Source organism: Hyphococcus sp. (assembly GCF_041986965.1).
GTDB lineage: Bacteria > Pseudomonadota > Alphaproteobacteria > Caulobacterales > Parvularculaceae > Hyphococcus.
Genome location: NZ_JBHIXB010000005.1, coordinates 1 through 57,671 on the forward strand (window position 1 = coordinate 1; position 57,671 = coordinate 57,671).

General features: G+C 60.0%; 44 protein-coding genes and 1 riboswitch. Of the genes, 14 read left to right on the forward strand and 30 right to left on the reverse strand.

Features of this window, described 5'->3' with window-relative positions; translation table 11 throughout:
- Positions 1 to 123: 123 nt before the first annotated feature.
- Positions 124 to 1,785 carry a DUF885 family protein gene (locus tag ACFC5L_RS17830; protein WP_375204381.1) on the reverse strand — a complete coding sequence of 554 codons (1,662 nt, stop codon included), beginning with the start codon at positions 1,783 to 1,785 and terminating at the stop codon, positions 124 to 126.
- A gap of 25 nt (positions 1,786 to 1,810) precedes the next feature.
- Complete coding sequence (locus ACFC5L_RS17835) at positions 1,811 to 3,382, reverse strand: AbgT family transporter (protein ID WP_375204380.1); 1,572 nt, start codon at positions 3,380 to 3,382, stop codon at positions 1,811 to 1,813.
- 195 nt (positions 3,383 to 3,577) lie between these two features.
- Between ACFC5L_RS17835 and ACFC5L_RS17840 the strand changes: the two genes are divergently transcribed.
- Positions 3,578 to 4,207: an outer membrane protein gene (locus ACFC5L_RS17840; RefSeq protein ID WP_375204379.1), complete on the forward strand. Its 630-nt coding sequence runs from the start codon at positions 3,578 to 3,580 to the stop codon at positions 4,205 to 4,207.
- Positions 4,208 to 4,370: 163 nt separating this feature from the next.
- Positions 4,371 to 5,789: an amidohydrolase gene (locus ACFC5L_RS17845; protein ID WP_375204378.1), complete on the forward strand. Its 1,419-nt coding sequence runs from the start codon at positions 4,371 to 4,373 to the stop codon at positions 5,787 to 5,789.
- A 404-nt stretch (positions 5,790 to 6,193) separates the two neighbouring features.
- Here the strand turns inward: ACFC5L_RS17845 and prfB are convergent.
- From prfB to ACFC5L_RS17860, 3 genes are all read right to left on the reverse strand, one after another.
- Positions 6,194 to 7,304, reverse strand: a protein-coding gene (gene prfB, locus ACFC5L_RS17850) for a peptide chain release factor 2 (protein WP_375204377.1) whose coding sequence is annotated in 2 segments (ribosomal slippage) — positions 6,194 to 7,234 and positions 7,236 to 7,304 — 1,110 coding nt in all. Because the reading frame shifts where the segments join, the coding sequence is not laid out codon by codon here.
- A 79-nt stretch (positions 7,305 to 7,383) separates the two neighbouring features.
- On the reverse strand, positions 7,384 to 9,888 hold the full coding sequence (locus tag ACFC5L_RS17855; protein WP_375204384.1) for a penicillin-binding protein 1A: 2,505 nt from the start codon (positions 9,886 to 9,888) through the stop codon (positions 7,384 to 7,386).
- Between the two features lie 607 nt (positions 9,889 to 10,495).
- Entirely contained in the window at positions 10,496 to 11,818 is a 1,323-nt protein-coding gene (locus ACFC5L_RS17860; RefSeq protein WP_375204376.1) for an N-acetylmuramoyl-L-alanine amidase, read from the reverse strand.
- Positions 11,819 to 12,562: 744 nt separating this feature from the next.
- Between ACFC5L_RS17860 and ACFC5L_RS17865 the strand changes: the two genes are divergently transcribed.
- The 3 genes from ACFC5L_RS17865 (at position 12,563) to ACFC5L_RS17875 (ending at position 17,913) form a co-directional block, all read left to right on the forward strand.
- The gene (locus ACFC5L_RS17865) at positions 12,563 to 15,400 is read left to right on the forward strand and encodes an Rne/Rng family ribonuclease (protein WP_375204375.1); all 2,838 of its coding nucleotides are present in this window, start codon (positions 12,563 to 12,565) and stop codon (positions 15,398 to 15,400) included.
- A gap of 128 nt (positions 15,401 to 15,528) precedes the next feature.
- Entirely contained in the window at positions 15,529 to 17,034 is a 1,506-nt protein-coding gene (locus tag ACFC5L_RS17870; RefSeq protein ID WP_375204374.1) for a M48 family metalloprotease, read from the forward strand.
- A gap of 57 nt (positions 17,035 to 17,091) precedes the next feature.
- Positions 17,092 to 17,913 (forward strand): DsbA family protein, encoded by an 822-nt coding sequence (locus ACFC5L_RS17875; RefSeq protein ID WP_375204373.1) that lies wholly within the window; start codon positions 17,092 to 17,094, stop codon positions 17,911 to 17,913.
- Here the strand turns inward: ACFC5L_RS17875 and ACFC5L_RS17880 are convergent.
- The 4 genes from ACFC5L_RS17880 to ccmA are packed head-to-tail and all read right to left on the reverse strand — an operon-like array spanning position 17,910 to position 20,087.
- Positions 17,910 to 18,047, reverse strand: coding sequence for a heme exporter protein CcmD (locus ACFC5L_RS17880; RefSeq protein WP_375204372.1), 138 nt, complete (start codon positions 18,045 to 18,047; stop codon positions 17,910 to 17,912). The genes ACFC5L_RS17875 and ACFC5L_RS17880 overlap by 4 nt on opposite strands.
- Entirely contained in the window at positions 18,047 to 18,790 is a 744-nt protein-coding gene (gene ccmC / locus ACFC5L_RS17885) for a heme ABC transporter permease CcmC (RefSeq protein ID WP_375204371.1), read from the reverse strand. Before ccmC ends, ACFC5L_RS17880 begins: the two co-directional genes overlap by 1 nt.
- A gap of 14 nt (positions 18,791 to 18,804) precedes the next feature.
- Positions 18,805 to 19,473, reverse strand: coding sequence for a heme exporter protein CcmB (locus ACFC5L_RS17890; RefSeq protein WP_375204370.1), 669 nt, complete (start codon positions 19,471 to 19,473; stop codon positions 18,805 to 18,807).
- Positions 19,470 to 20,087, reverse strand: coding sequence for a heme ABC exporter ATP-binding protein CcmA (gene ccmA, locus ACFC5L_RS17895; RefSeq protein ID WP_375204369.1), 618 nt, complete (start codon positions 20,085 to 20,087; stop codon positions 19,470 to 19,472). The genes ACFC5L_RS17890 and ccmA overlap by 4 nt, the downstream gene beginning before the upstream one ends.
- 102 nt (positions 20,088 to 20,189) lie before the next feature.
- On the opposite strand from ccmA, the gene ccmE reads away from it, so the two are divergent.
- Positions 20,190 to 20,651 carry a cytochrome c maturation protein CcmE gene (gene ccmE / locus ACFC5L_RS17900; protein ID WP_375204368.1) on the forward strand — a complete coding sequence of 154 codons (462 nt, stop codon included), beginning with the start codon at positions 20,190 to 20,192 and terminating at the stop codon, positions 20,649 to 20,651.
- On the opposite strand, the gene upp is transcribed toward ccmE, so the two are convergent.
- The gene (gene upp, locus ACFC5L_RS17905; RefSeq protein ID WP_375204367.1) at positions 20,648 to 21,283 is read right to left on the reverse strand and encodes a uracil phosphoribosyltransferase; all 636 of its coding nucleotides are present in this window, start codon (positions 21,281 to 21,283) and stop codon (positions 20,648 to 20,650) included. The genes ccmE and upp overlap by 4 nt on opposite strands.
- Positions 21,284 to 21,373: 90 nt before the next feature.
- On the opposite strand from upp, the gene ACFC5L_RS17910 reads away from it, so the two are divergent.
- The gene (locus tag ACFC5L_RS17910) at positions 21,374 to 21,820 is read left to right on the forward strand and encodes a nucleoside deaminase (protein WP_375204383.1); all 447 of its coding nucleotides are present in this window, start codon (positions 21,374 to 21,376) and stop codon (positions 21,818 to 21,820) included.
- A 101-nt stretch (positions 21,821 to 21,921) separates the two neighbouring features.
- Here ACFC5L_RS17910 and leuB read toward each other — a convergent pair whose 3' ends face one another.
- From leuB to ilvD, 8 genes are all read right to left on the reverse strand, one after another.
- Entirely contained in the window at positions 21,922 to 22,962 is a 1,041-nt protein-coding gene (gene leuB, locus ACFC5L_RS17915; protein WP_375204366.1) for a 3-isopropylmalate dehydrogenase, read from the reverse strand.
- 11 nt (positions 22,963 to 22,973) lie between these two features.
- Positions 22,974 to 23,549, reverse strand: a complete 576-nt coding sequence (gene leuD / locus ACFC5L_RS17920) for a 3-isopropylmalate dehydratase small subunit (protein ID WP_375204365.1) — start codon at positions 23,547 to 23,549, stop codon at positions 22,974 to 22,976.
- Positions 23,549 to 24,985, reverse strand: a complete 1,437-nt coding sequence (leuC, locus tag ACFC5L_RS17925; RefSeq protein WP_375204364.1) for a 3-isopropylmalate dehydratase large subunit — start codon at positions 24,983 to 24,985, stop codon at positions 23,549 to 23,551. Before leuC ends, leuD begins: the two co-directional genes overlap by 1 nt.
- Entirely contained in the window at positions 24,982 to 26,580 is a 1,599-nt protein-coding gene (locus tag ACFC5L_RS17930) for a 2-isopropylmalate synthase (protein ID WP_375204363.1), read from the reverse strand. Before ACFC5L_RS17930 ends, leuC begins: the two co-directional genes overlap by 4 nt.
- A 122-nt stretch (positions 26,581 to 26,702) precedes the next feature.
- The gene (gene ilvN / locus ACFC5L_RS17935; RefSeq protein ID WP_375204362.1) at positions 26,703 to 27,269 is read right to left on the reverse strand and encodes an acetolactate synthase small subunit; all 567 of its coding nucleotides are present in this window, start codon (positions 27,267 to 27,269) and stop codon (positions 26,703 to 26,705) included.
- Positions 27,266 to 29,059, reverse strand: coding sequence for an acetolactate synthase 3 large subunit (locus ACFC5L_RS17940; RefSeq protein WP_375204361.1), 1,794 nt, complete (start codon positions 29,057 to 29,059; stop codon positions 27,266 to 27,268). The genes ilvN and ACFC5L_RS17940 overlap by 4 nt, the downstream gene beginning before the upstream one ends.
- 25 nt (positions 29,060 to 29,084) lie before the next feature.
- The gene (ilvC, locus tag ACFC5L_RS17945) at positions 29,085 to 30,095 is read right to left on the reverse strand and encodes a ketol-acid reductoisomerase (protein WP_375204360.1); all 1,011 of its coding nucleotides are present in this window, start codon (positions 30,093 to 30,095) and stop codon (positions 29,085 to 29,087) included.
- 20 nt (positions 30,096 to 30,115) lie between these two features.
- The gene (gene ilvD, locus ACFC5L_RS17950; RefSeq protein WP_375204359.1) at positions 30,116 to 31,795 is read right to left on the reverse strand and encodes a dihydroxy-acid dehydratase; all 1,680 of its coding nucleotides are present in this window, start codon (positions 31,793 to 31,795) and stop codon (positions 30,116 to 30,118) included.
- A gap of 549 nt (positions 31,796 to 32,344) precedes the next feature.
- Here ilvD and ACFC5L_RS17955 point away from each other — a divergent pair.
- Genes ACFC5L_RS17955 through ACFC5L_RS17965 form a run of 3 tightly spaced genes read left to right on the forward strand, consistent with a single transcriptional unit; the run spans position 32,345 to position 35,838 of the window.
- Entirely contained in the window at positions 32,345 to 34,516 is a 2,172-nt protein-coding gene (locus ACFC5L_RS17955; RefSeq protein ID WP_375204358.1) for a TonB-dependent receptor, read from the forward strand.
- Between the two features lie 15 nt (positions 34,517 to 34,531).
- A complete protein-coding gene (locus tag ACFC5L_RS17960) occupies positions 34,532 to 35,662 on the forward strand; it encodes a PepSY-associated TM helix domain-containing protein (RefSeq protein ID WP_375204357.1) in 1,131 nt (376 codons plus the stop codon).
- Positions 35,659 to 35,838 (forward strand): hypothetical protein, encoded by a 180-nt coding sequence (locus tag ACFC5L_RS17965; protein ID WP_375204356.1) that lies wholly within the window; start codon positions 35,659 to 35,661, stop codon positions 35,836 to 35,838. Before ACFC5L_RS17960 ends, ACFC5L_RS17965 begins: the two co-directional genes overlap by 4 nt.
- A 2-nt stretch (positions 35,839 to 35,840) precedes the next feature.
- On the opposite strand, the gene ACFC5L_RS17970 is transcribed toward ACFC5L_RS17965, so the two are convergent.
- From ACFC5L_RS17970 to ACFC5L_RS18025, 12 genes are all read right to left on the reverse strand, one after another.
- Positions 35,841 to 37,106, reverse strand: a complete 1,266-nt coding sequence (locus tag ACFC5L_RS17970; RefSeq protein WP_375204355.1) for a glutamate-5-semialdehyde dehydrogenase — start codon at positions 37,104 to 37,106, stop codon at positions 35,841 to 35,843.
- Positions 37,103 to 38,278, reverse strand: a complete 1,176-nt coding sequence (proB, locus tag ACFC5L_RS17975; RefSeq protein WP_375204354.1) for a glutamate 5-kinase — start codon at positions 38,276 to 38,278, stop codon at positions 37,103 to 37,105. The genes ACFC5L_RS17970 and proB overlap by 4 nt, the downstream gene beginning before the upstream one ends.
- 9 nt (positions 38,279 to 38,287) lie before the next feature.
- Positions 38,288 to 39,325 (reverse strand): homoserine dehydrogenase, encoded by a 1,038-nt coding sequence (locus tag ACFC5L_RS17980; RefSeq protein WP_375204353.1) that lies wholly within the window; start codon positions 39,323 to 39,325, stop codon positions 38,288 to 38,290.
- Entirely contained in the window at positions 39,316 to 40,542 is a 1,227-nt protein-coding gene (gene metB / locus ACFC5L_RS17985; protein ID WP_375204352.1) for a cystathionine gamma-synthase, read from the reverse strand. The genes ACFC5L_RS17980 and metB overlap by 10 nt, the downstream gene beginning before the upstream one ends.
- Positions 40,542 to 41,528 (reverse strand): homoserine O-succinyltransferase MetX, encoded by a 987-nt coding sequence (metX, locus tag ACFC5L_RS17990; RefSeq protein WP_375204351.1) that lies wholly within the window; start codon positions 41,526 to 41,528, stop codon positions 40,542 to 40,544. The genes metB and metX overlap by 1 nt, the downstream gene beginning before the upstream one ends.
- 92 nt (positions 41,529 to 41,620) lie before the next feature.
- A riboswitch (SAM riboswitch) is annotated at positions 41,621 to 41,739 on the reverse strand.
- Positions 41,740 to 41,846: 107 nt separating this feature from the next.
- The gene (locus ACFC5L_RS17995; RefSeq protein ID WP_375204350.1) at positions 41,847 to 43,112 is read right to left on the reverse strand and encodes a SulP family inorganic anion transporter; all 1,266 of its coding nucleotides are present in this window, start codon (positions 43,110 to 43,112) and stop codon (positions 41,847 to 41,849) included.
- A 14-nt stretch (positions 43,113 to 43,126) separates the two neighbouring features.
- Positions 43,127 to 43,969 carry an AraC family transcriptional regulator gene (locus tag ACFC5L_RS18000; RefSeq protein ID WP_375204349.1) on the reverse strand — a complete coding sequence of 281 codons (843 nt, stop codon included), beginning with the start codon at positions 43,967 to 43,969 and terminating at the stop codon, positions 43,127 to 43,129.
- Between the two features lie 15 nt (positions 43,970 to 43,984).
- Complete coding sequence (locus ACFC5L_RS18005; protein WP_375204348.1) at positions 43,985 to 45,169, reverse strand: LL-diaminopimelate aminotransferase; 1,185 nt, start codon at positions 45,167 to 45,169, stop codon at positions 43,985 to 43,987.
- Positions 45,170 to 45,252: 83 nt separating this feature from the next.
- Complete coding sequence (gene gltB / locus ACFC5L_RS18010; RefSeq protein WP_375204347.1) at positions 45,253 to 49,767, reverse strand: glutamate synthase large subunit; 4,515 nt, start codon at positions 49,765 to 49,767, stop codon at positions 45,253 to 45,255.
- A 49-nt stretch (positions 49,768 to 49,816) separates the two neighbouring features.
- Complete coding sequence (locus tag ACFC5L_RS18015; RefSeq protein ID WP_375204382.1) at positions 49,817 to 51,259, reverse strand: NAD(P)-dependent oxidoreductase; 1,443 nt, start codon at positions 51,257 to 51,259, stop codon at positions 49,817 to 49,819.
- A gap of 19 nt (positions 51,260 to 51,278) precedes the next feature.
- Positions 51,279 to 52,592, reverse strand: coding sequence for an ammonium transporter (gene amt, locus ACFC5L_RS18020; protein WP_375204346.1), 1,314 nt, complete (start codon positions 52,590 to 52,592; stop codon positions 51,279 to 51,281).
- A gap of 20 nt (positions 52,593 to 52,612) precedes the next feature.
- Positions 52,613 to 52,951 (reverse strand): P-II family nitrogen regulator, encoded by a 339-nt coding sequence (locus ACFC5L_RS18025; protein ID WP_375204345.1) that lies wholly within the window; start codon positions 52,949 to 52,951, stop codon positions 52,613 to 52,615.
- 339 nt (positions 52,952 to 53,290) lie between these two features.
- Between ACFC5L_RS18025 and ACFC5L_RS18030 the strand changes: the two genes are divergently transcribed.
- From ACFC5L_RS18030 to ACFC5L_RS18045, 4 genes are all read left to right on the forward strand, one after another.
- Positions 53,291 to 54,052: a TorF family putative porin gene (locus ACFC5L_RS18030; protein ID WP_375204344.1), complete on the forward strand. Its 762-nt coding sequence runs from the start codon at positions 53,291 to 53,293 to the stop codon at positions 54,050 to 54,052.
- Positions 54,053 to 54,210: 158 nt separating this feature from the next.
- A complete protein-coding gene (locus ACFC5L_RS18035; protein ID WP_375204343.1) occupies positions 54,211 to 55,677 on the forward strand; it encodes a circularly permuted type 2 ATP-grasp protein in 1,467 nt (488 codons plus the stop codon).
- Positions 55,677 to 56,618, forward strand: a complete 942-nt coding sequence (locus ACFC5L_RS18040; protein WP_375204342.1) for an alpha-E domain-containing protein — start codon at positions 55,677 to 55,679, stop codon at positions 56,616 to 56,618. Before ACFC5L_RS18035 ends, ACFC5L_RS18040 begins: the two co-directional genes overlap by 1 nt.
- Before the next feature lie 85 nt (positions 56,619 to 56,703).
- Complete coding sequence (locus ACFC5L_RS18045; RefSeq protein ID WP_375204341.1) at positions 56,704 to 57,624, forward strand: transglutaminase family protein; 921 nt, start codon at positions 56,704 to 56,706, stop codon at positions 57,622 to 57,624.
- Positions 57,625 to 57,671: the final 47 nt, after the last annotated feature.

Below are 57,671 nucleotides of genomic sequence, written 5' to 3' on the forward strand. Positions count from 1 at the left end.
CGCGCACCATCCGACGGCGCATATCATTTGAAACAGCTTGGCCCATGGTTCACCTCCAAAAATGGTGAATCACGGTTCGCCATCAATGCAAACAGATTTGATTCGCGTTATTTGCTCGACGCTCTAGTCAGGCATAGGTTCGGTATTCCAGAAATCCACAACCTCGTCGTCCAGTCCCGTCATCTCCCACCGGATCAGGGAAATCGGCAAACGGCCGGCCGCCAGGAAATCATCGTGAAAATCGCGCATGACGAAATCATCGTCTTGCTGCGCGGAAACATCCGCGAGCAGCTTGCGCATCTGCAACATGCCGATTGTGTAGCCAACGCCATATCCGGGCGGCCGGCGCAGATAGATCTCCGCATCCACACGGGCGACATTTTCATCGAGCCAGGGCGTTTTTTCGCGCATGAAGTCGACGGCGTCCTGCACCGACCATTCATTGCGCTGCATTCTGACATCCGCCGGCACGCGCGCCGCCCGGAATATGCCGAACAGATAAATGAGTTCATCAACACGCGGACGGTCGCCGAGAACGCCAGCCTGCATCATCGCCTCTTCCAGATAGACGCCCCACCCTTCCGTCCGGACGCCGTCGGTGAGACGCCCGCGAATGGGATGATCATTGTTGTCTTCCACAAGCCCGTCGAAACGGTGCCCCGGAATGACAGCGTGGAGATGATCGGGATGGGGGTCGCGAAACTGCACCGCCTCCCAGAAATTCAGCCCTTGCGGTCTTTCAATGAAAGGAGCGTTGTAACCAAGCTTTCCCACATAGTCCGGGATCGTCATGATCTCTTCGCGCCTCAAAAAGTCCCGGATGTTCTTGTCGGTCGCTTCGATGCGCGCTTCATAGTCTTCTTTGCTATCCGCCGGCTCAAGTTCAGCCAGATTCCGGTTTCGGTGGCGTGCAAGCGTGTAAAATGAAAACACACGCTCCCATTCGCGGTCAGCCATCAAGATTAGTTCATCGCCGGTATAGGGCAACAGCTTTGCGTGTTTCAGATACCAGTCATACTGGCTGGCGCCGACGCCTGCGGGCGCGGTGAAACTGTCAAGATTTGCGTTCAGCCAATCCTTGAACCCGACAATGGAATCCTTCGCCGCGGCCACGCTCGGCGCCAATTCCGGCTGGCGTTCAAGCGCACGCGCATGAAGGTCTTCATACCAGCCAATGACGCCCGCCGGCGGAACCGCCCGATATGGATGGCCATGTCCAACGCCATCCGGTTTTGTCAGATTGTGAATGGCAAGGGTTGCATAATCGACCGCGACATCGTCAAGATTGTCCCGCGCTGCTGCAATGATCGCCGGAACCGCCGCCAGCTGCCGTTCCAGCCGCGCTTTTTCTTCACCCTCAACCGGCAGATCCGTGAAGGTGAACCGCAAGAGCTGATCGACATAAAAACCCGGGTCGCGGGCCCAGGGCCGTGACACGCGAAGCCGGAACAATTCCCCATCCATCTGCGCGCGCACGGCAAGGAACTCGGACTGACGCGAACGCTTCCATGCGGCGACATTGAGACCGTCAAGTTTCGCTCTTAAGTCTTCAATCTTGCTGAGGCGCGCCGCACTCGCGTCAGAACCGTAATCAATGAGACCGTGATTTGGCGCATTCGGGTCATTGAAATTGGCGTTCCATGCCGCGGGCGTCTTCTCATCCAGAAAACTTTCATAGAGTTCTTGCAGCTCCTTGTAAGATCCGCGGCCTGACGGCGGTCCCGCCGCCAAAGCGGATGCGCAGGACGCCATCACGGCGGCGAAGACCAAAACCAGCCTTTTCATGATCAGTTCTCCAATTTACGTGTGGCTATTGGGCGGGCAATTCGTAATGCAGCTCCGCCCCGGGCCCGAGCGGCAGGCCAAGCGTCACCCAGATCATGACCAGCACAAGCCCGCTCACAAGCAGGAATAGCGAGTAGGGAATCATGGTCGCGGTCAGGCTGCCGAGACCGTAGTCCTTTTGCCAGCGCTGGCAGAAAGTCAGGATCAGCGGGAAATAGACCATCAACGGCGTGATGATGTTTGTCGCGCTGTCGCCAACGCGGTAGGCCGCGGTCGTCGTTTCCGGGCTGACGCCGAGCAGCATCAACATGGGGATCAGCACCGGCGCCAAAAGCGCCCATTTGGCGCTCGCCGATCCGACGAAGAGATTGACGAGACCGGTCAGCAACACAATCAGCGCCAGCGTAAGCGGCATAGGCAAGCCCGACGCCTGGATGAAGTCAGCGCCGTTCACCGCAAAGATGAGGCCGAGATTGGACCATGCGAACATGGCGACGAAATGCGCCGCCGCGAAAGCGAGCACGAGATAGTAAGCAAGATCGCTCATCGCCTCCGACATCATACGGACAATATCGCGATGGGTTTTGACGGTGCCGGCCGCCTTGCCATAGGCCCAGCCCGCCGCCATGAACAGGATGAAAAATCCGGCGACGAGCGACTTGTAAAACGGCGACAGCCGCGCTTCCGGCCGCGCCGCCTCATCGATCAACGGCGTGCCCGGTCCAACGGTGAAAAACACCCACAAGGCGCAAACAAGCAACGACGCAACAAGCGCATGACGAAGGCCTTTCTTCTGGTCAGGCGTCAACGGCTTGTCGCCGTCCTTGATCATCTCGCCCGCCGGTCCTTGCGGAACATAGCCGCCAAGGCGCGGCTCAATGATGCGGTCCGTCACAAACCAGATCACCGGCAGAAAGACAAAGGTCATCGCGAAAATGAAATACCAGTTGCCGGCGATGTTTGCGTCCCAGGTGGGCACGATCGCTTCCGCGGCGGATTCGGTAATGCCGAACAACAGCGCATCAAGCTGGCCCGGCAACAGGTTTGCGGAAAACCCGCCGGATACGCCGGCGAAGGAGGCCGCGATCCCGGCGATGGGATGCCTTCCCGCCGCCGCATAGAGAACGCCTGCAAGCGGGATGAGCACCACATAGGCGGCGTCGGCGGCGAGATTGCCGACCATGGCGACGAGCGCGACCATGGGCGTCAGCAAAAATTTTGGCGCGTTCCGGACAGCCGCCCGCATGGACGAGCCGAAAAGGCCGCTGCGTTCGGCAATGCCGGCGCCAAGCATGACCACAAGCACGTAACCCAGCGGATGGAAATGCGTGAACGTCGCCGGCATTTCGACCCATAACCGTTGAATATTCGCGGCGGACAGCAAGCTTACGGCGTTGATCATCACTGGCGCGCCGGTCGCCGCATCTTTCTGTGTCGGATGCGGAACGGATAATCCCGCCACGGCGGCGAGAATACTGACGGCCACTAATGCGATAATAAGATAGAAAAAGATGAAGACGGGATCCGGCAAGCGGTTTCCCGTCCGCTCCACCCACCCCAGAAACCCCTTTTGCGCGCGCGCTTGCGTCTCGGCCATGCCGCCCTCCTCTAATTTTGTGGAAGTTTGAGCGGATTTCCGCATGAAGGCAATTCATGCGCCTTCCTTAAGGAACGGCCTTAACGACCGGCGCCGCTCTGCAACATGAACCTTTCGAAGGGTTGGAACTGCGTCCCTTCGCGCCTGTTGGCGGATCAACATGCATCCTCAGTAACAGTTGGAAGGACATAAAACATGAAGATCAAAACAAAAGCCGCTCTGTTCTGCGCCGCAACCACGCTCGCCGCCGGCGCCGCCCATGCACAAGGGGGAGCGGAGACAACCGGTCCCTATATTTCCGGCGGCTATAATTATCTCGATTTCGATGAAGAGCTCGGCGGCGACGCTGCCGTGCATGGCGTGACGGCCCGGGGCGGGTGGCAGTTCTCGCGCTTTTTTGCGGTTGAAAGCGATATCACTTTCGGCGTCGACGATGGCGGGTTCGATTTCAACGGCGATGAAGACGACCTCGACTTCGACGACAATAATGACGGCTTTTTCGATGACGTCATCGCCGGCCCCGGCGATCTCGGCCTTGATTATATGATTGGCGGCTATGGCCGCTTCATCCTGCCGGTGAGCGACCGGTTGGATATTTCAGCGCGCGCCGGCTACGCCTTCGCCGAGATCGATTCCACTGTGCAGACACTCGGCGGTAACGAGCTTGTCTTCGGCGGCTCTGACGACGGGCCGGCCTTTGGCGCGTCAGCCGCGTATGATTTCACGGAAAACCTCTCCCTGCGCGCCGACTACACCCATTACGAATTCGGCGACGCCAACGCTGAAAGTTTCGGCGTCAATCTCGAAGTGAAATTCGGCGGCTAAACCTTCTCTCTCTCCATAGCCGCTGGCGGCGGCGCACCGGCTCACTGCGCCGCCGCATCCTTTTTCCTCATCCTCCACAAATCCATGCGCTTTGGCTCTAGGCGCAGCTTGCGCAACCATGCCATGCTGTCTCCTTCGTTTCAGCCTTGGAGGGCCCAGCCGCATGCATCGTTCTTTTCTCTTCGCCGCCTTATCGCTTCTTCCCGCGAGCGCCTTCGCCAATGACGCTGAGGTGGTCGCCGGCATTGACGCGCGCTATGACGAAACAGCGTCTGTCGCCCGTCAGCTCTGGGAGTGGGCGGAAGTCGGCTATCAGGAAGAACGCTCCAGCAATCTGCTTCAGGACAAGTTGTCAGCCGCCGGGTTTTCGATCCGCAAAGGCGTCGCGGACATACCAACGGCCTTCATCGCAGAATATGGCGAGGGCGGACCCGTCATCGCGATCCTCGCGGAGTTCGACGCCCTGCCCGGCATCAATCAGGGCGATGCGCCGACCCGGGCGCCGATTGACGGCAAGGGCGCCGGTCACGCCTGCGGCCACAACCTGTTTGGCGCAGGCTCGCTGACCGCCGCGCTCGCCGTGAAAGACTGGCTTGAAGAAACCGGGACGCCGGGCCGCATCCGCCTTTACGGCACCCCCGCCGAAGAAGGCGGCAGCGGCAAGGTTTATATGGTTCGCGCCGGTCTTTTCAACGATGTGGACATCGCGCTTCATTGGCATGCCGATGACGAAAACTCAGCCGCCGCACGCACAAGTCTCGCGAACCGCTCGGCGAAATTCCGTTTCAAAGGCGTTTCGGCGCATGCCGCCGGCGCGCCGGAGCGCGCCCGCTCCGCCCTCGACGGCGTTGAAGGCTTTAACATGATGGTCAACATGATGCGTGAGCACGTTCCCCAGGACGCCCGCATTCATTACGTCATCACCGAAGGGGGCAATGCGCCGAATGTCGTGCCGGACTTCGCCGAAGTCTTTTATTATGTGCGCCACCCGGACGCGAAAGGCGTCGAAGAGATCTGGGCGCGTGTCGAGGACGCCGCGCGCGGCGCCGCCATGGGCACCGGCACCGAGGTCGAGTGGGAAGTCATTCACGGCAACAATCCGCTGCTCGTCAATGAAACGCTGGCGAAGATGATGGATGAAAAGCTGCACGAAGTCGGCGGCGTTGAATACAGCGCGGAAGAAAAGAAGTTCGCCGAGAAAATTCGCAAGACCTTCGATAATCCCCGCTCGACACTCGAAAGCGCCAATGAAATCCAGCCCTATGACCGTTCTCTCGGTTACGGCTCCACCGATGTGGGCGATGTCTCCTATGCGGCGCCGACTGTGGGTGTCCGCACCGCCACCTGGGCGCCGGGCACGTCCGCTCATTCCTGGCAGGCGGTCGCGGCTAGCGGCATGTCTATTGGCTTTAAAGGCGCGCAAGTGGCGGCCAAAGCGCTCACCCTCGCGGCCATTGAGCTTTATGAAAATCCAGAATTGCGGGAAACCGCCCGTGCGGAATTCGACGCGGCGCGCGGCGAAAATTACAAATACCAGTCGCTGCTCGGCGATCGCGAACCGCCGCTCGACTATCGCAAATAGCCACAACCGCGATCCAAAGAAAAAGCGCGCCCGCTGATCACCGCGAGGCGCGCTTTCTTCATTCATCCCTAGCCAGCATCACAGACTTGGCTTTGCTGAGTGTGTTCTGTTGCGTGGTCCGGGATTCATGAATCCATTTCAGGGTATGGCTTTAAAGGGTCTCCCTTTTATGTGCTGCCCGAAAAGTGCTTCCCGAAGAGATTGTCGGTGTAAGGATCAAATCGTTCCGACAGTCACAATGGAATATCACGAACGTCTGCCGGTCAACGGAAATGCGCGTTAACCAAATTCACATTTTAAGACTTTGTTAAGATTTGCCGCGCCTGCGAAGTGCGGATTTCCCAAATATCAAGCACTTGGACGCGGGCTCCTGTTGCACCGCACCCCAAGACGCCGAAACCCGGTTAGCTCGACTCGCCGCCGACGCGCTGCGCCAGCGCGGCGCTCATAAACGCGTCAATATCGCCGCCAAGGACCGCGTCGGGATCGGTGTGTTCCACGGCCGTGCGCGTGTCCTTCACCAACTGATAGGGCTGCAACACGTAAGAGCGGATCTGGTGTCCCCAGCCAATATCGGTTTTTGACGCCGCCTGCTGGAGCGCCGCTTCTTCGCGCTTCTGGAGTTCAAGTTCGTAGAGACGCGCGCGCAACATGTTCCATGCTGTTGCGCGGTTCTTGTGCTGCGAGCGTTCATTCTGACACTGGACGACAATGCCTGTCGGATTGTGCGTGATGCGCACCGCTGAATCCGTCGTGTTCACATGCTGACCGCCGGCGCCGGACGCGCGGAAGGTGTCGACGCGGCAGTCGCTTTCATTCACCTCCACATCGATCTTGTCGTCGACGACAGGATAGACCCACACGGACGCAAAGGAGGTATGCCGGCGCGCATTGGAGTCATAAGGCGAAATCCGCACCAGGCGATGCACGCCGGACTCGGTCTTCAGCCAGCCATAGGCGTTGTGGCCTTTCACCTGGATGGTGGCGGATTTGATGCCCGCTTCCTCGCCCGGTTGCTCCTCGATCACGTCGACCTTGTAACCGGTCTGCTGCGCCCAGCGCGTATACATGCGCAGGAGCATCGACGCCCAGTCATTCGACTCCGTGCCGCCGGCGCCGGGATGGATTTCAACGAAACAGTCATTGGCGTCCGCCTCGCCGGAAAGCAGCGCCTCGATTTCGGCTTTCTGGGCGCGGGCGTGAAGATCGGCGATCATGGTCTGAGCCTCATCGAGGCTCGCCGCATCACCCTCCTCCTCGGCCATTTCCGCAAGGCCTACGAGATCATCAAGTTCAGACTGGATGGCGCCCACCGCATTCATCTGGTTTTCCAGCGCGGTGCGTTTTTGCATCAAGCCCTGCGCTTCTTCAGGGTTGTCCCAGAGCGTGGGGTCTTCGGCCTTGGCGTTCAGCTCGGCTAATTCTTTTTCTGACTTATCCCAGTCAAAGACGCCTCCTCAGCAGTTCGAGCGACTGCTTGATTTCGTCCGTCAGGGTTGTGATCTCGGCGCGCATCGTTGTCTCCCGCGCAAGGCCATTGAAGAAAGCCGCGCCTTCGCCGCGCAGCCCGCGTTATATGATGAGGCTCGCGCCGTTAGTAAAGACCGTTGAGGTTCTCTTCGGGTTCCTCCTGGGTCGGCGCAGAGCTTAAGGGATCGAGCGCATAATCATCCTCAAGCGACCGGCTGGCGTTTGGATCGTCTTCCGCCTTGAAGGCTTCGAGAATGACGTTTCTGTCGCCGGCGCCGGCGGGTTTGCCGGTGCGGGCGTTCACGCGAACGAGACGGACCCCCGACGGCACCCGGAAGGGAATGCCCGCCTCGTCTTTCAACGCCTCAACCATAAAGTCCGCAAAGATCGGGGCGGCGACGGTGCCGCCCGCTTCGCCCTGCCCCAGAGTCTGAGGCATGTCGAAGCCGACATAAACGCCGGCGGCAAGGTCCGGCGCGAAGCCGACGAACCAGGCGTCTTTATAGTCGTTGGTGGTGCCCGTCTTGCCGGCGATGGGCTTGTCGGTCTTCCCGCCCACCGTGCGCGCGGCCGTGCCGCGGCGAACGACGCCTTCAAGGATCGAGGTGATCTGATAGGCTGTGCGCGGGTCCATGACCTGACGGCGCGCATCCGGCAATTGCGGCTCTGACTGACCTGACCAGACGGCGGCGTTACACGCCTGGCATTCCCGCGTGTCACGCTTGTAGATTGTCTTGCCGTTACGGTCCTGAATACGATCGATCAGCACCGGTTCAACGCCTTTGCCGCCATTGACGAAGACGGAATAACCGGCGGTGATCTTCATCAGCGTCGTTTCACCGGCGCCGAGAGAAATCGCGAGCTCGCGCGGCAGACTGTCCGACAGCTGGAAGCGTTCGATATATTCCATGATACGGCCGATGCCGAGATCCTGCGCGAGACGCGCTGTCATGGCGTTGCGCGACTGCTCGATGCCGAGACGCAAGGTCGACGGCCCGTAATAGCGGCCGGCGATATAGTTGCCCGGCTTGTACCAGCTGTCGACGCTGGGCGCGACGAAGGGCGCATCGAGCACAATCGAGGACGGCGTATAGCCGCTGTCGAGCGCGACGGAATAAACGAACGGCTTGAAGGTCGATCCCGGCTGGCGCTCCGCCTGCACGGCGCGGTTGAACTCCGACATCTGGAAGGAAAAGCCGCCGACCATGGCGAGCACGCGGCCCGTATGCGGGTCGATTGCGATCAGCCCGCCATTCACCGCCGGCGTCTGGCGCAAAGCGTAGGAATTTTCCGGCGTCGGCTTTGTCGGCGCGTCCTCGGCCGCATCCTCGTCCTTCGGCAGCGTCTCTGCGTCGTATTTCTCCGCATAAACAACATCGCCGCGTTTCAGGACTTTTCCCGCCGCATTGACCTCATCTCCGAGATCATTGGCGGAAATGTAATCCCTCGCCCAAGCCATCAGCTCAACCGGGATAGACGCTGTCTCACCATCAGGAAAACCGATCTCGGCGCCGGACGCATTTACGGAAAGCACAAGCGCCGGCCGCCACGGCGCCATATCGTCAGACACCTTGCGCGCATTTTTCAGATCGTCGACCAGCGCCTCGAACGGCTCCGCCCATTCGCCGGGAACCTCCTCCATGGTCGCAATCGCCCCGCGCCAGCCATGACGCTGGTCATAAGTGACAAGCCACCGGCGCAGCGCTTCGCCCGCCTTTTTCTGTAAATTCGGATCGACCGACGTGCGGACGGAAAGGCCGCCGTCATAAAGCGCCTCGACGCCGTAAAGATCGACGATCCGCTTACGGACTTCCTCAGCGAAATACTCCATGGTCCAGTCGCGCGCGCCGAGCGGCGGCGCGATCTGGGCGCCCAAAGGCTGGGCTTCGGCTTCAGCGGCTTCCTCCGGCGTGATCCGTCCGTCAGCCTCCAGACGGGCGATCACGTAATTGCGCCGCTCGACTGCGCGCGCTTCGTTATCAATCGGATGATAGTTGCTCGGTCCCTTGGTGATCGCCGCCAGATAAGACGCTTCTGCAATGGTCAACTCGTCGAGTGACTTGTCGAAATAATTAAGCGCCGCCGCCGCCACGCCGTAGGAGCGATTGCCGAGATAAATCTCGTTGAGATAAAGCTCAAGAATGTGGTCCTTGGTGAAGGTGCGCTCCATCTTCCGGGCGATGAGCATTTCGCGCAGCTTGCGTTCGACTTTCTGTTCGCTGGTCAGAAGGAAGTTTTTCGCAACCTGCTGCGTGATGGTCGAGCCGCCCTCAAGCCGCCGCCCGCGCAGGACGTTGCTGATATTCGACAATTGCGCGCGCACTAGACCGCGAAAATCGATCCCGGAATGCTCATAGAAAGACTGGTCTTCCGCCGAGACAAACGCATATTTAACATGATCGGGCATGGCCTCGATGGGAACGAACAGGCGCCGTTCACGGGCGAATTCTGCAACGAGCGATCCGTCGCCCGCATAGACGCGCGTCGTCACCGGCGGCGCATATTCCGCAAGCTGCTGGTAATCGGGCAGGTCCTTGTTGAGGTTGTGGAGATACCAGGCGGAAAAACCGGCGACGCCGATCAGGCCAAGGGCGCCCGCGGCGAAAGCGAAGCCGACAAATTTGAACATCGAAACCACCCATCCACCGCCGCCGCCAGACGGCGCGGCGCTTGGTGTCGCCGCCGGCGTATCTTCCGGCGCCGTTCGGCGCTTCGGCGCAGCGAGCGGCTCCGGCTTATCTTCCACTTCGTCGTCCTCGCCGAGAAAGACTTCCTCTTCGGCTGGCTCTTGATCCACCGGCCCGGCCTTCACCCGTTCCGGCGCGGGAGCCTCATCCTCGTCGTCATCGTCCGCCGCATCCTGGCGGGTGAACATGTCATGCTCGATGGGCTCGTCATCATCATCAGGCGCCGCCGAAAGCGCGGGTGACGGCTCATCGCCGTCATCGCCTGGCGCGTCGCCGAATTGCAGGCGCTCGTCACCCGCCGGCGGCCTGTTGTCATGCTCGTCGTCTCTGTGATCGGTCATCGGTCTTTACGCTTGTCCCGGCATTTTCCGCCCCACACCCGGCCCGGCATTGGCCATCGGGCTCCCAAATACCTTACCTGCCTGGCTCGTCATCTTCCCGGCGGCGCCTCTCCTGTCCCTGCGCCTCCTACCCTTCCTTTATCGCATAATTTGGACGGCAGCGAGGCGCAATAGCGCCGCAAATCCCTTATTTTCGTAAGGTTTAGCCCTATTGCCCGGCCGCCGGGGCGAGCTGCGCCTGACGCTGGCGGCTCTCAGACTCGAAATAGGCGTCGATTGAGTCGGCCACCGCCCCCATGGTCCGGCCGCGCCAGACCGGAGAATTAAGGTTCGCCTCGTCCTTGGCGTTGGAGATGAAGGCCATTTCCAGAAGCACCGCCGGCACGTCCGGCGCCAGCAGAACCCGCAGATCGCCTTGCCGGTGCGAGCGGTTCAGCATGGGCGTTTTACCGGACAAATTCTTGATCAAGATCTCGGCGAATTTGGACGATTTCGTCATGGTCGTGTCTTGCGCCTTATCGAACAGGATATCGCCGACGACGGAGTCATACTCTTTCAAATTGACGTCATAGACTTGGTAATCGCCCTGCGACTTGGCGATTTTGGCTGACCGCGCCGTGCTTTCTTCCGACAGGGTGTAAACGGAGGCGCCGCGCACCGCCGGTTGGGAAATCGCGTCTGCGTGAAGGGAGATAAACAGGTCGGCGCCCGCAGCGCGGGCCAGCGACTCGCGGCGGGCAAGTTCGTCACGCTGGCTCGAGATAATCCGCTTATCCGTATCGGATTCACGCGTCAGAACGACGTCGTATCCGCCTCGCTTTTCCAAAAGCGCTTTCAACTCCAGTGCGGCCGTCATTGTCACGGTTCTCTCATAAGTGCCGCTCTGGCCCTGGGAGCCCGGATCGCGGCCCCCGTGCCCCGGATCAATCACGACAACCTGACTTTCAGCCTTTGCCGCGATCGCACTTTCCTTGACGGAGGGCGCAGGCGGAATATCGGCGTGAGCAACCTGGGCGGGCGCTTTTTCAGTCGGCGCAGCGCCTGTCACCTGTTCGATAATGGCGGCGATGTCGTCTTTGCGGGCCGGCAGGCTGGCCAGCAGCCCCGCCTTGTCGGCCGTGACGAGATCGATAACGAGGCGGTGCTTGGCCACGCCAGGCGACGGCTCAATAACGAAAACTTCTTTGATCTTCGCCGTCTTTTTAAGCTCCAGCATGGCGCGCACGCCGCGGCCCTCGCTGGCGAACCGCGCCGCCGCCACATGGCCCATGCCGCTCTTGGCTGAGACGGCGCCGTCAAGGCTTTCAAAATGGACAAAAATCCGGCCCGCCCCGAGGTCATCGCCGGAAACGGCGTATTGGGGGGCGCCTTTGAGGTCGAAGACGATTCGCGTCTTATCCTTGCCGGGCCCAAAGCGCACATCGAGAAGCTCGGCGGCGCGGCCAGTCCCGGCAAGCGCAAGGGCGAGTCCGGCGAAAACCGCCGCAACACGCATAAGTCTTTGCGATGCTTTACAGAATCTGGCCATCATGCCCATCCATACGCCTCGGCCCATACATACACGGAACGGCGCGGCCCTCGCCCGCCGGTCCTTTTCCGCCCTCAATGCCCCGAAACTCCCCGAGGCAACCTTTAAAGGCGGTATTCTGATTTCGCCAGCGTTAACGCTGTCTTAATCATTACGGATCGTTTGTCCGAATATTCCCATGGAATACTGAGTCGGCGTTAACCATGGGTTTTCTTTTTCCCCGCACTCATGGCATGGTCAAAAACAGCTTGCGCAGCGCCGAAGCATCGGCCAAACCGCAAACTATTGATGTTATGGTGCAAAAGGCCCATCTAGGAACCGGGCCGAGGGAGATCAAAGCCCCCGCGCATCACAAAGAATTTTTCGGGAAAGAGGCGAAAAAAGCCAGTCTTTCCAGAAACTTAACGTCGGCAGCTCCCCCAAAGCCGACCCGCGCTTCACTGGAACACCCGGCTGCGCGAGGAGCAAATCAGGGCGCAATTGCGCCATCCCGGCGCTCAGCGCCGAAAACGTCCAGCCGGTTCGCCGGCGCCAATAATCCGCCGGATGTCCGGCGATCTCATTCGCCGGTACGCCGGCACAGGAAAAAACAGCTTTCGCTGATGACAGTGACCGCCCCGATACTCTCCGCCGCAAACCGACAGGTTTCCTGTCCGGCGCGTGAGATGCTGTGCGCGGGCCAGATCCAGCAGCGATCCAACACAAGCAATGTCCCGGCCCTGCCGCCACATTGCGGAGCCCTATACAATGACAAAAAAGATGCTGATCGACGCGGCACACCCCGAAGAGGTGCGCGTCGCGGTGCTCGACAATGGAAAAGTCGAGGACTTTGATTTTGAATCAGAGGCGCGCAAGCCTCTAAGAGGAAATATCTACCTGGCGCGGGTGACGCGCGTTGAGCCGTCGCTTCAGGCGGCCTTCGTAGAATATGGCGGCAACCGCCACGGCTTTCTCGCCTTCAGCGAAATTCACCCGGATTACTACCAGATCCCCGTCTCCGACCGGCAAGCGCTGCAAGCCGCAGAAGCCGAAGTCGCCGAACTGGCCTCGCAACTCGAACTCTCCTCTCGCGGCGATGAAGATCACGACGATGATGAGGACGACGAGGATACGGAAGAAAACGCCAGCCATAACAAACGCCGCCGCAGCCGCAAGGCCGACGACAATCGCGATGACGAAGAGGACGCGGCCGAAGAAAAGCTGAAGGCCGACGGCGATGATGACGACTCTGATGATGACGCCGATCCCACCGATGAAATCATCGGCGATCCTTCCGAGGAAGAAGAAGAGGAAGAGGACGGCGAAGAAGACGAGGGAAATGGCGCGCCGGCCCCGGTGAGAACCGAGGATGAGGACGAAGACGCCAAAGCCTCTGATGAAGACACTGTCGACGCCGCGGCTGAAGACGCAGACTCTGAGGAAGAGCCCGCCGTCGACGACAACGCAGAAGACGACAATGCGGAAGATGATGACGCGGACGCTGTGGAAGCGAGCGCCGAAGATTCCGACGCGGACGACGAACAGGACGACGACTCCGAAGACGAAGACGAAGACGACGCTGAGGATGAAGAGGCTGAGACGCCAGAAACAAAGCGCTCAAAAGCAAAAGAGCGCGACGCCCTTTTCGAACGCTATAAGGACGCCAAGCGCCGCCGTTCCCAGCTCCTGCGCAATTACAAAATTCAGGAAGTCATCAAGCGCCGCCAGATCCTGCTCGTGCAGGTCGTAAAAGAAGAGCGCGGCAATAAAGGCGCGGCGCTGACCACTTATATGTCGCTCGCCGGACGCTATTGCGTCCTGATGCCGAACACCGCCCGCGGCGGCGGCATCTCCCGCAAGATCCCTCATTCCACGGACCGCAAGCGCCTGCGCCGCGTTGTAGACAGTCTCGACGTGCCCCAGGGCATGGGGCTGATCATCCGCACCGCCGGGGCCAAGCGCACCAAGACCGAAATCAAGCGCGACTACGACTACCTCCTGCGTCTGTGGGAGAATATCCGCAGCCTGACGTTAAAGTCTGTCGCGCCCTGCCTGATCTATGAAGAGGCGAGCCTCATCAAACGCGCCATCCGCGATCTTTACGACAAGGATATCGGCGAAGTGCAGGTCGAGGGCGAAGCGGGATATCGTGAAGCCAAAGACTTCATGAAAATGCTGATGCCGAGCCATGCAAAACATGTGCAGCCTTATAAAGGCGCAGCGCCGATCTTTCTCAAACATGGCGTCGAACAACAACTTGACGGCATGTATCACCCGACAGTGCGCCTCAAATCGGGCGGCTATATCGTCATCCATCAAACGGAAGCGCTCGTCGCCATCGACGTCAACTCCGGCCGCGCCACGCGCGAACGCAATATTGAGCAGACCGCGCTCAAGACGAATATCGAAGCCGCTTATGAGGCTGCGCGCCAGTTCCGCATGCGCGACCTTGCCGGTCTTATCGTGCTCGATTTCATCGACATGGAAGAACAGCGCAACAACCGCAAGGTTGAAAAGGCGCTGAAAGACGCCATCAAGCATGACCGCGCACGCATCCAGCTCGGCCGTATTTCGAATTTCGGCCTTCTGGAAATGTCGCGGCAACGCAGACGCTCCGGCATTGTCGACGGCACAACACAAGCCTGCCCCACTTGCGCCGGGGCCGGCGTCATCCGTTCGGCGGAAATGGCGGCGATCAGAATTTTACGGGCTGTCGAGGGCGAAGCCGCGACAGGCCGCGCCGGGGTCCTCTCCGTTCACGCCTCGCTCGATGTCACCGTCTATATCCTGAACCATCACCGCGACTGGCTGAAGCGTATTGAGGATGCAAACGGCGTCACCGTTCAGCTTATCCCCGACACAGACCGCACAGGCGACGATTACACGCTTGAAAAAAGCGGCGCGCCGCGCGAACGCACGGATATGGCGCAAGTCATCCAGGCTGATCAGACCGATCTGGTGGAGGCGCCAGAAGAACCAGAAGCCGAAGCGGCAAGCGACGATACGGATAGCGAAGAACGTGACGGTGAGCGCAAAAAACGCCGCCGCCGCCGCCGCCGCAAGGACCGAGACACCACCGAAGCGCGCGACAGCGACGCCTCCTCAAGCGAAGAGGATGGTGACGGCGAGAAAGCCGAAGAGCGCGAAGCCCATGACGGTGACGGCGATACAAGCGAAGACGGTGAAAAGCGCCGCCGCCGCCGCCGGGGCCGTCGCGGCGGGCGCCGCAACCGCCGTAATCGCGACGATGCGACAGACGGCCAGGATACAGACGCCGCCGCCCAGGCTGATGACAATGCAGATGGCGATGCGGTGAAAGCGGAGGCGGAAGCCAGTTCTGAACCTGCAGCGGCGGAAGCGGAACCCGCTCGCGAACAACCTGTTGCGGCGGAGGAAGCCGAACCGGCGCCCCAGGCCGAGACCAAAAAGCCCAATGGCGCCGCCCATGAAAACGGCCATGACGCCTCCGAGCCCAAAATAGAAGCGGAGACAGCGACCGAGGACAAACCGGAAGAAACGTCGCCGGACGACCTTGCCGGAACGCCTCAGCCGACTGTCCAGAAGCCGAAGAAAAAAGGCTGGTGGAGCCGCGGCGGGGATGCCTGAAAGGCGCTTGCCACCGCACTCACAAATGCGGCGCCAGACGGCGCCGCATCTCGAAATCGCCGCAAAGCGCCATTAGACTAAGGCTTGCGTGCGCCAGATGGCCGGGGGGCGTGCGAAAGGGTAAAGGCATGCCGTTGCAGTTAGTTAAGGCGCAGGTCGTGAAAGCGTCGGCGAAATTCGGATCGACTTTGCGGAAATCGCTCGCCGCCCTGGCGGCGTTTGCGACAGCCGCAGCGCCCATCGCGGCGCAGGCGCAAGGCATTTCCACCTTGCGCGACGCCGAAATCGAACAATGGCTTGAAGACTATTCCCGGCCGATCTTTGCGGCGGCGGGGCTCAATCCCAAATCCATCGAAATCATCATCGTCAACGACCCGACATTTAACGCCTTTGCAGGCGGGCGCTATATGGGCGTCAATTCCGGTCTGTTCACCTTCGCCAAGACGCCCAACGAGATTGAAGGCGTCATCGCGCATGAAGCGGGTCACCTTGCCGGCAATCACGGCGCCCGGTCCGCCGAAGCCATGGCGAATGCCGGCACGCCAATGCTCCTCGGCCTGCTCCTCGCTGGCGCGGCGATCGCCGCCGGTTCGCCGGAAGCCGGCATCGGCCTTCTCGGCCTTGGCCAGAATATCGCGATCAAGGACTATCTCGTCTACAGCCGCAGCCAGGAAGCGACCGCCGACCAGTCGTCCATCACCTATCTCAACCGCCTCGGCAAATCGACCAAGGGCGCGATGGATATCTGGAGCCGCATGCGCAACTACCAGATTATCACCGGCCAGCGCGTCAATCCGTTTCTGCAATCGCACCCGCTTGCCAATGAGCGCTTTTCGGCGCTGCAAACCCGGGCGATGGAATCCCCCTATTTCAATGTTCAGGACAGTCCGGAAGAGATCCATCGGCTTCATCTCATACAGGCGAAAATCAAGGGCTTTCTCCACGACCCTTTGCAAACCTTGCGCGATTATCCGTTATCGGACCAATCAGACCCCGCGCATTACGCCCGCGCCGTCGCCTATTATCGCCATTCCGAAATTGAAAAGGCGCTGAAAGAAATTCGCACCCTGACAGCGGAACATCCAGACAATCCGTATTTCAACGAACTCGAAGGCCAAATCCTGTTCGAATATGGCCACACCAATGAATCTATCGCCCCACATCGTAAAACCGTGGAGCTTCTTCCCGACAATCCGCTGATGCGGATCAATCTGGCGCGCGCGCTGATCGCGTCCCATGAACCGGATCTCATCGCCGAAGCAACGATCCATCTGAAGCGCGCCGTCGCCAAGGAAAAAGACAACGGCTTCGCCTGGTATGAACTCGCCCGCGCCTATGCTGAACAGGGTGAAACGGCGAAGGCCGACCTCGCCACGGCGGAATCGCGGTTTCAAGCCGGCGCCCATCCCGACGCCAATCACTTTGCGCGCCGCGCCCTGCCTGGACTGGAGCGCGGCACCGCCGAATGGCGCCAGGCCATGGACATCATTCTTGCCACGCAGCCCGCTGAAGGCGCGCCGCCGCTGCCTTCGGCCCAACCGGCGCCGCAACCTTTGCCGTCGCCGCAAGAGCGCCAGCCACAGGAAAAGAAAACACCGGACGTGCCCGATCCGGTCGTTATCGACAGCAATTAATCGACATCACAGATCAGCGGCGTGAACAGCGCCTTCGAGGGGACAGGAGTAAGACACATGTTGAATGCAAAAACCGCCATCGGGGCCGCGCTCGCGGGGTCATTTCTGCTTGGCGCCCTCGCCGTCGGTTATTCGGCCGCCCAGCAAAAAGAAACCGGGCCGAAAGCGTCTCATGCGCAGGTGTCGACGTCTTTCTCCGAACTTGAAGAACAGGAGATCGGCGAGATCGTCCGCGCCTATCTCATGGAAAATCCTGAAGTCATCATCGAGGCGGTCAACGCCTACAGCCTTGAGCAGCGCATGGCCGAGGTCGAACGCGCGCAAACCGCCGCCAAAACCAATCTCGACCTTCTCCTCGATCCGGCGACCAGCCACGTCGCCGGCAAGAAACCGGAAACGGCGAAAGTCGCCGTCATCGAGCTTTACGATTATCACTGCGGCTACTGCAAAACCGCGGCGGGCCTCGTACAGGATGTCGTGAAGAAAGACGCCGACGTCAAAGTCGTGTTCCGCGAACTGCCGATCCTGCGCGAAGAGTCAGCCTATGCGGCGGAGATGGCGCTGGCGGCGCGTGACAGCGACAAGTTTCTCGATTTCCATTTTGACATGCTCAGCTCCTCCGGCGTGCTGACCAAGGAGCGCGTCGACAACCTCGCCCGCAAACACGGCCTTGATGTTGCGGCGATGAACAAGGAAATCGACTCCGGTTCAATCCCAGACATGATCCAGGCGAACCACCTGCTTGCGCAGGAAATGGGCGTCGACGGGACGCCGGCCTTTATCGTCGCCTCCACCAACGGCGACTTTGTGGATGTCATGGTGGGCTGGAGCGAAGAAAATCTCCGCGAGATGATCAATGAGGCGAAAAAAGCGGGCTAGGTCTTCGCCGCTTTTTCATCCTGCTCGGCTTTTTTAAGCTGCGTCATCCGCCAGACGATCAGTCCGATGATTGCGACAATAGAAACCGCATAGGCGGTGAGGATATAGGGCGTCGTATGGGCGCTGAAATCCATTACACCGCCTCCGCTGTGGTGGGCCGGCTCGGCGCGCGCCGCCCGCGCGCTTCCAGCCGCTGGCGGATCAGCGCCGCGCGCATCCCGGTAAAGACAAGCCAGGCAAACAGCGCCGTATAGGCGATCGCCATGCCCAGAAGCGGCCAGAGCATGCTCGGGTGAATGGTCGGTCCGTCTAGACGCATGACGCTTGTCGTCTGATGCAGCGAGTTCCACCAGTCGACGGAAAACTTGATGATGGGAATATTGATGAACCCCACCAGCGCCAGAATGCGGGCAAAGCGCGCGGCGCGCGCCGTTTCCGGCACCGCCTGCCACACCGCCATGTAGCCAAAGTAGATGAAAAGAAGCAGCAACATGGAAGTGAGCCGCGCGTCCCACACCCAGTAAGCGCCCCAGGTGGGCTTGCCCCACACCGCGCCGGTGAACAGGGCGAGCGCGGTGAAAACGGCGCCCGGAAGCGCCGCCGCGCGCGCCGCGACATCGGCGAGCGAATGGCGCCAGACAAACGCGATCAGACTCATCACCGCAATGAACGTATAAGACGCAAGCGCCGTCCATGCGGCGGGCACATGCACATACATGATCCGCGCGCTGTCGCCCTGCTGGTAATCGGCGGGCGCCATGAACAGCCCGGCGTAAAGTCCGTAGAGCGCGCCGATCACGAAAACGATAAACGCAACCGGCCCCGCGCCGCGCGCAAACGCTTCAAACTTTGCTGGATTGGAAAACCGGCTCCACATGAACCCTGATGCTCCTATTCGAGGCTGACCCGTAAAGCGGCGATGGCGAAGACGGGCGTTGCGGCCGCCATAAACAGGCTAAGGGCGCCCAAAATCAAGGTCTCCGGGCCGAACAGACCCGCCCCCGCAAGAAACGCCTTCGCGGCCGTGACGCCGAAGACCAGCACTGGCGCTGTGAACGGCGCCGCGATAATCATCGCGAGCAGCCCGCCGGCGCGAAGCCCCGCGCTCAACGCCGATGTCAAAACGGCGATAAAGACGAGCGCCGGCGCGCCGACCCCGAGGATCAGCGCAGCGCCAGCCCCTTGCGCAAAGGAAAGCCCGAGCATGGTGAGGAAAAACGGCGCGGCGATGATGATCGGCGCCGCAGCCGTAAGCGCCAGAAACACCGCCTTGGCGAACCAGTAGGAAAAGAGCCCCTGTCGCTCCGCCGCAAGCACGCGCAGGGAGCCGTCCGTCATATCCCGCTCAAAAAGATCCGTGGCCGCAAACTGGATGGCGAGGGCGGCGGCGAGCCACAACGCCGCCGGCGCCGCAATGGCGAGCGCCCCCAAAGACGGGCCGAAAGCGATCGCGGCCAGCGCCGTGAACACCGCAAAGAAATAGAGCGCGTAAAACCAGCCGCCGCCTGACCGGAACGCGGATTTCAAATCGCGCATGAGGATGGCGAGGGCGAGGCTCATCGCGCCAGCTCCAGCCGTTTGAACCCCTCGCCCAGATCGTCATGGGTCGCGACAATGGCGATCCCGCCGCGCGCCAGATGATCATCAATCAGCTTACGGATTATCCGTACGCCGTCCCGGTCGATCGCGGCCGTTGGCTCGTCGAGCAGCCAGACCTCACGGTCAGCAAGCAGCGCCCGGGCGAGATCCACGCGGCGGCGCTGTCCGGCGGACAGACGCCCGGCGCGCAGATGGCGAAACGACGCCGCATCGACTGCATTCAACGCCTTGTCGACATCGCCGCCGCCATTCGCCTGCGCCCAGAAGCGCAAATTCTCCTCCGCCGTCAGGGCCGGTTTGACGCTGGCGTCATGGCCCAGAAAAAAGACGCCGCCTTCCGGCGCCGTATCGCCCGGCGCATCGTCGACACGCCATTGAATTCCGCCTTCCGCCGGGCGAATGAGCCCCGCAAACATGGACAACAGGCTCGACTTGCCTGAGCCATTAGGCCCGAAAAGCTGCATCCCCTCACCCGGGCCAAGCGAAAACGTCACCCCGCGCACGACCGCCGCCCCGGCGCGGTCGCACCCGGCATTGTCGGCGGCAAGGGAGATGGCGCGGCGGTAAGAGCTCATGGCCCCGTCTTTACGGCAATTCGCCCAGCTTTTGACAGGCGAAATCCCCGCGACAATCGGCCCGTCGCGAGTTCATTTGGCGGGCGGCGGGCGACGCGCTACATGGAACCTATGAAACCGATCCACCGGAACCGGCGTTTGGGCCTTGTCGTGGGCGGAGGCGTCCTCCTCGCCGGCGCCGCTGCGCTCGTTTTTACCGCGCTCCAGCGCAACATCGCCTATTTCTATACGCCCAGCGAAGCGGCTGAAGCCGTGATTGAGCCCGGCGCGCGCATCCGCCTTGGCGGCCTTGTGGAGACCGGCAGCCTCGTCCATGGCGATGGGCTGGAGATCAATTTCCGCGTTACCGATGGCGGCGCGACCATGCCCGTCGCCTATTCAGGCATCGTTCCCGATCTCTTTCGGGAAGGCCAGGGCGTGATTGCGCAAGGCGCCTTTAACGAAGAAGGCGTCTTCGTCGCGAGCACAATCCTCGCCAAACATGATGAAAATTACATTCCGAAAGAACTGCAAGGCATCTCGCACGAGCTGAAACCGGCGCAAGACACACCGCTGACGAATTAGCCCTTGGTGCCGTAAATCCGGTCGCCGGCGTCGCCAAGACCCGGCAGGATATAGCCAACATCGTTCAATTGCCGGTCGAGCGCCGCCGTGATGATCGGCACATCGGGATGCGCCTTTGAAAATTTCTCAACGCCTTCGGGCGCGGCGACAAGACAGAGAAATTTCATGTTTTTCGCGCCCGCTTTTTTCAACTCATTCGCGGCGTCGATGGCGGTGTTGCCGGTCGCGAGCATAGGGTCGACAAGAATTACCAGACGTTCGCCGAGCTTGTCCGGCGTTTTGAAATAATAACGATGCGCTTCCAGCGTTTCGTGATCGCGCTGAATGCCCACATGGCCGACCCGCGCCGACGGGATGAGATCGAGCAACCCGTCAAGCAGGCCGTTGCCCGCGCGCAGGATCGACACGAAACAAAGCTTTTTGCCTTCGAGATAAGGCGCACTCAGTTTCTCCAGCGGCGTTTCGATATCGATCTTGCCGAGGGTCAGGTCTTTCGTCACTTCGCAGCCGAGAATGATGGCGACTTCCCGCAAGACTTGCCGGAACTGGGCCGTCGGCGTTTCCTTGTCGCGAAGGATCGTCAGTTTATGCTGGATCAGCGGATGGTCGACGATGGTGAGGTTGTCGTTCATGAGCCCTCAATTGTCCTGGCGGCGTCTGGTTTTTCTGCGTTCCGGCCTTTATCAATCATGGGGCTGATCTTGTCCATCAGGAGAACCATGATGCTGAATGACTGGGACAATGAGTTCATCGAGCGGGCCTATGCCGAGGCCAAAAAAAGCTATGACGAGGGCGGCCTTCCCATTGGCTCGGTGCTGGCGCGGGGCCCGGAGCTGACCGCCGCCGGGCATAATCAGCGCGTGCAGCAGGGCGACCCGATTGCACATGGGGAGATGGATTGCCTCAGGAAAGCGGGGCGACAGAAAAGCTATCGCGACCTGACGCTCTATACGTCTTTATCGCCCTGCATGATGTGTTCTGGCACGATTGTTCAGTTCAAAATCCCTCGCGTTGTTATCAACGACACGAAGAATTTCGGCGGCAATGAAGAGTTCTTGCGCTCGCGCGGCGTCGAGGTGATTGACGTCGCTCATCCGGCTTCGCTGGATTTGATGGCGCGCTTCATCCGCGAAAAGCCGGATTTGTGGAATGAAGATATTATGGAGTGATTTTCCTCCCCCGTTTACGGGGGAGGTGTCGCGAAGCGACGGAGGGGGCTTACCCCCATCCCCGGCTTCGCCGGTACTTCCCCCGCGAGCGGGGGAAGAGATCAGCCAATCAACTCCACAACCGCATCCGTAAAAGATGCGGTATTGTCCTTGCCGCCAATGTCGCCGGTGCCGCGGCCTGACGCCAGCGCCTTCGAGACCGCCGCCTCGATGGCGTCAGCAGCACCGCCTTCACCCAAACTGTAACGCAGCAGCATCGCCGCGCTCATGATCGCGCCGACGGGGTTGGCTTTCCCCTGCCCCGCAATATCCGGCGCGGAGCCGTGGATCGGCTCGTAAAGCCCGCGCGTTCCGTCACCCAATGAGGCTGACGGCGCCAACCCGATAGAACCGGACAGCACAGATGCTTCGTCGCTCAAGATGTCGCCGAAGAGGTTTTCCGTGAGGATCACGTCATAGTCCGCCGGCGCCTGAATGAGTTTCATGGCCATGGCGTCGACGAGCATATGAGTGAGTTCGACGTCTTTATACTCGGCCTCATGAAGTTCTTCGACGGCGTTGCGCCAAAGGCGGCTGGTCGCCAGCACATTGGCCTTATCAACTGACGTGACGCGGCCCTTGCGCTTCTTCGCCGCTTCAAAGGCGATCCGCGCAACACGGGTCACTTCTTCTTTCGTGTAAAGACATTCATCCGTGGCGCGGTCGTTCCCTTCGCTGCGAGCACCGAAATACATACCGCCCGTAAGTTCCCGCACGATCAGCATGTCAACACCGGTCACGCGGTCTTCGCGCAGCGGCGACAAATGCTGCATGCCGGCAGCAACACTGACCGGGCGAAGATTGGCGTAAACACCAAGCGCCTTGCGCATTTCAAGAAGGCCTGCCTCCGGCCGCCGCGTCGCCTTGTCCCATTTGGGTCCGCCTATCGCGCCGAGAAAAACCGCGTCAGCGGAAAGGCACGCCTCTTTCGTTTCCGGCGGAAACGGGTCTCCGCATGCGTCAATCGCCGCGCCACCGAAGAAACAGTCCTTGAACTCCAGCGTCAGGGAGAATTTATTCGCAACAGTTTTGAGCACGGATTTCGCTGCGTCTGCGACCTCAGGCCCGACGCCATCACCGGGAAGAAAAGCGATCATCGCCATTTTTATCTTTCTTATTGCGCTTCGTAGGCTTCGATATCCGGCAACTGATTTATCAGATGACCGAGCGGATCAACGCCGTCGAGAAGACAGCGGCGTGCGAACGCCTCGATAGGGAAACTTCCCTTTTCTCCATCGCCAAAAGTCACCTCACAGTTTTCAAGATCGATGCTGACCTCTGCGCCCGGTGACGCAAGCAGCTTTTTATGGGTTTCCTCGTCCACCTCAACCGGCAGCAAGCCATTTTTCTGGGCGTTGCTTTTGAAGATGTCCGCGATGTCCGAACTGATGACGGCGCGAAAGCCAAAATCAGCGAGCGCCCAGGGCGCATGTTCGCGCGAAGAGCCACAGCCGAAATTCGACCCCGCAACAAGGATCTGATGGGTTTGCGGATTGACGCCATTGAAGACGGAGGAATTTTTCGGCCGCCCGTCTTCATCATAACGCCAGTCGTAAAAAGCGGACTTGCCCAGACCTTCTTTCACCGTCGTTGTCAGGAATCGCGCCGGAATGATCTGGTCGGTGTCGATATTTTCCTGAGGCAACACAACGGTGCGCGAGGTCAGGGTCTGGAATGGATCAAAAGACATCAGGCGCTCTCCCGCGCAAAAAGATAGGGCCGCGGATCGGCGATATGGCCTTCAATGGCCGACGCCGCCGCTGTGGCGGGGCTCGCCAGCACGGTGCGCACGCCCTTACCCTGACGACCGATAAAGTTGCGGTTCGAGGTTGAGACCACAAGTTCGCCCGGATTGCCGCTATCACCGTTCATGGCGATACACATGGAACAGCCCGGTTCGCGCCATTCAGCGCCGGCGGCCAGAAAGATTTCATGGAGCTTTTCCGCTTCCGCGGCGCGTTTCACCGCTTCCGATCCCGGGACAATCAAAGTCACAACACCCGGTTTGACTTTGCGTCCACGCATGACGATCGCCGCCTCACGCAAATCTGACAAACGCGAATTGGTGCAGCTTCCGATAAACACGCGATGAACCGCAACATTCGAAAAGGGCTTGCCTGCCTCGAACTTCATATAGTCTGCGGCGTGATGCTCGGCTTCGGTTGAAGGCGTCGGGGCCATCTCATCAATCGGCGCGGCGGAGTCGGGCGACACGCCATAGGTGATCATGGGGCGTATCTTCGTTGCGTCCACATGAACCTCCCGGTCGAAATGGGCGCCAAGCTCTGTCTTCAACTCCATCCAGTCAGCAAGCGCCTCATTCCAGGCAAGCCCCTTTGGCGCATAGTCGCGATCTTTCAGCCAATCATAAGTGGTGTCGTCCGGCGCAATCATGCCGAAGCGGGCCCCCGCCTCAATGGACATGTTACACAGGGTCATGCGGCCATCCATGGACAGCGCGCGCACCGCCTCGCCGGCGAACTCAATGGCGCAGCCCTGCCCGCCATCGGCGCCGATCTGCGCGATCATGGCCAGCGCCATGTCTTTTGCGCCAACCCCGTCGGGCAAGGCGCCGTCAAAAACGACCCGCATGGATTTCGGCTTACGCTGCAACACGCATTGAGTCGCGAGCACATGGCCGACTTCCGTCGTGCCGATACCGAAAGCAAGCGCGCCAAAGGCGCCATGGGTGGAGGTGTGGCTGTCGCCGCAAACGATGGTCTTGCCCGGTTGCGTCAGACCCAACTCCGGTCCGATCACATGAACGATCCCGCGGCGCGGATCTCCGAGATTTAAAAGCTCCACGCCATGTTCTTTACAGTTTTTGATCAATGTATCGACCTGGCTTTTCGCTTCCGGCGTCGCATAGGGAAGCTCGCCTTTGGCGTTCGCCGGCATTGTCGGCGTCGAATGATCGAGCGTGCCGAACGTCTTGTCCGGCCGGCGAACATTGAGCCCGCGCGCGTCAAGAACGGAAAAAGCCTGGGGCGACGTCACCTCATGAATGAGATGCAGGTCGATATAAAGAACCGCCGGCGCCTCCGCCGTCTCTTCGACAACGACGTGACGCTCCCACAACTTGTCGAAAAGAGATTTCGCGGGAGATTGGGAACTCAACTCACTCATGACGCAGCGGCCTCATTTTCTATTACACTCAAATCAGTGTTAATCGCCGCCGCCTGATTGATCGCGGCGACAAAAGCGGCGACCGCCGCATCGGCGATGTCGACTTCCTTGCCCTTGCCGGAGTAGTCCCGTCCATTCACGGTCACAACAGCGTCGGCGCGCACAACGCCTTCTTCGGCTTCATGGTGGAGATCGAGCACTTTGATGCGGCCCGCAACATCGGTAATGGCGCACACCGCCGCGAAAGCCGCATCGATCGGACCGACGCCTTCATGGGTGACGGTGCGCGTTTCACCGTCATCATGCTCCAGCGTGACGCGAGCATTGGGTTTCGTTCCTTCCTCCATATCGATATGGAGATCGGTCCGGCGCATCCGCCAGGGACCGATGCGCCCGTCGACGATGGAGTTGCCGGAGATCAGCCGGACAAGCTGCGCGTCGGTGACTTCGCGTGTCGTATCCGCCAGTTTCTTGAAAGCCGGAAAAATGTCTTCGACTTTCTGCTGGGAAATTTTAAAACCCAACGCCTCGGCGCGGGCGCGCACGGCGTGTTTGCCGGAATGCTTGCCAAGCACAATCGAATTCGCAGGCATGCCAACCGATTCCGCATCCATGATCTCATAGGTGCGCTTGTCGGCGAGGACGCCATGCTGGTGAATGCCGCTTTCATGAGCAAAAGCGTTCTTGCCCACAATCGCCTTGTTGCGCGGGATCGGATTATGCGTCACCCGCGCCAGCGCAAGGCTCGCCGGATAGAGTTTTTCCGTCTCGATTTGCGTTTCCAGATTGAAGAAATCACGGCGGGTCTTGATCGCCATCACTGCTTCTTCCAGCGAACAATTGCCCGCCCGCTCGCCAATACCGTTGATGGCGCATTCAATCTGCCGGGCGCCGCCGCGCACCGCGGCCAGCGAATTCGCCACCGCCATGCCGAGATCGTCGTGACAATGGGTGGAGAAGGTGACGTTCTCGGCGCCTTTTGCATTTTCCGACAGAAACCGGAACAGATCCGTAATCTCTTCCGGCGTCGTATAGCCCACCGTATCGGGAATGTTGATGGTCGTGGCGCCAGCCTCGATCGCGGTGTTGACCGCTTCGATCAGATAATCCCGTTCAGTGCGGATGGCGTCTTCCGGCGAAAACTCAACCTCGTCGCACAGTGGAACCGCGAAAGCGACGAGACGGCCGATGCGCTCAATAATCTCATCCTTGGTCATCTTCAGCTTGGCGTCGCGATGCGTCGGGCTGGTGCCGATGAAGGTGTGAATGCGCTTTCTGCGGGCTGGCTCCAAGGCGCGGGCAGACGCCTCAATATCCTTGTCGTTGAGGCGCGACAAGGAGCAGATGGTCGGCTTCTGAATTTCAGACGCCACCGCCGAAATCGCCGCCGCATCGCCGGGGGACGCCGCGGCGAACCCCGCCTCAATAATATCCACATTCAGCGCTTCAAGCGTGCGGGCGACAATGAGCTTTGCATCCGTGGACATGGAAAAGCCCGGCGCCTGTTCGCCGTCGCGCAAAGTGGTGTCAAAAATTTTGACGTGGCCGGCCTGCGCCTTTTTTACGTCGCTTACATCTGTATCCGTGTTGGTCATTTTCTGAATTCCTGATCGCTGTTCCTGTATCATCACCCATTTTTATCGCGCGGCGATTTCACCGCGCGGGGCTAAGGAGCAGGCTCAACAGGCTATTCAACAAATGACACATCAGCATGACATCAGTCCTTTTCAACGCCGCGGCGTATCGACAAAACACCCGTGCGTGAAACTTCGGAGAGGCCCAAAGGCTTCATCAGATCGATAAAGGCGTTGATTTTGTCCCGCGCGCCGGTGATTTCAAACACGAAGGATGTGTGGGTCGTATCGAGAACATTGGCGCGGAAGACATCCGCGAGCCTCATGGACTCGACCCGGTGCTCGCCTTCATTCACGACCTTGACCAGCGCCAGCTCACGCTCCAGCGCATCCGTTTCGGCCGACACGTCGATGACGCGGCGCACCGGCACCAGACGGCCAAGCTGCGCCTTGATCTGCTCGATCTTTGAAGGCGTCCCGGTCGTCACCACCGTGATGCGCGAGGTGTGCTTCTCCATGTCGGTTTCTGCAACCGTCAGGCTTTCGATGTTATAGCCGCGCGCAGAGATGAGGCCGACGACGCGAGACAGAACGCCAGGCTCGTTATCGACAATGACGGCGATAATGACTTCGCGATCCGCGCCTTCGTCGCGCGTGACCGGGTAAACAGATTGAGAAGGCGCGTTCGATGTTGCTTTCTGGGCGGTCATACCAGCGTCTTCCCCTGCTCCGAGACTGAATCTTCCGTCATCTCGCCGAAAAGCATTTCATTATGCGCCGCTCCCGACGGGATCATCGGGAAGACGTTTTCTTGCTGTGTGACGACGCAGTCGAACAAAACCGGCTTCGGCGACACAATCATCTCGATAATCTTGGCGTCGAGCTCATCGGGTGTTTCGGCGCGGATGCCGTGGCCGCCATAGGCTTCAGCGAGTTTCACAAAGTCCGGCAGGCTTTCGGAATAGGAATGGGAATAACGCCCGCCATGAAGCAGCTCCTGCCACTGGCGGACCATGCCGAGATAAGCGTTGTTCAGAATGAAGATCTTGATCGGCAACTCATGCTGAACCGCCGCCGACATTTCCTGCATGGTCATTTGCACAGAGGCGTCGCCGGCGATGTCGATGACAAGCGCATCCGGATAAGCCGCCTGAACGCCCAGCGCCGCCGGCAAGCCATAGCCCATGGTGCCAAGCCCGCCCGAGGTCATCCAGCGGTTCGGCTCGTCAAAATGGAAGAACTGCGCGGCCCACATCTGATGCTGGCCGACTTCGGTTGTGACATACACATCCTTGCCGCGGGTCAGCTCATAGAGGCGCTCGATTGCATATTGCGGCTTGATGACGTCTTTCGCCGGCGCATATTGGAATGACTTGCGCGCGCGCCAGCCGTCGATCTGCGACCACCAGCCATCGATGCGTTCGCGCTCATGTTTTTCTTTTTTGTCGCGGCGTTTCCACTCGGCTAGCATCGCGTCCAGAATTGCGCCTGCATCGCCGATAATGCCGATATCGACCGGTACATTCTTGTTGATGGAAGACGGATCGATATCGATATGAACCTTGCGCGAGTTCGGCGAGAAGGCGTCGAGCCGCCCTGTGACCCGGTCATCGAACCGCGCGCCGATAGCGATCATCAGATCGCAATCATGCATTGCGTTGTTGGCTTCATAAGAGCCATGCATGCCGAGCATGCCGAGCCATTGCGGATCGGAGGCCGGAAAGGCGCCCAGCCCCATCAGGGTCGAGGTCACCGGAAAGCCCGTTGCTTTCGCCAACTCACGCAACGCCTTGGATGCTTCCGGCCCGGCATTGATGACGCCGCCGCCGGTATAAAGCACAGGCCGGCGGGCGTAACGCATCAGGTCAATCGCCTGATCGATCTGGTTTTTGTTGACCTCCGGCGTGACGATGCAATTGCGATTGCGGGCGTCGGCGCGGGACGTGTATTGCGCCGTCTCGAACTGAACATCCTTTGGAATGTCGATGAGGACAGGTCCCGGGCGGCCATTGCGCGCCACATGAAACGCCTCATGCACTGTTGTCGACAGCGTATGCGCCGACTTCGCCAGATAATTATATTTGGTGCAGGAACGCGTGATGCCCGTGGTGTCGCATTCCTGAAAGGCGTCGGTCCCGATCAGCGGGCGCGCCACCTGCCCTGAAATGCAGACGAGCGGAATGGAATCCAGCAACGCATCGGCGAGGCCGGTGACGGCGTTGGTGGCGCCGGGCCCCGACGTCACCAGCGCGACGCCGACCTTGCCGGTGGAGCGGGCATAGCCTTCCGCTGCGTGCAGGGCGCCCTGTTCATGACGCACCAAAACGTGACGGATCGTTTCACGCGCAAAGAGCGCATCATAGATCGGCAGCACCGCCCCGCCTGGATAACCGAAAATCACCTCCACGCCTTGCTCCTCGAGCGCATCAAGGAGAAGTTCAGCGCCAGATTTCGTGATCGCCGCCGTCTTGGTCTCTTGTTTTGCTTGAGAAGCAGTCATTTCAGGGCCTCGGTTTTTCCTAGTCTCAGTCTGGTTTCGAATTGGCGCCCGGCTTCAACCAGGACATGCGCGCGCGCAGCTCCTTGCCGGTCTTTTCAATCGGATGCTCAAGGTCGGCGCGGAGCATCTGGTTGTAGCGAACCTTGCCAGCCTGGTTTTCAACGATCCAGTCATGGGCGAAGGAACCATTCTGAATGTCTTTCAGCACTTCTTTCATGCGCTGTTTGGTTTCGGCGTTGATGACACGCGGCCCGGAAACAAAGTCGCCATATTTCGCGGTCTCGGAAATAAAGTCATGCATGCGGGTGATGCCGCCTTCATAGAATAGATCGACGATCAGCTTCAGCTCGTGCAGGCATTCGTAATAGGCGATTTCCGGTTGGTAGCCCGCTTCAACGAGCGTTTCGAAACCGGCGATGACGAGTTCGGAGGCGCCGCCGCACAAAACCGCCTGTTCGCCGAAGAGGTCGGTTTCCGTCTCTTCGCGGAAGGTCGTTTCGATAACGCCCGCCGACGCGCCGCCGATCAGGCTGGCGTATGCGAGCGCCTTGTCTTTCGCCTGACCGGTCGCATCCTGATGAATGGCGAAAAGGCTCGGCACGCCGCGGCCGCGCTCATATTCCGACCGCACCAGGCCGCCGGGGCCTTTCGGCGCGACCATGATGACGTCCACATTGGCCGGCGGATTGACGCGGCCATAAAGCACCGTGAAACCATGGGCGAACAGGAGCGTATCGCCGTCCTTCAGGTTCGGCGCAATCTGGTCATTGAAAATCTGCTCATGGGTCATGTCCGGCGTCAGGACGGCGATCAGCTTCGCCTGACGGGACGCTTCAGCGACGGAAGCGACTTCAAGCCCGTCCTCTTGCGCGCGTTTGGCGCCCGGTCCATCGGGACGAACCCCGACAATCACCTTGCAGCCTGAATCATGCAGGTTCAGCGCATGGGCGCGGCCCTGACTGCCGTAGCCAATGACAGCGACAACATCGTTTTTCACAATCGCCGGGTTTGCATCGTCTTCCGTATAGACTCTCATGTCGTTCAAATCCCTCTGTCTTACTCGTTGGGTGTTTCAATAGTGACGGCGCCCTTCGACGCCGAGGAAACCAGTTTTGCGTATTTATCGAAGACGCCGCCCATGCGGTTCGGCGCTTTGGGTTTAAAGGCTGCGCGGCGCGCCGCCCAGTCGATATCGGCGTCAATGCGGCGCGCTTCGGCGTCGATGGTGATCTTGTCCCCATCCTGCAGGAGACCGATGGGTCCGCCCACCGCCGCTTCGGGCGCGACATGGCCGATAACGAAACCATGAGAGGCGCCGGAAAAACGCCCATCCGTGATGAGCGCCACTTTGCCCGCAAGCCCCTGACCGGCCACCGCCGCTGTCGTCGCCAGCATTTCGCGCATGCCGGGTCCGCCTTTGGGACCCTCATAACGAATGACGACAACGTCACCTTCCTTGATCTCGCGGTCATTGACCGCCTTGAACGCAGCCTCTTCGCCGTCAAAGACGCGCGCTGTGCCCTCAAAGGCGCCGTCAGCGTAACCAGCGGTTTTCAAAACGCCGCCTTCCGGCGCCAGATCGCCGTAAAGAATCCGGAGGCCGCCGGTTTGTTTGAACGGATTAGCCACCGCATGCACGACCTTCTGCCCGGCCGTTTCCTCCGCCTTTTTGAATTCACCGAACAGCGTTTCACCGGAAACCGTTGGCGTATCTTCGATTTTGCCGCCATCCATCAGGCTCTGGCCGAAAAGGCGGACGCCGCCCGCGGCGTAGAGATCTTTTGCAAGATATTGCCCGCCGGGTTTCAGATTGGAGATCACCGGCGTTGAGCGCGAGAGCTCGTCAAAAAGATCGATGGAGAACGGCACGCCCGCTTCGGCGGCGATGGCGGCCAGATGCAAGACAGCGTTGGTGGAGCCGCCCGAGGCGACAACAGAGGTTGCGGCGTTGCGCAAGGATGCCGGCGTGATGAACTGGCGCGCGGTCTTGCCGTCTTTCACCAATTGCGCCGCGATCTTGCCGCACCGAACGCCTTCCGCCGCCTTTTCTTCCGCAATCGCCGGCGGGTCGCCGGCGCCAATCGGGGCGAGCCCCAAAAACGCCAGCGCCATCGCCATGGTGTTCGCCGTGAACTGGCCGCCGCACGCGCCCGCGCCTGGACAAGCCGCGCGTTCGATCTGATCGAGTTCCTGATCGGAATAATCACCCTTGGCGTGCGCGCCGACAGCTTCAAACACATCCTGAATGGAAAGGTCTTTTTCCTCGCCGCGGACCTTGCAATGGCCGGCCATGATCGTGCCGCCGTAGAAAATGACGCCGGGAATATCCATGCGCGCCAAGGCCATCGCCGCGGCCGGCAAGGTCTTGTCGCAGCCGACGAGAATGACCGCAGCGTCAAGAGAATGTCCGCGTACGGCCAATTCGATGGAGTCCGCGATCACTTCGCGTGAGATCAGCGAGGCGCGCATGCCCTCGCCGCCCATGGTGATGCCGTCGGAAACGACGATGGTGTTGAAGTCGACAGGCGTTGCGCCGCCGGCGCGAATGCCTTCGCGGACGGGTTCAGCCAGCTTGTCGAGATGCATGTTGCAAGGCGTCACCGTGGACCAGGTGTTCACCACCGCGATAATGGGACCGGAGAGTTCTTCATCGCCCAGCCCCGTCGCGCGCAGCATCGCCCGCGCCGGCGCTTTGGCTGGTCCCTTGGTGATTGCATCTGATCGTTTCGTTGTCATCTCGTCCGTTCGTTCTTTCCTGAACGGACCGCCGGGCATGAAAAAACCCGCTTCCTTTCGGGAGCGGGCTGTCCGGAGGTCCGTCGTGCTAAACTAGCGCGCGGGCTCCATGGCCGCTCCCCGAATGGGGCTAATAAGGAGTACGAGTACGAGCACTACAAGAGATACAGCCATAAGCATTGGGTCCGCGATTGCCGCGCCCTCTCCCTTCATGCTGATGTCCGCCAAAGCCCGCATTTCACTACTCTTTCGCGCCGTTTTGCAGCGCAGAACCCGCTTACATCCGGGCCTGTTAACAAACAAGGAAAAAATGCCCGTTTTGGTCATTTTTTTCGATTTGGGCGCTCAGCGTGCGCGCATCCTTAGACGATTATGCTCGCGCCGGAATCGGATCGGCTTCGACCAACAATAAGCGGTGAAACCAGCCCGGAATTTAAGGCGTCTCATTCCTGGGGACAGGACTAAAGGGCGCATCGCCTGACAAGGCATTTACATGCGAATGATTATCATTTACAGCGGCGGCCTGTTTGTAACTGGCGGGGCGTTCCCATGAAATTATCCTTTGTAAAAGTCTCTTTTCTCACTGGCGCGGCCTTTGGCCCGCTCATGGCGGCCGCCTCAGCTCAGGACGCCGACAGCAATGCGATTGATGAAATCGTCGTCTATGGCGAGGCGTCGCAAGTCGAACTGACCGACCCTTACGCCGGCGGTCAGGTGGCGCGCGGCGGGCGCGCCGGCCTCCTCGGCAATCTCGATTTCCTCGACGCGCCGTTCAGCGGCACCGCGTTCACGCAGGAGATCATCGAAGCGCAGCAATCGGAAAGCATCGGCGATGTTCTGCAGAACGATCCCGTTGTGCGCGTCGCCAAAGGCTTCGGTAATTTTCAGGAAGTCTATGTGGTGCGCGGCTTCCCCGTTTTTTCCGACGACCTGACGCTCAACGGTCTTTTCGGCATTCTGCCGCGCCAGTTCGTCGCCGCTGAATTGCTCGAGCGCGTCGAAGTCTTCCGCGGCGCCAACGCGTTCATCAACGGCGCAGCGCCCGGCGGCTCCGGCGTCGGCGGTACGATCAACCTCGTTCCGAAACGCGCGCCGGAAGAAGGCGTCCGCCGCCTGACCCTCGGTTATGAAAACGCCGGCCAGTTTTACGGCGCCGCCGATCTCGGAACGCGCCTTGGCGCCAGCGGCGAATGGGGTGTGCGCTTCAACGCCGTTTATCGCGACGGGGAAAGCTCGGTCGAGGATCAGGACCGCGACCTCAAGGTGTTTTCTCTCGGCACGGATTATGCCGGCGACTTTTTCCGTTTCTCCGCCGATATCGGCTATCAGGACAACCGCATCGACAATCCGCGCCCGCAGGTAACCCCCCTGGGCGAGATCCCGGTCGTACCCGACGCCGACATCAATTACGCGCAGACCGGCACCTTCACCGATGAAGAACAACTCTTCGGCGTCGTTCGCGCCGAGCTTGATGTGAGCGACAATGTGACGGTCTGGGCCGCGGCGGGCGGACGCAGCGGCGAAGAGGCGAATATTCTCTCCAACCCTTCCGCCGCCGCAGACGGCTCGACCAGTTCCTACCGTTTCGACAATACGCGCGAGGACCGGGTCCTTTCTGCTGATGTGGGCGCGCGCGCAGAGTTCAATACCGGCGCCGTCGGCCACCGCGCCGTCGTCTCGGCGTCGATCATCGATTCTGACTCCAAGAACGCTTATGCGTTTTCAAATTTCTCAGGGTTTCCCAGCGATCTCTATAATCCAACGCCAATAGCCGTACTGCCCGATGCGGACTTTTTCACCGGCGGCGATCTCGACGATCCACTGACCACGGAAAAGACAACGAACAAATCCGTCGCCATCGCCGACACAATTTCGCTGTTCGGCGATAAGCTGCTCGTCACCGGGGGCCTGCGCTATCAGGCCATTGAAACGCAGACTTTCGATTACAACACCGGCGCCGAACTCTCCTCTTATGACGATGACGCAATCACGCCCGCGGTCGGCGTAGTCTTCAAGGCGAGTGAGAATTTCTCTCTCTACGGCAATTACGCCGAAAGCCTGCAGCCGGGCGCAATCGCCCCGGCGACCAGCGGCGCCACGCCTGTCCTCAATGCAGGCGAAGTCCTCGATCCGTTCAAGGGCGACCAGAAGGAAGTCGGCGCCAAATATGACGGCGGAAATTTCGGCGCGACGCTCGCGCTCTTCTCCCTATCGCGCAGCAACGCCATCGTCGTCGATCAGATCTTCCAGGCCGCGGGCGAACAGCGCAATCGCGGCGTCGAACTCTCGGTCTTCGGCGAGCCAGTTGAGGGCGTGCGGCTTCTCGGCGGCCTCACCTATGTGGATGCGGAGCTCAAACAAACGCAGGACGGCGTCAATGAAGGCAATACCGTCATCGGCGTGCCGGACATTCAGGCCAATATCAACGGCGAATGGGATCTGCACTTCATGCCGGGCGTCACGCTTGACGGACGCGTCGTCTATACGGGCGAGCAATATGTCAACGAGGCGAACACTATTGAACTTGAGGACTGGGCGCGGCTCGATCTCGGCGTTCGCTACAAGACGGACGTCGCCGCCGTGCCTCTCACCTTCCGCATGCGCGTCGACAACGTCACAAACAAAGGCTACTGGGCCTCGTCCGGCGGCTATCCCGGGGCCAACTATCTCATTCAGGGCGCGCCGCGCACCTTCATGGCGACCGTGTCCGCCGATTTTTAAGGAAACTGTGCGCCCGTGAAGACAGCGACTATCCGCGGCTGGGCTTTCGTCCACAAATGGACGAGCCTTGTCTGCACGCTCTTTCTCCTGATGCTCTGCATCACGGGATTGCCGCTGATCTTTCACGACGAAATCGAGGGCGCCCTGCATGACGAAGTCTGGGCGCCCGCCAATCCCGGCGAGCCCTATCTGACGCTCGATGAAATCCTCGCCGCAGCGCTCAAAAGACAGCCCGGCGAGGTTCCCATCTTCATGAGCTTCGATATCGATCGTCCGGTCGTAAACGTAACAACAGGCCCGACTGCGGATGCGCCGGGGGCGCAAATGCATTTCATGCCCATCGACCGCACCAGCGGCGAGCCCGCCCCGCCGGTCGGCGGCGACAGCGGCGTGATGGAGTTTCTCCTGCAGCTTCACACGGATATGTTTTTAGGCCTGCCGGGCATGCTGTTTTTGGGCGCGATGGGATTTCTCTTCGTTATCGCCATCGTCTCCGGCGTCGTGCTCTATGCGCCGTTCATGACCAAGCTCGAATTCGGCGAGGTGCGGCGCAAAAAATCAGCGCGCATCAAATGGCTCGACTATCACAATCTCTTAGGCATCGTTGCAACGGCATGGCTGCTCGTCGTCGGATTGACCGGCGTCGTCAATACGCTCGAAACACCGATCATAGACGCGTGGCGCTATACGGAACTTGCAGATCTTGTCGCCGAGCATGAGGGTCCACCGCTAACGAGGGCGCCCGCCTCGCTCGACGCCGCCGTCGCCCGCGCCGTTGCGGCGGCGCCCGGTATGGAGCTGCAATTCGTCTCCTTTCCCGGCAGCCCGTTTTCGACGGACTCTCATTACGCAGTGTTCCTGCATGGCGAGACGCCGCTCACCGAACGCATCATCACGCCGGTGCTGATCGACGCCGCCGACGGCGCCTTTGAAGGCCGCCGGGAAATGCCCTGGTATGTGAAGGCCCTGTCGCTGTCGCGGCCCTTGCATTTCGGCGATTATGGCGGGCTCTTCCTGAAAATTCTCTGGGCGGCGCTCGATATTTTCACAATCATCATTCTCGGCAGCGGCGTTTATCTCTGGCTTGCGAAAAAACGCGTCGGCGAAAAACGATTTTTCAGCGAAGCTGTGGCACCCGCCGAATGAGTAAGCAGCGAAACGCTCTCGTCCGGATTTTCCGGGTCCCACTCATCCTCTTCGCGGTATGCCTCGCCGGGCTCGTCACCGCGCTGTTGGTCGAAGGCCATGGCGATATCATTGCGGCGCTCGGCGTCGCGGCGCCGGTCGCCGTCACCGTGTTCCTGTATTTCAGGCGGCGCTAAGATTACGGCCTTACCTGACCCGTTCCTCGCACCACATTTTTATAGGTCGTCAATTCCTCAACGCCGGCGGGCCCGCGCGCATGAAGGCGACCCGTGGCGATACCGATTTCCGCGCCGAGGCCGAACTCGCCGCCATCGGCGAATTGCGTTGAAGCGTTGTGCATGACAATTGCGCTGTCGACTTCATTCAGAAAACGCGCCGCCGTTTCCTCATTTTCCGTGACGATGGATTCCGTATGGGACGATGAATACTCAGCGATGTGGTCAATCGCCCCGGCGACGCCATCCACCAGCGCAACGGAAAGAACCGGCGCAAGATATTCCGTATGAAAATCTTCCTCACTCGCCGGCGCCACATCAGGATCTATTTCCCGTAAGGCTTCATCGCCGCGCAATTCACAGCCTTTGCTCCGCAGCGCGCCGGAAAGTTTTGGCCAGAGGTCATTTGCGATTTCCCGGTCGATGAGCAATGTCTCCGCAGCGCCGCAGATGCCGGTGCGCCGCATCTTGGAATTGACGGCGATATCGACCGCTTTTTTGAGATCGGCGTCACGATCCACATAGACATGACAGATGCCGTCGAGATGGGAGAGCACGGGCACGCGCGCTTCTTCCTGAACCCGCGCCACGAGCGACTTGCCGCCCCGGGGAATAACGAGGTCAATGCGCCCGCTGAGCCCCGACAAGAGCGCGCCCACGGCGGCGCGGTCCGTCGTCTCGACAAATTGCGCGGAGCCTTCGGGCAGCCCCGCCACCTCAAGCGCATCGCGGAAACAATCAAAGAGCGCCTTTGATGTTTTAAGACATTCCGAGCCGCCGCGCAGGATCACGGCATTGCCGGCCTTCACCGCAATCGCCGCGGCGTCGACCGTAACATTGGGCCGGCTTTCATAGATGACGGCGATCACGCCAATCGGCGTTCTCACCCGCTCAATCTCAAGCCCGTTAGGCCGCGACCATTTCGTGATGGACTTGCCCACGGGGTCGTGAAGCGCCGCGACATCCTCTAGCGCCTTGGCGATCCCGTCCATGCGGTCAGGGGTTAGCGCCATGCGGTCGAGAAAGGCTTCATCCTGCCCTTTGGCTTTGGCGGCCGACAGATCGGCGGCGTTGATTTCGAGAATTTCACCGCCGCGCTCGCGGATGAGGGCAGCAGCTTTCGTCAGCGCCGCATTCTTGCGCTCCGTTGACGCGGACGCCATAGCGCGCGCGGCAGCGCGCGCCTTTACGGCGAGCCCTTCCATATAGGCCGTGACATCGTCGGTCATCGCTCGCTCCTCAGAATGAGATCGTCTTTTTCGATCAGCGCCGGACGCCGCCGATAGCCCAGCAAGGCTTCAATCCTGTCGGATTTGGCGCCGGCGACCGCGCGCGCATCAATCGCGTCATAAGTGGATAGCCCCTGGCCCAGAATGCGCCCGTCGGCCGTTACGATTTCAATAGCGTCGCCGCGCGAGAACGCGCCGGTGATTTCTTTGACGCCAGCGGGCAACAGACTCGCGCCCGATTGCAGCGCCTTTGCGGCGCCGTCATCAATGACAATGCGGCCCGCAGGCTTCAGGCGCCCCGCGATCCATTGCCGCCGCGCGCCGTCATGGGTCGTCGAGGCGCGAAATAGCGTCGCGGCGCCGCCGTCGAGCATGGCCTTCAAGGGGTGATCGCCAAGCCCCGGCGCGATGATGGTGTCACAACCGGCGCCGCCGGCGATTTTCGCCGCGGCGATCTTTGACGCCATGCCGCCGGAGCCGACGCCCGCATCCCTGTTGACGCCGCCGGCCATGCGCTCAATCTCCGGCGTGATCGCGTCAACGACGGCGATATGCTCCGCAGCAGAGTCCCTGCGCGGATCTGCCGTGTAAAGACCATCAATGTCGGAAAGGATGATCAGGACATCGCTTTCCACGAGTTGCGCCGCGTGGGCCGCGAGCCGATCATTGTCGCCATAGCGGATTTCACTGGTCGCGATCGTGTCGTTTTCATTGACGAGGGGCAACGCCCCAAGACCGAGCAAGGTGCGGAAGGTCGCACGGGCGTTGAGGTACCGCCGGCGGCTTTCCGTGTCTTCAAGCGTGATGAGGATCTGCGCAATCGCGACCTCATGAGGCGCAAAAGCTTCCTGCCACGCCTGGGCGAGCGCGGCCTGCCCCGCCGCCGACGCCGCCTGCTTCTCATCGAGGCGCAGCGCGCCGGAAAGACCGAGCCGGCGGCGCCCCAGGGCGATTGCGCCGGACGTCACCACCACGACCTCGCAGCCCGATTTTCTCAAGCCCACGATGTCCTGCGCCAGCGACGCAAGCCAGGCCTCCCGCACAGCGCCGCCGCTCTCATCTGTGGGGCCGCATAAAATCGCGGAGCCCACCTTGATGACAAGGCGTTTCGCTGCGCGCGCAGCATCAGACGCGGCGCTGTGCGCCGCGTTTCGATGTTCATCCGAAGACATGTGTCGCTTCTAGCTGAAGGTCTTTACGCGGCGCAAAGTATTTTCACCATCGTCCGGCGGCGTCTGCGCAATCTTTTCAAGTTCGGCGAAAATGCTGGCGACCGTCGGCGCGCGACCGGCGCCTTTGCCCTCGCAGGTAAACTCGCCGCCCTGGATATTGAGGACACGAAGCGCGTTGCCCTCTCCTTCCACATTGGCGAATACCGGATCATCGTCGACGCGCTCAAAGCGTACGCGAGCGGATATGCCGCCATCGGGCGCGCGCTTCACTACCGACATTTGCCTCCAGACGCCGCCGATCTTCAAAAAGTCCGACGCACGCTGCGCCGTCAACGGCTCAACGCGAATGGCGTTCTGGTCAATCTCCTTGCCGAAGGCCTCATAGGTGAGGATCGAAATCTTGGCGCGCGCATCCTCGCCGGAAAGGTCCGCCGTCGGATCGGGTTCGGCAAAACCTGCGTCCTGCGCCGCCTTTACAGCGTCATCAAAGGACATCCCCTCTTTGAGCGCCGAGAGGATAAAATTCACAGTTCCGTTCAAAATCGCCGAAAGCTGCCGCGCTTCTCCTGCGCCGCGCGCCCGGCGAACCGTTTCCACCATGGGCGCGCCGCCGCCGACCGACGGCGAATAAGCGAAGACCACATTATTGCGGCGGGCGAGATCGTGAAGCGACGCCAGATGACCGGCGATCGCCTGTTTGTTCGCCGTCACCACACTGACGCCGCGCGCGAGCGCAGCTTCGATAAGCCGACGGCCCGCTTCCCCTGTAGGGAGCGCATCGACGACCACATCAGGCTGTTCCACAAGGAAAACATCAGGGTCGGAATAGGTGCGCAGCGTCTTAAGACGCTCATCGCGCGGCTTTGCAGGATCGCGCACAAGCGCGGCGCAAAGCGCATAAGGCTCATCAGGCTCAACAAGTCGCAACGCGGCGCCTTCACCGATCACGCCAAGCCCCGCAACGGCGACGCGCAATCTTCGCGGCATGTTCACATTGTCACCGTCACCGCCGCCAGCGTTGAATTTATCCTTAACATCTACGCACATTTGCTCGCCGTCCCACTCGATAAATACGCAACTTTGCCAGCGCCCGAATCTACTGCCCGGTCCAACGCCGCCTCTATGTCTCGCACAAGATCGTCACTGTGCTCAAGTCCGATGGAAAACCGGACAAGACGATCGGAAATTCCCGCAACTTCTCGCGCTTCCGGCGTCATCGCCGCATGGGTCATCGTCGACGGCGTACAGACAAGGCTTTCAAAGCCGCCTAGCGATTCTGCAATCGTAAAGAGGTTAAGATTGCGCAGAAGCTCAATCACATCGACATTTTCAGCGAATTCCACCGAGAACATGGAGCCAAATCCTTTCTGCTGCGATTTGGCGATCTCGTGACCCGGATGGTCGGTAAGTCCCGGATAATAGATATTGGCGACGCGATCATCGGCGGCAAGCCGAGACACCACGTCGCCAGCCGTCGCCTGCTGGCGTTCAACGCGAGGGAAGAGCGTTCTGAGGCCGCGCAGGGTCAGGAAACTATCGAAAGGAGCGCCGGTGACGCCGGTGCAATTGGCCCACCAGGCGAGATCGTCGCCAAGAGCCTGGTCTTTGGCGAGCACTGCGCCGCCGACCACATCGGAATGGCCGTTGATGAATTTGGTCGTCGAGTGAACGACGACGTCGCAACCAAGATCCAGCGGACGCTGCAAGGCCGGCGACAGGAACGTGTTGTCCGCAACAACGATAGCGCCGCATTTCTTGGCGTGGGCGACGACCGCCCGGATGTCGGTAATTCGCAAGAGCGGGTTTGACGGCGTTTCAAGCAGCACAAGCTTTGGCTTGCGTGCAAAGGCCGCCTCAAGCTCGGCCGGATCGGTCTGATTAGCGTAGACCAGTTCAAACTGGCCGCGCTTGGCGCGCGCCGTCAAAAGCCGATGCGTGCCGCCATAACAATCATGCGGCGCCACGACGATCTCGCCCGGATCAACGAGGTTGAGCACCAGATCGAGCGCGGCCATCCCCGAGGAAACGACAACGCCGCGCGCTGCGCCTTCAAGGCCCGCCAGCGCTTCTTCCAGCTGCGTGCGCGTCGGATTGCCGGAGCGCGCATAGTCATATTGCGGCTTTTCCAAGGGATCGTTCCAGCCGTAATTGGCGGACAGGTGCAAGGGCGGCGACACCGAGTTGAAGGCGGGATCCGTAGCGACGCCGGCGGTGGCGATCAGCGTTTCAGGTTGCAAAGCATCAGGGCGCTTGACGTCGCTCATTATCGTTTCTCCTCGAAGAATTTTTTGACATGCGGACCGATGAGATCGGTGTTTTTCAGAAAGGCGTCATGTCCGTAGACGGACGGGATTTCGATGAACTGCGCGCCGGCGACGCCGTCAGCGAGGCGCTTCAAATCGACAAGCGGGGTCAGGCGGTCGCTGTCCGGCGCAATGATAAGGCTTTGCGCAACGATCTTCGCTGGGTCGACGCGATGGCGGTCGATGGAATCGGACAGCGTCACATAACGCTGCGGTTCGAGATGATAAGCGTCGCCGCGCGCGATGAGATATTCACAGATATCGTACGGCGCGCCAGCGGCGGCGCCAGGCGCGCTTTCAAAGCGCTCGGCGAATTCTTCCGGCGTGCGGTAAGTGACCATGGCGATCTGGCGCGCCAGCGACACGCCGGCCTGTGGATCGCCAGTCCTGGCGGCGAATTCAATGACCCGGCGCTGCACGCCGCGCAGCGCAGTCGCCGACGGATGCGCGCGGTCGGGCGCCGAGATGGCGCAGAGTTTTTCGATGCGGTCAGGATAGGTTTCGGCAAAGGCCAACCCGATCATGCCGCCATAGGAGGCGCCGAGAAAACCATAGAGCTTGTCTATGTCGAGAACATCCAGCGCATCGGCGAGCGCGCGGGCGTGATCATGGGTCGTGATAGTGCGCGCCGTCTCGCCCGCATTGGGTAGGAAGTCGAAACCGATCACGCAAAACCGGTCGAGATCGACAAACCCGCCCGGCGCAATGATGTCGCTCCACCAGCCCGGGCCATCCTTGCAGGATGCAACCGCGCGTCCGGCGGAAATGCCGCCCGCCGCGAGGATCGCCGGTTTTTCGAGATCGCCGTAAACGCGAACTTTCAGTTCCGGGCGGCTTAAGGTTTCGCCGCTATCGAGCGCAAAATCCGCAGGCAGAAAAACGCTGACGTCACAAAAAGGCTGCGACTTCTGGGTCGTTCCGGTGCGTTCTTGTTGTGCTGCGGTCATTGCCGGCCTCTTAGCGTTCCACATCCACTCGTCAGGAAATTCGCTAGAGACCTTAATCGGATCATTTTCTGCGCAGAGCGCTTCATTTGTCCGACCCATCTCTCGAGAGCAAGCTCTCGCAGGAATTGGCACCTTTCCAAAAAATCGGTCAGATTCTCTGGCGGTTGCCCCAGCGTCAAAGGGCCTATCCCTCGGCTGGTCTTGATGAGTTACCGGGGGGATACTTCGCGATTGCGAAGCCGTCAACAGGATATTTCAAGCATGAGGCAAAATTAGCCAAATCAGCCAATTTCCCGACAGCTTCCACTAACCGGAACATCAGCGCTCCGGCGTTTCCCAGTCCGCAGGCGGGACATGGCGGCGCTGGAGGCGGATCGCCAGGCCGAGCGAGACCCCGACCCCGATCGCAATGGTCAGATCGGCGACCACGGTGAGAGCCAGCGTCAGGACGAGCAGCGCACGGTCCGACATGGGTCCCTCAAACAAATAGCTGCGCCATTTGTGCGGCTCGCTCATGTTCCATGCGGTGATCATGAGCAGCCCGGCGAGCGCCGGCATGGCGAGATAAGACGCGAGCGGCGCCGCCAGCATCATCACCGCCAAAATCGTCAGCGCATGAACAATCCCCGCAACCGGCGTTTTGCCCCCTGCCCTGACATTCGTGGCCGTGCGCGCAATGGCGCCTGTCGCCGGCAAGCCGCCGAACAACGCCGAACCGATATTCGCCGCGCCTTGCGCCAGAACCTCCGCATTCGGACGATGCTGGCCGCCGCTCATGCGGTCGGCGACCATCGCGGATAAAAGCGATTCCACACCGGCCAGGAACGCAATGACAAAAGCTGACGGCAAGAGCTCCTGCACTCGCGACAGCGAGACCGCCGGCAGTTGCGGCGCCGGCAGATGGTTCGGCAAGGCCCCGAAACGCGAGCCGATCGTGTCCACCGGCAAGGTAAAGACAAGCGCAGCGATGGAAGCAAGCGCCACAGCCACAATCAGGCCGGGCAGTTTGGGCGCGATATGACGAAAGAAAACAATCATTATGATCGCGCTCGCGCCGAGGCTGAACGCCGCCGGATTGAAACTTTCCCGCGCCGACCAGAGCGCAGGGATTTTTTCAAGAAAATGCGCCGGAACCGCCTCCATGGAGAGGCCGAAAAGATCCTTCAACTGGCTCGCAGCGATGACGACGGCAATGCCAATGGTGAAGCCGTTGACGACGGCTTCAGGCACAAAGCTGATGAACTTCCCGGCCCTTAAAAACCCGGCCGCCAGCAAGATAAGGCCCGCCATGAAGGTCGCCAGAACAAGGCCGTCATAGCCGTGTTCGGCTATGACGCTGTAGACGACGACGATAAACGCGCCCGTGGGCCCGCCGATCTGCACCCGGCTGCCGCCAAGTGCGGAGATGAGAAAGCCCGCGACAATCGCCGTCACAATGCCGGCGGCCGGGTCAGCGCCAGACGCAATCGCAATGGCGAGGCTGAGCGGCAACGCCACCATGGCGACGGTGACGCCCGCGAAAAGGTCCGCCGCAAACAACGCTGGCGTATAGGTCTTAATGGTCGTCAGAATTTTCGGCTTCATGCCGGCCCTTGCATCTATCCTACGAGGCTGAAGGGCGAACCATGATTGATTTTGCGGCGCTCCGCCAGCGTCATCCGCACGAGAAGATGCGGGCCGTCGATAAATTCCTGCGGCGTGCGTCCATTGAACTCTTTAAACTCGCGGATGAAATGCGCCTGATCGTAATAGGCGGCGCGCGCGACTTCGCGCCAGTCGGTCAACTCCATCCAGGCGAGCCTGTTGGCGGCGTGCAGGGCGCGGAATTTCCGGTGCAGCCGTTTCGGCGGAGCGCCAAAATAGGCTTTGCACAGGCGGTCCACCTGGCGGTGCGACAAATCCACATTGTTAAGGAGGTGATCGATTTCATTCGGCTCCGGATCGACGATCCAGTTCGTCACCTGCTCGATGAAATCCTCACGAATGCGCCACTTATCGGAGATCAGCGAAAGAAACAGCGCGTCGGCGGCGCGCACCACGCCAGCATCGTCCGGCGCATGAAAGACATTATCGATCAGCGGTTGAACCGTCGCGGGGACCTTGTCGCGCAACGGCATGAAACGGTCCGCGGCGCCTTCCGCGCTGGATCCGAACAGCTTGCACCACCCCAAAGGCGTAATGGCGGCGCCGAAGATTTTCGCGCCCTTGGCGAACTTGATGCGGCTCCAGCGATTGGTTGGCCCGCACAAGACGGCGCTCCCGTGATGAAAGGCCTCTTCCTGCCCGTGAAGGTCGGATATCACCTCGCCGCTCAGGATAAAGCGGACATTGGCGATCTCCGCACGCATGATTTCGGCGAGATCGAAAGGCAGGGAAACGAAGTAATAGCTGCTGACGAATTTCTGCAGAGGCGCGCAGGGCTCGTAATACGCAAACTCCACAAATCCTCCCTGACGCTAATTCCCCTGAAACACCTTCCTCAGGTTTCGCGCCGCCTGCCTTATGCGCTGCTGGTTTTCAACGAGGCCTATGCGCACAAAACCTTCGCCATATTCACCAAAGCCAAGCCCCGGCGCAACAGCGACATCGGCCCGCTCCATGAGCATCTTGGCGAATTCCACCGAGCCCATGGACTGGTATTTCTCGGGGATCGCCGCCCATGCAAACATAGACGCTTCAGGAGACGGAACGTTCCATCCGGCGGCCGTAAAAGACTCCACCAGCACGTCACGGCGGCGCTTGTAGATGGCGCGGATTTCCTCAACACACTCCCACGGCCCGTCGAGCGCGGCGACCGCCGCCACCTGAATGGGCGTGAAGGCGCCGTAATCGAGATAGGATTTAACGCGGGCCAGCGCGTTGATGAGGCGCTCATTGCCGACCGCCATGCCGACGCGCCACCCAGCCATGGCGAATGTCTTCGACAGGGAGTTGATCTCGACCGCAATGTCCCTCGCACCCTCGACTTCGAGGATCGATGGCGGCGGCTTGTCGCCAAAATAAATCTCACCATAGGCAAGGTCGGACAGGATGATGATGTCATGCTTTTTGGCGAGGGCGACGGCGTCTTTATAAAAGTCGAGGCCAACCGTCTGCGCCGTCGGGTTCGACGGATAGTTCAGCACCATCGCGCGAGGCTTCATATGCGCACGGCCGATGGCTTCCGACAGGCCTGACAGATATTCCTCCGGCGACGGCGCCGGCACCGGCATGATGACGCCGCCGGCAATGATGAACCCGAAGGCGTGAATTGGATAAGCAGGGTTCGGCGCAAGGATCACATCGCCCGGCCCGGTGATCGCCTGAGCAAGGTTTGCAAAGCCTTCCTTGGAGCCGATGGTGGCGACGATTTCCGTCTCCGGCGACAGCTTTACGTTGAAGCGCCGCTCATAATAGCGGGCCATGGCGCGCCGGAGCCCGATAATCCCGCGCGACGCGGAATAACGGTGGGCTTTCGGATTGCGCGCCGTCTCGCAAAGCTTGTCGACAATATGTGTCGGCGTCGGCATGTCCGGGTTGCCCATGCCGAGATCGATGATGTCGCGCTTTTCGGCGCGCAGCTTCGCCTTCAGCTTGTTCACCTCCTCAAAAACATAAGGAGGGAGCTGTTTGATGCGGTGAAACTCTTCCTGACTGCTCATGGCGATGCTTGTATCACTGGTTCTTGTTGTTTTTATGGTCACCGGCCTGTCCGGTGACGACAAGCCGCATTTCTAATCGATGCTCACGCTGATTTGGCGGCGTCTGCAATCGCCTTTTCGCGCGCGAGGATCTCCCGCGGTTCGACCACCCAGAATTTCGACCGGGCGTTGGCCCAGTCATCGAGAATGTCCCGGGCTCTCGGGGACCGCGTTTCGCGCCAGTGCCGCTCGATCAAGGCAAGACATTCATTATCGTCTTCACCATCGCGGAAGCCGCGCAGCTCGACGCTTTCCGGGTTCACCAGAGATTCAAAATCACCGGTGTCGTCGAACACATAAGCACGTCCGCCGGTCATGCCCGCGCCAAAATTCGCGCCCACCTTGCCAAGGATCACGGCCACGCCGCCGGTCATATATTCACAGCCATTGGCGGAGCAGCCCTCAATCACCGTGACCGCGCCGGAGTTCCTGACCGCAAAACGTCCGCCGGCCCGGCCCGCTGCGAACAGCGCGCCCGCCGTGGCGCCGTAAAGGCAAGTATTGCCTATAATGGCGTCATTCGCGGTCGAATTCTGATCGGCCGGACGGACCACCAGCGTCGCGCCGGAAAGCCCCTTGCCCACATAGTCGTTGGCGTCGCCATCGACGATAATCTTGAGGCCGAAGGCGGAGAAGACGCCGAGCGACTGGCCCGCGGAGCCTTTAAGCCGCAAGGTCACATGATCTTCGGTCAGATCCTCCGGCTTGTAGTTGCGCACAATGAAGGACGAGGTCCGGGCGCCAATCGCGCGGTCGGTGTTCTTCACCGGATAGGAAAGCTGCACTTTTTCCCGGCGCTCGAAAAACGGCGCAAGGTCAGGCGCGATACGCTGGTCGAGTGTATCGTCGACTTCTGTGCGGCCCGTGCGCGTGGAGCGTTTCGGCCGTTCGCCAGCGTCAACAAGCGTCAGGATCGGATTGAGATCAAGATCATCAAGATGCGGCGCGCCGCGCGAAATCTGATCGAGCAAATCGGCGCGGCCGATAATGTCTTCCAGCGACGTGGCGCCGAGACTCGCGAGAATCTGCCGCGTCTCTTCAGCGATGAAGGTCATCAGATGAACGACATGTTCGGGCAAGCCGGGGAAGCGCTTGCGCAGATCTTCATCCTGCGTGCAGACGCCCACCGGACATGTGTTCGAATGACACTGACGCACCATGAGACAGCCAAGCGCCAAGAGCGACACCGTGCCCACGCCGTATTCTTCGGCGCCGAGCATCGCGGCAATGACAACGTCGCGGCCCGTGCGGATGCCGCCATCGGTGCGAAGCGTCACGCCTTCGCGCAGATTGTTGAGCGTCAACACCTGATGCGCTTCAGCAAGCCCAAGCTCCCACGGCGCGCCGGCGAATTTGATCGAGGTTTGAGGGGATGCGCCGGTGCCGCCCACATTGCCGGAAATCAGGATGACATCAGCTTTCGCTTTGGCGACGCCCGCGGCGATGGCGCCGATGCCTGAGGCGGAGACGAGCTTCACACAGACCCGCGCATCCGGATTGATCTGTTTCAGATCGTAGATGAGCTGCGCCAGATCCTCGATGGAGTAGATATCGTGATGCGGCGGCGGCGAAATCAGCGTCACGCCGGGGGTCGAATGGCGCATCCGGGCGATGAACTCCGTCACCTTGAAACCGGGGAGCTGACCGCCCTCGCCGGGCTTCGCCCCTTGCGCAACTTTGATCTCCAACTCCCTCGCCTGATTGAGATATTCGGCGGTGACCCCGAAACGGCCTGAAGCGACCTGCTTGATCGCGGAGTTGGCGTTGTCGCCATTCGGCAAGGGTTTATAGCGCTCCGGCACTTCGCCGCCCTCGCCCGAAACCGACTTCGCGCCGATGCGGTTCATGGCGATATTGAGGGCGCCGTGGGCCTCCGGCGAAAGCGCGCCCAAAGACATGCCGGGCGTTACGAAACGGCGGCGGATATCGTTCGCGGTTTCAACCTTGTCGACGCCGGTCGGCTCGCCCACCGGGCGCACCCGTAACAGGTCGCGGATCTGCGAGGCCGGCTGGTCGGCCAGCGCTTCAGAATAGCGGGCGTAAGCCGCTGCATCGTCATTGCGCACCGCCTGTTGCAGATCATGCACAAGTTCGGCTTCGAGAATGTGATGCTCGCCACGGCGGCGGTGACGATAAAAGCCGCCGACCGGCAGGCGCGGCGCTTCACTGCCCCAGGCCTGTGCGTGCAGTTCCGCCGACTTCACTTCAAGACCGGACAAACCGATGCCGGAAATGCGGCTGGTCATGCCGGGAAAGAATTCCTGCACCAGCGTGCGCGACAATCCCAGCGCTTCAAAATTGCAGCCGCCACGATAGGCGGAAATCACCGAGATGCCCATCTTGGAGATGATTTTGAGAAGTCCCGCTTCGAGCGCCTTCTTGTAATTATAGGCGCAGCGGCCAAGCGCAAGACCGGGGAAGCGCCCTTGGGCATGAGCTTGCGCAATGGAGTCGCAGGCAAGATAGGGGTTCACCGCCGTCGCGCCGACGCCGACAAGCACCGCCGTGTAATGGGCGTCCACGCATTCGGCGGAGCGCACGATGATGGAACAATAAGTGCGGACGCCGGCCTTGGTGAGATGGGCGTGCACGCCGCCGGCGGCGAGGATCATCGGGATCGCAAGGCGTCCCGGCCCCTGATGTTCGTCGGTCAGCACAATGCTGCCGGCGCCGTCGCGCACCGCAGCCTCAGCGTCGGACCGGATGCGGTTGAGCGCGCTTTGCAACGCCTCACCATTATTGCGGACATTGCCGACCGGATAGGTGCAATCGATCTCGACGATCTTGGAGTCGAGATACTCCCACAGCCGCGCATACATGCCATTGGTCAGGATCGGGCTTTCCAGCACGAAGACATCGGTCTGGGTTTTATCCGTCACCAGAATATTGCCGAGATTTTTGAACCGGGTCTTGAGACTCATTACCCCGTCTTCACGCAACGGATCGATAGGCGGGTTGGTGACCTGGCTGAAATTCTGCCGGAAGAAATGAGAGAGCGGGCGGTAATTTTCGGACAGAACCGCAATCGGTGTGTCATCGCCCATGGAGCCGAGCGGCTCCTTGCCGTCTTCGACCATGGGACGCAGGATCAGCTCCAGCGCTTCAAGATCGTACCCCGCCGCACCCTGGCGGCGCAAAAGCTCTTCGCCCTCGTAAACGCCCTCTTCCGGTCCTGGGCCGATTTTCGGCTCCAGCTCGACGATATTGCTAAGCCACTCCGTATAAGGATGTTTATCGGCGAGGCGGTCGAGAATTTCATCGGAGTTGTAGAACGTCGCATTCTCCATATCGACGGCGATCATACGGCCCGGCTCTATAGCGCCGCGCTTTTTCACTTCGCGGCCTTCAAGCGGACACATGCCGGTCTCGGACCCCACCGCCAGAATGCCGTCATGAGTGATGGCGTAGCGCAACGGGCGAAGGCCGTTGCGGTCGAGACCTGCAATCGCCCACTGCCCGTCATAGGCGGCGATGGCCGCAGGCCCGTCCCAGGGCTCCATCACGGCGTTGCAATATTCATAAAGGGCGCGCCATTTCGGCGGCATCACCGACAAACGCTTTGACCAGGCCTCGGGGATCAGCAGGGTTTTCGCCATAGGCGCCGTGCGCCCGGCCCGCACCAGCAATTCAAACACCTGATCGAGCGTGCCGGAATCCGACGACCCCGGCTGGATCACCGGTTTGATGTCGTCGCCGTCATTGCCGAAGACTTCCGCAGCCATGGGAATCTCATGGCTCTTCATCCAGTTGACGTTGCCTTTCAGCGTATTGATCTCGCCATTATGCGCAAGCATGCGGAAAGGCTGAGCCAGCCGCCATTCCGGAAAAGTGTTCGTTGAATAGCGCTGATGAAAAATCGCGACGCGGGAAACGAAGCGCTCATCCTTCAGATCCGGATAAAAATTATCAATCTCATGGGCCAGGAACATGCCCTTATAGACAATATCCTGCGACGACAGCGAACAGACATAAAGTTCGTGCAAGCCTTCAAGGCGCGCGCGTTTTTCAATCCGGCGGCGCACGACATAGAGAATGCGATCAAGCTCTTCCTGGCTGCGTCCTTTCGGATCGCAGAAAAGGATCTGTTCGATGTCAGGCCGCGTGGCGTTGGCTTTCGCGCCAAGGACCCGCGCCTGCACCGGCACCTGACGCCAGCCATAGATGTAAAAGCCGCGATGAAGGATTTCGGATTCCACAATCGCCCGCGCAGCGTCCTGCGCGCCGAGATTGGTGCGCGGCAGAAACAGCATGCCGACGCAGATGTCGCGGCCCGCATCCGCATGACCGGTGCGTTGCACGAAGGAGCGGAAAAGCTCCTGGGGGACGTTGATGCGGATGCCCGCCCCGTCGCCGGTTTTGCCGTCCGCGTCGACCGCCCCCCGGTGCCACACCGCTTTCAAGGCGGCAATCGCCATTTCCACGATCTCGCGGCGCGGCTGGGCGTCGAGCGCGGCGACAAGGCCGACGCCGCAGGCGTCACGCTCGGATGACGGATCATAAGCGCCCGCTTCGGTGAGGCGGTCGCGGCGGCGCAGATAGGTCGATACGCAGTCAGTCATCGGTCTTGTCTTCTATTCGGTTCTGGTTGTCGGGGTTGGCGGGCGGGTTTTATTCAGCGGCGATTGGCGTTTCCGCCGTCGCCCTGAGCCGCCCGGCAATCGCCGCCGCGGCTTTTCGCCCGTCCACAATCGCCCATACTACGAGCGAAGCGCCGCGCACAATATCGCCCGCGGCGTAGACGCCCGGAATGCTGGTTTCCAGCGTTTCCGGATCGACGCGCAGCGTGCCGCGCGCCGTCACTTTCAAATCGGGGGCGCCGAACATCTCCGGATGATCTTCCGGCTCAAAGCCAAGCGCCTTAATAACGAGATCAGCGTCGAGGTCGAATTCTCCGCCGTCGACTTCCACCGGCGCACGGCGGCCAGACGCGTCCGGCGCGCCCAGCTCCATCCGCGCCACGCGAATGCCGGCCGCTTTGGCGGCGTCGCCCTTCACCGCTTTCGGCGCCGCAAGCCATTCGAAAATGACGCCCTCTTCCTCGGCGTTTGCGGTTTCGCGCGCGGAGCCCGGCATGTTCTTGCGGTCGCGGCGGTAAAGACAGGTGACGGATTTGGCGCCCTGGCGCACAGCCGTGCGGACGCAATCCATGGCCGTGTCGCCGCCGCCAATAACGACGACATTCTTGCCCTGGGCGTTAAGTTCTCCGCTGTCATAGGCCGCAACAGCATCGCCGAGGCCGGTGCGGTTCGACGCCGTCAGATAATCGAGCGCCGCGACAACGCCGGCATTGCCCGCGCCGGGGCAAGCCAGGTCGCGCGCCTTGTAAACGCCAGTCGCAACCAGCACCGCATCATGTTCGGCGCGAAGTTCGCCAAGACTCGCATCGCGGCCCACATCGAAATTCCGGACGAACTGAACGCCGCTTTTTTCAAGATGCTCTGTCCGCCGCGCGACGACGGACTTGTCGAGTTTGAAATTCGGAATGCCGTAGACCAGAAGCCCGCCGGTGCGGTCATAACGATCGTAAATCTTCACCTGAAAACCGTCGCGGCGAAGCTCTTCGGCGGCGGCGAGCCCGGCAGGCCCGGCGCCAATGACGCCAACCGATTGGGCGCGCTCGCGCGCGGGGCGGACAGGTTTCACCCAACCCTTCTCCCAGGCGGTCTCGGTTATATATTGCTCAACGGCGCCAATCGTCACTGTTCCGTGTCCGGACTGTTCAATGACGCAGGAGCCTTCGCAAAGCCGGTCCTGAGGACAGATGCGCCCGCAGATTTCCGGCATGTTGTTGGTGGCGGACGAAACCGCATAAGCCTCTTCGAGGCGATCTTCGGCGACAAGCTTCAGCCAGTCGGGAATGTCATTGCCGAGCGGGCAATGATCCTGACAGAACGGCACGCCGCATTGGGAACAGCGGGCCGCCTGTGCTTTCGCTTTTTCGTCGGCGAATTTAGCGTATATCTCACCAAAATCCCGGCGACGCTCGCCGGGATTTCGTTTCGTTGGAGTCTCGCGGTCGCGCGAGACGAATTTCAACATGCGCTCAGAAATGAGAGCCTCCCTGTCGAAATCACCCTTTAGAGAATTCCGGGTAAGCTTCAAGCCCAAGTTCGGCTTTGTCCAGACCCAAACGCTCATCTTCATCGCTAGCGCGAATGCCAAGGGTGTATTTCAGCGCCAACCAGCAGATTAAGCTAACGACGAACACGAATACGCCAATAGCAACGATGCCAGTTAACTGACCGAAGACCGTCACGCCGTCATTGCTGAGCGGCACGACAAGCGTGCCCCAGATGCCGCAGAAGAGGTGCGCCGGAATTGCGCCGACAACATCGTCGATCTTGAGTTTATCGAGGACCGGCACCGCAAGCGTCACGATGACGCCGCCGACCGAACCAATCAAAATCGCCTGCCAGATCGCCGGCTGCAACGGCTCCGCCGTAATCGATACAAGACCGCCGATGGCGCCGTTAAGCACAATCGTCAGGTCCACTTTCTTGTAGAGCAACTGGGTCAGGATGAGCGCCGTCACAACGCCGCCGCAAGCCGCCATATTGGTGTTGACGAAAATGTCAGCGACCGAAACAGCGTCCTCAATGGTGCCAAGCGCAAGCTGCGACCCGCCGTTGAAGCCAAACCAGCCGAGCCAGAGAATAAAGGTTCCAAGCGTCGCCATTGGCAGATTGGAGCCCGGGATCGGCGTCACCTTCGCCCCAACATATTTTCCGGTTCGCGGCCCTAAGACGAGCGCGCCAGCCAGCGCGGCCCAGCCGCCCGTCGAGTGCACCAGGGTCGACCCGGCGAAGTCGTCAAACCGCGCATCGAGCCAGCCGCCGCCCCAAACCCAGCCAGCCTGGATCGGATAAATAAAGCCAGTCAGCAGGGCCACAAAAATCAGAAACGGAAACAGCTTGATGCGCTCCGCCAGCGTGCCGGAGACAATCGACGCTGCTGTGGCGACAAACACCATCTGGAAATACCAGTCGGAGCTTGCCGAATAGCCGGTTCCCAAGGGATCGGAATCATCAGCGCCCCATGTCGTGAAGCTGCCGATGAACCCGCCGGAATCGATGCCGTAAATCAGGTTGTAACCGACGAGATACACCATCAGTCCGGCTACGGAATAAAGAGAAATGTTTTTCAGGCAAATTGTGGCCGCGTTTTTCGACCGAACCAACCCGGCTTCGAGCATGCAAAAACCCGCCGCCATGAACATGACGACCATGCCGGAAACAAGGAACAACAAAGAGTTGAAGACAAAGGCCGATGTGTCGGAGGCGGGCGCCGGCGCGGCCGCTTCCGCAGCCTCCTGCGCAAACCCTTGAGACGCGCCAAAAGCAATGAGCGCCGCCGTCGCGACGGCTATGGTGTTTTTCTTTTTCATGATATTTTTCCCGCTCGTAATTATAGCGCCGCCGCGCCGCTTTCGCCGGTGCGCACGCGCACTGCGTCTTCCAGATTGAGAACAAAAATCTTGCCATCGCCGATGCGATCAGTTTTCGCCGCGTCCCGGATGGTTTCGACGACTTTCGCCGCCTGGCTCGCCTCAACCGCGATTTCAAGTTTGACCTTGGGTACGAAGTCGACCTGATACTCTGCGCCGCGATAGACTTCGCTGTGTCCCTTTTGCCGGCCGAAGCCTTTCACCTCGGACACAGTCATGCCCTCAACGCCAATCGAAGTCAGAGCGGTTCTGATCTCGTCTAGTCGATGCGGCTTCACTACAGCGATAATGTACTTCATCTGTTAGCCCCTTTTTGTTTTTTCACCCGCGCTCGCGAAGTTTAGTCAGGATACGAATCGCCACGGCGCCGATTGTGTAGTAACGCTAACAATCAGATTGCTGCTGCGCAACGCTAATCTGCTGCAACAGCGAAAAATTTTCCGCCAAAATAGCATAATATGCCATTTTAATGGTGTTTATCTCTTTCTAACGGACTTTTTCATGCTTTTTTCGCCGTAGCTGCCCATTTTGACAAATTTATTATTGTGCATCGCAAAAGAAGCCGACAAGCTTAGCTCATGACCGATGCGTGCTGCTCCGTACACATCGTAAGTGAAAAGCAACAAAGGAGGGGTCTTATGCTGCGTAAATTGGCTTGCGCGCTTGCTTTATCCGCAACGGTGATTGCACCGGCGGCTGCGGAAGAACTTTCAGTCTCAACAACGGTGGGCTTTGAGTCCCGCTATCTGTTCCGCGGCGTCCAGTTCGCAGAAACCAGCTTTCAACCGTCAATTTCACTTGGCTATGGCAATTTTTACGGGACTGCCTGGCTGAACCTGCCGATTGGCGATGATGATCTTGTGGTGACGCCGGGGGGCGAGGAACTTGATCTCGTGATCGGCTATAGCGCGCCAATCAGCGAAGTGGTTTCATTCGATGTCGGGGTCACCTATTATACGTTCCCCGATCTCATGAGCGGTTTCTTCGACATTTATGAAGAAGACGGCGACGGCCTGGGCGCAAACACGATCGAGCCTTATGTGGGCCTTGCTTTCGATATTCCGCTCTCACCGTCTGTCTATGTCTATCATGACTTCATGTTCGACACGACGACCATTCAGGGCAATGCATCCTACTCGATCCCGATGTCAGAGAAGACGAGCTTCGATCTCGGCGGCTATATCGGCTATGTCATCGATGACACGGGCGGCACGGACTATATCTACGGCACCGCTTCCGCCAATGTCAGCTACGCCATTTCCGACAACGGCTCGTTCTACGCCGGCGTCCGCTATGGCGGCTCCGACATTCCTGGCGGCTCGGTGATTGACGATTCGATCGCAGGCACGACCAAGTCGAGCGCCGTATGGTGGGGTCTTGGCTTCAGCGCTTCATTCTAATCTACACGACGGCGGGGCGGTCTTGATCGTCCTGACTTAAAGTACGGGCCATGGCGTTCTCCCCGCCATGGCCCTTTTTTGTCACCTGAGACTGAACAAGAAGCGAACCAATCGCGCTCGTTTGCGTTATCTATGTCAATCAAGTAATTAGAGAGCCTATGCCGAAAGCAAATCCCTTCGCCGGTTATGACGCCGGCGACAATTACTGCGAACTTTTTGGGCTTACCGACACCAAACCCCAGACCGGCAAACCCCAAACCGGCGCCGCCAATCCGCTTGCGAAACGGCTTTCGAAATACAACATCCGCACGCTGAATCAGCGCAACAGCGCGGCCGAGAGAGAGTTGCACAATCTCGGCATCACCTTCACCGTCTACTCCGATGCGGGCGCCATTGATCGCATCCTGCCTTTCGACCCGATCCCGCGGCGCATTGCGCAGGCGGACTGGAAAAAAATCGACCGCGGCTGCCGCCAGCGCGTGACGGCGCTCAATGCGTTTCTCGCGGATGTCTATGGCAAGCAGCAGATCTTCAAGGACAAGATCATTCCCCGCGCGCTGGTGACGGGTAACAAGAATTTCCGCAAGGAAATGGTGGGCGTCAAACTCCCCCACAACACCTACACCCATATCAGCGGGGTCGATCTGATCCGGGATGAAAGCGGGAATTTCCTTGTTCTTGAAGACAATTGCCGCTCGCCCTCCGGCGTTTCCTATGTGATCGAAAACCGGCATCTGATGATGCGCTCCTTTCCCGATCTGATGGAAGGTGTGAAAATCGAGCCTGTATCCAATTACGGCCAGCGCCTGCGCGAGACCTTGCGCGAAACGGCGCCGGCGCGCGCGCAAAATCCGCGCATCGTTCTATTGACCCCCGGCGTCTTCAACTCCGCCTATTTCGAACATGTGTTTCTGGCGCGCGAGATGGGAGTGGCGCTGGTCGAAGGCCGTGACCTCATCGTCGATGAGGAAGACCGCGTCTTTATGAAGACCATCAGCGGTCTTGAGCGCGTCCACATGATCTATCGCCGCATCGATGACGAATTTCTGGATCCGGAAGTCTTCCGGAAAGACTCCATGCTTGGCGTTCCCGGTCTCATGCGATCGCTCAAGGCCGGCAAAATCGCCATCGCCAACGCGGTTGGCGCCGGCGTCGCTGACGACAAGGCGGTCTACGCCTATATGCCGCGCATCATTAAATACTATCTCGACGAAGAGCCCATCCTCGACAATGTGGAAACCTATATCTGCCGCGAAAAAGATGACCTCGCCTATGTGCTCGATCATCTTGAGGAGCTTGTCGTCAAACCCGTCGGTGAATCGGGCGGCTACGGCATCGTCGTCGGCCCCAAGGCAAGCAAGGCGGAGATCGCCGGTGTGCGTCGCGCCATCAAGAAGAATCCGAAAAACTATATCGCCCAGCCGATGATCCAGCTGTCGGTCTCACCGACCCTGACGAAAAATGGCCTGCGCGCGCGCCATGTGGACCTGCGTCCCTTCGTGCTGACCGGCAAGGAAAGCTGGGTCCTGCCCGGGGGACTGACGCGGGTCGCTATGCGCGAAGGCTCGATCATCGTCAATTCCTCCCAAGGGGGCGGTTCCAAAGACACCTGGGTCTTACGCTAATGTTGTTATCCCGTTTCGCCGAAAACGCATTCTGGCTCGGCCGCTATATGGAGCGGATCGAAAGCCTGTCCCGCCTTCTCATGGTCACGGAAAGTTTCGCCGCAGACCAGGATTCCGATGACGCCTGGGCGCCGATCCTCAATGTCTTTGCGGATACGGAAACGTTCGCTGAACAAGGCAAGACATTGACGGCGCTGAACGTCGCCCGTTTTTACATATCGGACGCGAACAATTCCAATTCGATTTCCTACGCCTCGCATATGGCGAAAGAGAATGCGCGTTCTTTACGTCATCTCATTTCAACCGAAAGCTGGCGGCAGGTTTCCGTCTTCCACAACAGCATCCTCACATTACAAAAGCGCCGCTTCGCCCTCTCAAAACTTTCGGAAATCTGCATGAGTATGCGCGAGAGCTGTTTCACCTTTCGCGGCGTCATGGAAGCAACCTGCTATCGCGATGAGGTCTGGCGGTTCAACCAGCTTGGCGCCGCGCTGGAGCGAGCCGACCAGGTGACGCGCCTGATCGACATCAAATACTTTCGGTTCGACCGGGACGATGACGACCAGGCCGCGCCGCCCGACGTCGCCTGGTGGAACACGCTCTTGCGCTCGGCTTCCGGCTATCACGCTTTTCAGCGGCGTTACTCTTTCAACGCCGATCCTTCGGACGCGGCGACCTTCCTGCTCTGCGACCCTTACCTGCCGATGTCGGTCACAAATGCTGCGGAGATGGCCCTTTACCAGATTCACCGGCTGGATGAGGATTTCGACGCCGGCGCAGGCCAGGAGATCAAACGGGCGGGCGCGGCGCTAAGGGAACGGCTGAAATCCCCGCCCGCACGGCTTTCCGGGCGCACCCTCCACCGCTATCTGGACCAGGTCCAGCAGGAGATCATGGCTCTCGCCAACGCCGTCAATGACCGCTATTTTGCCCCCGCCTGAGGCGAGACCAGCCAGTTCGCTGGTTAACAAACGATAAGACTGTTCTTAGATATACGGTCACTGTAACAATTTATATTAGCCGGTTATGAGCGTACCTAAACTAAACGTCAGCACCGATCTCCTGCAGGTTCGGCATGTCACCCGCTACCGTTATGCAAAGCCGGTAACGTTCGGGCCGCACCGCGCTATGTTTCGCCCCCATGAAAGCAATGACCTGCGGCTGACGGCGTTTGAAATCAACACAAACCCGACATCCGTCCACCATTGGCTTCATGATGTGTTTTCGAATTCGAAAGTCATCATGAATTTCGATGAAGCGCCGCCATCGGAAACATTGGAGATTACCTGCGTTTTTAACGTCGTGCGCAGCAGCGTTGACATTCCTGTCTTTCCCATCGCCCATTCCGCGCAACGTTATCCGTTTGACTATCCGAAAGAACAAATTCCCGACCTGCTTGCGCTGATCAGGCCCGAATATGACCATCCGGAATCAGCGGTGAATGACTGGGCCAACAAGTTGAAACGCCAGGCAGGCGACAACACCTGGACCATCCTGACGACGATCAACAATACGATTCATTCTTCGCTTGAGTACAAGCGCCGTGAGGAACCGGGCATTCAAGCGCCGCGGCACACGCTGGAACTTGGGGCAGGCTCCTGCCGTGACTTTGCCATTTTGATGATAGAGGCCGTGCGCCAGCTTGGTTTCGCCGCGCGCTTCGTCACGGGCTATCTCTATGACCCGGTTGCAAGCCAGAGCGGCGCGCTTCAGGGAACCGGCGCGACACACGCCTGGGTGCAGGTTTTCCTGCCAGGCGCCGGCTGGATCGAATTCGACCCAACCAACGGGCTCATCGCTTCAGGCAATCTGATCCGCACCGGCGTCGCTAGAACACCGTCTCAGGCGGTCCCGCTCGACGGATCGTTTCATGGCGCCAGCGACGCCTTCATCGATATGGATGTTGACGTACAGATTCTTGCGCTCGCCCCGACGCTGAGAAGCTGACCGCTCACGGCCTAACAGCCTTTCTGTAATTTGCTCTCAACCCGCCC

Bases quoted from the DNA above. Each gene is read 5' to 3' on its own strand.
- metX (WP_375204351.1), bottom strand. From the start codon at position 41,528: ATGACCGCAGCACAACAAGAACGCACCGGAACGACCCAGAAGTCGCAG.
- ACFC5L_RS18025 (WP_375204345.1), bottom strand. From the start codon at position 52,951: ATGAAGTACATTATCGCTGTAGTGAAGCCGCATCGACTAGACGAGATC.
- ACFC5L_RS17860 (WP_375204376.1), bottom strand. From the start codon at position 11,818: ATGATGGCCAGATTCTGTAAAGCATCGCAAAGACTTATGCGTGTTGCG.
- ACFC5L_RS18040 (WP_375204342.1), top strand. From the start codon at position 55,677: ATGTTGTTATCCCGTTTCGCCGAAAACGCATTCTGGCTCGGCCGCTAT.
- leuB (WP_375204366.1), bottom strand. From the start codon at position 22,962: ATGGCGATGATCGCTTTTCTTCCCGGTGATGGCGTCGGGCCTGAGGTC.
- ACFC5L_RS17890 (WP_375204370.1), bottom strand. From the start codon at position 19,473: ATGAGCCTCGCCCTCGCCATCCTCATGCGCGATTTGAAATCCGCGTTC.
- ilvC (WP_375204360.1), bottom strand. From the start codon at position 30,095: ATGAGAGTCTATACGGAAGACGATGCAAACCCGGCGATTGTGAAAAAC.
- ACFC5L_RS17965 (WP_375204356.1), top strand. From the start codon at position 35,659: ATGAGTAAGCAGCGAAACGCTCTCGTCCGGATTTTCCGGGTCCCACTC.
- ccmC (WP_375204371.1), bottom strand. From the start codon at position 18,790: ATGTGGAGCCGGTTTTCCAATCCAGCAAAGTTTGAAGCGTTTGCGCGC.
- ACFC5L_RS17840 (WP_375204379.1), top strand. From the start codon at position 3,578: ATGAAGATCAAAACAAAAGCCGCTCTGTTCTGCGCCGCAACCACGCTC.
- ACFC5L_RS17955 (WP_375204358.1), top strand. From the start codon at position 32,345: ATGAAATTATCCTTTGTAAAAGTCTCTTTTCTCACTGGCGCGGCCTTT.
- ACFC5L_RS18005 (WP_375204348.1), bottom strand. From the start codon at position 45,169: ATGAGCAGTCAGGAAGAGTTTCACCGCATCAAACAGCTCCCTCCTTAT.
- ACFC5L_RS17855 (WP_375204384.1), bottom strand. From the start codon at position 9,888: ATGTTCAAATTTGTCGGCTTCGCTTTCGCCGCGGGCGCCCTTGGCCTG.
- ACFC5L_RS17875 (WP_375204373.1), top strand. From the start codon at position 17,092: ATGTTGAATGCAAAAACCGCCATCGGGGCCGCGCTCGCGGGGTCATTT.
- ACFC5L_RS17830 (WP_375204381.1), bottom strand. From the start codon at position 1,785: ATGAAAAGGCTGGTTTTGGTCTTCGCCGCCGTGATGGCGTCCTGCGCA.
- gltB (WP_375204347.1), bottom strand. From the start codon at position 49,767: ATGACTGACTGCGTATCGACCTATCTGCGCCGCCGCGACCGCCTCACC.
- leuD (WP_375204365.1), bottom strand. From the start codon at position 23,549: ATGTCTTTTGATCCATTCCAGACCCTGACCTCGCGCACCGTTGTGTTG.
- ACFC5L_RS17835 (WP_375204380.1), bottom strand. From the start codon at position 3,382: ATGGCCGAGACGCAAGCGCGCGCGCAAAAGGGGTTTCTGGGGTGGGTG.
- ACFC5L_RS17880 (WP_375204372.1), bottom strand. From the start codon at position 18,047: ATGGATTTCAGCGCCCATACGACGCCCTATATCCTCACCGCCTATGCG.
- ACFC5L_RS17910 (WP_375204383.1), top strand. From the start codon at position 21,374: ATGCTGAATGACTGGGACAATGAGTTCATCGAGCGGGCCTATGCCGAG.
- ACFC5L_RS17870 (WP_375204374.1), top strand. From the start codon at position 15,529: ATGCCGTTGCAGTTAGTTAAGGCGCAGGTCGTGAAAGCGTCGGCGAAA.
- ccmA (WP_375204369.1), bottom strand. From the start codon at position 20,087: ATGAGCTCTTACCGCCGCGCCATCTCCCTTGCCGCCGACAATGCCGGG.
- ACFC5L_RS17930 (WP_375204363.1), bottom strand. From the start codon at position 26,580: ATGACCAACACGGATACAGATGTAAGCGACGTAAAAAAGGCGCAGGCC.
- leuC (WP_375204364.1), bottom strand. From the start codon at position 24,985: ATGAGTGAGTTGAGTTCCCAATCTCCCGCGAAATCTCTTTTCGACAAG.
- ilvN (WP_375204362.1), bottom strand. From the start codon at position 27,269: ATGACCGCCCAGAAAGCAACATCGAACGCGCCTTCTCAATCTGTTTAC.
- amt (WP_375204346.1), bottom strand. From the start codon at position 52,592: ATGAAAAAGAAAAACACCATAGCCGTCGCGACGGCGGCGCTCATTGCT.
- ACFC5L_RS18035 (WP_375204343.1), top strand. From the start codon at position 54,211: ATGCCGAAAGCAAATCCCTTCGCCGGTTATGACGCCGGCGACAATTAC.
- ACFC5L_RS18030 (WP_375204344.1), top strand. From the start codon at position 53,291: ATGCTGCGTAAATTGGCTTGCGCGCTTGCTTTATCCGCAACGGTGATT.
- ccmE (WP_375204368.1), top strand. From the start codon at position 20,190: ATGGAACCTATGAAACCGATCCACCGGAACCGGCGTTTGGGCCTTGTC.
- upp (WP_375204367.1), bottom strand. From the start codon at position 21,283: ATGAACGACAACCTCACCATCGTCGACCATCCGCTGATCCAGCATAAA.
- ACFC5L_RS17940 (WP_375204361.1), bottom strand. From the start codon at position 29,059: ATGACTGCTTCTCAAGCAAAACAAGAGACCAAGACGGCGGCGATCACG.
- ilvD (WP_375204359.1), bottom strand. From the start codon at position 31,795: ATGACAACGAAACGATCAGATGCAATCACCAAGGGACCAGCCAAAGCG.
- ACFC5L_RS17970 (WP_375204355.1), bottom strand. From the start codon at position 37,106: ATGACCGACGATGTCACGGCCTATATGGAAGGGCTCGCCGTAAAGGCG.
- ACFC5L_RS18045 (WP_375204341.1), top strand. From the start codon at position 56,704: ATGAGCGTACCTAAACTAAACGTCAGCACCGATCTCCTGCAGGTTCGG.
- ACFC5L_RS17995 (WP_375204350.1), bottom strand. From the start codon at position 43,112: ATGAAGCCGAAAATTCTGACGACCATTAAGACCTATACGCCAGCGTTG.
- ACFC5L_RS17845 (WP_375204378.1), top strand. From the start codon at position 4,371: ATGCATCGTTCTTTTCTCTTCGCCGCCTTATCGCTTCTTCCCGCGAGC.
- ACFC5L_RS17865 (WP_375204375.1), top strand. From the start codon at position 12,563: ATGACAAAAAAGATGCTGATCGACGCGGCACACCCCGAAGAGGTGCGC.
- metB (WP_375204352.1), bottom strand. From the start codon at position 40,542: ATGAGCGACGTCAAGCGCCCTGATGCTTTGCAACCTGAAACGCTGATC.
- proB (WP_375204354.1), bottom strand. From the start codon at position 38,278: ATGTCTTCGGATGAACATCGAAACGCGGCGCACAGCGCCGCGTCTGAT.
- ACFC5L_RS17980 (WP_375204353.1), bottom strand. From the start codon at position 39,325: ATGTGCGTAGATGTTAAGGATAAATTCAACGCTGGCGGCGGTGACGGT.